The 57,671-nt window shown below is 66.1% G+C and carries 43 protein-coding genes (1 of these 43 running past the window's edge); 21 read left to right on the forward strand and 22 right to left on the reverse strand.

The window, feature by feature from the left end; all coding sequences use genetic code 11:
- The first annotated feature begins 136 nt into the window (after positions 1–136).
- Together RTQ83_RS16105 and RTQ83_RS16110 are read left to right on the forward strand one after the other, a co-directional pair.
- A complete protein-coding gene (locus RTQ83_RS16105; RefSeq protein ID WP_312516637.1) occupies positions 137–406 on the forward strand; it encodes a hypothetical protein in 270 nt (89 codons plus the stop codon).
- Between the two features lie 446 nt (positions 407–852).
- Entirely contained in the window at positions 853–3,603 is a 2,751-nt protein-coding gene (locus RTQ83_RS16110; protein WP_312516639.1) for a TonB-dependent receptor, read from the forward strand.
- 96 nt (positions 3,604–3,699) lie between these two features.
- On the opposite strand, the gene map is transcribed toward RTQ83_RS16110, so the two are convergent.
- From map to glnE, 3 genes are all read right to left on the reverse strand, one after another.
- On the reverse strand, positions 3,700–4,467 hold the full coding sequence (gene map / locus RTQ83_RS16115; protein WP_312516641.1) for a type I methionyl aminopeptidase: 768 nt from the start codon (positions 4,465–4,467) through the stop codon (positions 3,700–3,702).
- A 163-nt stretch (positions 4,468–4,630) separates the two neighbouring features.
- A complete protein-coding gene (locus tag RTQ83_RS16120; RefSeq protein WP_312516643.1) occupies positions 4,631–7,546 on the reverse strand; it encodes a TonB-dependent receptor domain-containing protein in 2,916 nt (971 codons plus the stop codon).
- Positions 7,547–7,710: 164 nt separating this feature from the next.
- Positions 7,711–10,491, reverse strand: a complete 2,781-nt coding sequence (gene glnE, locus RTQ83_RS16125) for a bifunctional [glutamate--ammonia ligase]-adenylyl-L-tyrosine phosphorylase/[glutamate--ammonia-ligase] adenylyltransferase (protein WP_312516645.1) — start codon at positions 10,489–10,491, stop codon at positions 7,711–7,713.
- 302 nt (positions 10,492–10,793) lie between these two features.
- On the opposite strand from glnE, the gene RTQ83_RS16130 reads away from it, so the two are divergent.
- From RTQ83_RS16130 to RTQ83_RS16145, 4 genes are all read left to right on the forward strand, one after another.
- Positions 10,794–14,969 carry a YhdP family protein gene (locus RTQ83_RS16130; protein ID WP_312516647.1) on the forward strand — a complete coding sequence of 1,392 codons (4,176 nt, stop codon included), beginning with the start codon at positions 10,794–10,796 and terminating at the stop codon, positions 14,967–14,969.
- A gap of 1 nt (position 14,970) precedes the next feature.
- Entirely contained in the window at positions 14,971–15,780 is an 810-nt protein-coding gene (locus tag RTQ83_RS16135) for a carbon-nitrogen hydrolase family protein (protein WP_312516649.1), read from the forward strand.
- Between the two features lie 123 nt (positions 15,781–15,903).
- A complete protein-coding gene (gene tldD, locus RTQ83_RS16140; RefSeq protein WP_312516651.1) occupies positions 15,904–17,364 on the forward strand; it encodes a metalloprotease TldD in 1,461 nt (486 codons plus the stop codon).
- Between the two features lie 190 nt (positions 17,365–17,554).
- Positions 17,555–20,311, forward strand: a complete 2,757-nt coding sequence (locus RTQ83_RS16145; RefSeq protein WP_312516653.1) for a TonB-dependent receptor domain-containing protein — start codon at positions 17,555–17,557, stop codon at positions 20,309–20,311.
- Positions 20,312–20,453: 142 nt separating this feature from the next.
- Here RTQ83_RS16145 and RTQ83_RS16150 read toward each other — a convergent pair whose 3' ends face one another.
- Complete coding sequence (locus RTQ83_RS16150; protein ID WP_312516655.1) at positions 20,454–23,327, reverse strand: TonB-dependent receptor; 2,874 nt, start codon at positions 23,325–23,327, stop codon at positions 20,454–20,456.
- 412 nt (positions 23,328–23,739) lie between these two features.
- On the opposite strand from RTQ83_RS16150, the gene aroG reads away from it, so the two are divergent.
- From aroG to typA, 14 genes are all read left to right on the forward strand, one after another.
- Positions 23,740–24,798, forward strand: coding sequence for a 3-deoxy-7-phosphoheptulonate synthase AroG (gene aroG / locus RTQ83_RS16155; RefSeq protein ID WP_312516657.1), 1,059 nt, complete (start codon positions 23,740–23,742; stop codon positions 24,796–24,798).
- 21 nt (positions 24,799–24,819) lie between these two features.
- On the forward strand, positions 24,820–25,758 hold the full coding sequence (locus tag RTQ83_RS16160) for an ABC transporter permease (RefSeq protein ID WP_312516659.1): 939 nt from the start codon (positions 24,820–24,822) through the stop codon (positions 25,756–25,758).
- Between the two features lie 7 nt (positions 25,759–25,765).
- Positions 25,766–26,776, forward strand: coding sequence for an ABC transporter permease (locus tag RTQ83_RS16165; protein ID WP_312516661.1), 1,011 nt, complete (start codon positions 25,766–25,768; stop codon positions 26,774–26,776).
- On the forward strand, positions 26,773–28,464 hold the full coding sequence (locus RTQ83_RS16170; RefSeq protein WP_312516663.1) for an ABC transporter ATP-binding protein: 1,692 nt from the start codon (positions 26,773–26,775) through the stop codon (positions 28,462–28,464). The genes RTQ83_RS16165 and RTQ83_RS16170 overlap by 4 nt, the downstream gene beginning before the upstream one ends.
- 74 nt (positions 28,465–28,538) lie before the next feature.
- Positions 28,539–29,483 (forward strand): VTT domain-containing protein, encoded by a 945-nt coding sequence (locus RTQ83_RS16175; protein WP_312516665.1) that lies wholly within the window; start codon positions 28,539–28,541, stop codon positions 29,481–29,483.
- A 195-nt stretch (positions 29,484–29,678) separates the two neighbouring features.
- Positions 29,679–30,701, forward strand: a complete 1,023-nt coding sequence (locus RTQ83_RS16180) for a glucokinase (protein ID WP_312516667.1) — start codon at positions 29,679–29,681, stop codon at positions 30,699–30,701.
- 473 nt (positions 30,702–31,174) lie between these two features.
- Positions 31,175–31,921 (forward strand): SMC-Scp complex subunit ScpB, encoded by a 747-nt coding sequence (gene scpB, locus RTQ83_RS16185; RefSeq protein ID WP_312516669.1) that lies wholly within the window; start codon positions 31,175–31,177, stop codon positions 31,919–31,921.
- Positions 31,908–33,944 carry a 23S rRNA pseudouridine(2605) synthase RluB gene (rluB, locus tag RTQ83_RS16190; RefSeq protein ID WP_312516761.1) on the forward strand — a complete coding sequence of 679 codons (2,037 nt, stop codon included), beginning with the start codon at positions 31,908–31,910 and terminating at the stop codon, positions 33,942–33,944. Before scpB ends, rluB begins: the two co-directional genes overlap by 14 nt.
- 337 nt (positions 33,945–34,281) lie before the next feature.
- Positions 34,282–34,770: a ribosome maturation factor RimP gene (gene rimP, locus RTQ83_RS16195; protein WP_312516672.1), complete on the forward strand. Its 489-nt coding sequence runs from the start codon at positions 34,282–34,284 to the stop codon at positions 34,768–34,770.
- A complete protein-coding gene (gene nusA / locus RTQ83_RS16200; protein WP_312516674.1) occupies positions 34,767–36,332 on the forward strand; it encodes a transcription termination factor NusA in 1,566 nt (521 codons plus the stop codon). The genes rimP and nusA overlap by 4 nt, the downstream gene beginning before the upstream one ends.
- A 44-nt stretch (positions 36,333–36,376) precedes the next feature.
- Entirely contained in the window at positions 36,377–39,214 is a 2,838-nt protein-coding gene (infB, locus tag RTQ83_RS16205) for a translation initiation factor IF-2 (protein WP_312516676.1), read from the forward strand.
- 144 nt (positions 39,215–39,358) lie between these two features.
- A complete protein-coding gene (rbfA, locus tag RTQ83_RS16210) occupies positions 39,359–39,781 on the forward strand; it encodes a 30S ribosome-binding factor RbfA (protein ID WP_312516678.1) in 423 nt (140 codons plus the stop codon).
- A gap of 20 nt (positions 39,782–39,801) precedes the next feature.
- Positions 39,802–40,728: a tRNA pseudouridine(55) synthase TruB gene (gene truB, locus RTQ83_RS16215; protein ID WP_312516680.1), complete on the forward strand. Its 927-nt coding sequence runs from the start codon at positions 39,802–39,804 to the stop codon at positions 40,726–40,728.
- 269 nt (positions 40,729–40,997) lie between these two features.
- Positions 40,998–42,833, forward strand: a complete 1,836-nt coding sequence (gene typA / locus RTQ83_RS16220) for a translational GTPase TypA (protein WP_312516681.1) — start codon at positions 40,998–41,000, stop codon at positions 42,831–42,833.
- Between the two features lie 150 nt (positions 42,834–42,983).
- Here typA and RTQ83_RS16225 read toward each other — a convergent pair whose 3' ends face one another.
- From RTQ83_RS16225 to flgB, 12 genes are all read right to left on the reverse strand, one after another.
- Positions 42,984–44,060, reverse strand: a complete 1,077-nt coding sequence (locus RTQ83_RS16225; protein WP_312516684.1) for a hypothetical protein — start codon at positions 44,058–44,060, stop codon at positions 42,984–42,986.
- A 5-nt stretch (positions 44,061–44,065) separates the two neighbouring features.
- Positions 44,066–44,977, reverse strand: a complete 912-nt coding sequence (flgL, locus tag RTQ83_RS16230; protein ID WP_312516686.1) for a flagellar hook-associated protein FlgL — start codon at positions 44,975–44,977, stop codon at positions 44,066–44,068.
- Positions 44,978–44,988: 11 nt separating this feature from the next.
- A complete protein-coding gene (gene flgK, locus RTQ83_RS16235; protein WP_312516688.1) occupies positions 44,989–46,362 on the reverse strand; it encodes a flagellar hook-associated protein FlgK in 1,374 nt (457 codons plus the stop codon).
- Between the two features lie 99 nt (positions 46,363–46,461).
- Positions 46,462–46,806: a rod-binding protein gene (locus RTQ83_RS16240; RefSeq protein WP_312516690.1), complete on the reverse strand. Its 345-nt coding sequence runs from the start codon at positions 46,804–46,806 to the stop codon at positions 46,462–46,464.
- Positions 46,806–47,927 carry a flagellar basal body P-ring protein FlgI gene (locus RTQ83_RS16245; RefSeq protein WP_312516692.1) on the reverse strand — a complete coding sequence of 374 codons (1,122 nt, stop codon included), beginning with the start codon at positions 47,925–47,927 and terminating at the stop codon, positions 46,806–46,808. The genes RTQ83_RS16240 and RTQ83_RS16245 overlap by 1 nt, the downstream gene beginning before the upstream one ends.
- Before the next feature lie 8 nt (positions 47,928–47,935).
- Entirely contained in the window at positions 47,936–48,586 is a 651-nt protein-coding gene (flgH, locus tag RTQ83_RS16250) for a flagellar basal body L-ring protein FlgH (RefSeq protein ID WP_312516694.1), read from the reverse strand.
- Complete coding sequence (flgG, locus tag RTQ83_RS16255; RefSeq protein WP_312516696.1) at positions 48,586–49,371, reverse strand: flagellar basal-body rod protein FlgG; 786 nt, start codon at positions 49,369–49,371, stop codon at positions 48,586–48,588. Before flgG ends, flgH begins: the two co-directional genes overlap by 1 nt.
- Before the next feature lie 37 nt (positions 49,372–49,408).
- The gene (locus RTQ83_RS16260) at positions 49,409–50,134 is read right to left on the reverse strand and encodes a flagellar basal body rod protein FlgF (RefSeq protein WP_312516698.1); all 726 of its coding nucleotides are present in this window, start codon (positions 50,132–50,134) and stop codon (positions 49,409–49,411) included.
- A gap of 13 nt (positions 50,135–50,147) precedes the next feature.
- Positions 50,148–51,332 carry a flagellar hook-basal body complex protein gene (locus RTQ83_RS16265; protein WP_312516700.1) on the reverse strand — a complete coding sequence of 395 codons (1,185 nt, stop codon included), beginning with the start codon at positions 51,330–51,332 and terminating at the stop codon, positions 50,148–50,150.
- A gap of 11 nt (positions 51,333–51,343) precedes the next feature.
- On the reverse strand, positions 51,344–52,045 hold the full coding sequence (locus RTQ83_RS16270) for a flagellar hook capping FlgD N-terminal domain-containing protein (RefSeq protein ID WP_312516702.1): 702 nt from the start codon (positions 52,043–52,045) through the stop codon (positions 51,344–51,346).
- A 2-nt stretch (positions 52,046–52,047) separates the two neighbouring features.
- The gene (gene flgC, locus RTQ83_RS16275; RefSeq protein ID WP_312516704.1) at positions 52,048–52,452 is read right to left on the reverse strand and encodes a flagellar basal body rod protein FlgC; all 405 of its coding nucleotides are present in this window, start codon (positions 52,450–52,452) and stop codon (positions 52,048–52,050) included.
- Between the two features lie 9 nt (positions 52,453–52,461).
- Positions 52,462–52,821, reverse strand: a complete 360-nt coding sequence (gene flgB / locus RTQ83_RS16280) for a flagellar basal body rod protein FlgB (protein ID WP_312516706.1) — start codon at positions 52,819–52,821, stop codon at positions 52,462–52,464.
- A gap of 113 nt (positions 52,822–52,934) precedes the next feature.
- Between flgB and flgA the strand changes: the two genes are divergently transcribed.
- Positions 52,935–53,609, forward strand: a complete 675-nt coding sequence (gene flgA / locus RTQ83_RS16285) for a flagellar basal body P-ring formation chaperone FlgA (RefSeq protein WP_312516708.1) — start codon at positions 52,935–52,937, stop codon at positions 53,607–53,609.
- A 4-nt stretch (positions 53,610–53,613) separates the two neighbouring features.
- Here flgA and RTQ83_RS16290 read toward each other — a convergent pair whose 3' ends face one another.
- The 6 genes from RTQ83_RS16290 to RTQ83_RS16315 all read right to left on the reverse strand — a co-directional run.
- Complete coding sequence (locus RTQ83_RS16290; RefSeq protein WP_312516710.1) at positions 53,614–54,357, reverse strand: glucosaminidase domain-containing protein; 744 nt, start codon at positions 54,355–54,357, stop codon at positions 53,614–53,616.
- Positions 54,344–54,772, reverse strand: a complete 429-nt coding sequence (flgN, locus tag RTQ83_RS16295) for a flagellar export chaperone FlgN (RefSeq protein WP_312516711.1) — start codon at positions 54,770–54,772, stop codon at positions 54,344–54,346. The genes RTQ83_RS16290 and flgN overlap by 14 nt, the downstream gene beginning before the upstream one ends.
- 2 nt (positions 54,773–54,774) lie before the next feature.
- Complete coding sequence (gene flgM / locus RTQ83_RS16300) at positions 54,775–55,053, reverse strand: flagellar biosynthesis anti-sigma factor FlgM (protein WP_312516713.1); 279 nt, start codon at positions 55,051–55,053, stop codon at positions 54,775–54,777.
- A 29-nt stretch (positions 55,054–55,082) separates the two neighbouring features.
- Positions 55,083–56,036 (reverse strand): flagellar motor protein MotB, encoded by a 954-nt coding sequence (locus tag RTQ83_RS16305; protein ID WP_312516715.1) that lies wholly within the window; start codon positions 56,034–56,036, stop codon positions 55,083–55,085.
- 3 nt (positions 56,037–56,039) lie between these two features.
- Positions 56,040–56,951: a flagellar motor stator protein MotA gene (motA, locus tag RTQ83_RS16310; protein WP_312516717.1), complete on the reverse strand. Its 912-nt coding sequence runs from the start codon at positions 56,949–56,951 to the stop codon at positions 56,040–56,042.
- A gap of 64 nt (positions 56,952–57,015) precedes the next feature.
- Positions 57,016–57,671 carry the 3' portion of a FliA/WhiG family RNA polymerase sigma factor gene (locus RTQ83_RS16315; RefSeq protein WP_312516763.1) on the reverse strand. Its footprint extends 73 nt past the window's final position, so 656 of the gene's 729 nt are visible here — the last part of the coding sequence; its start codon lies off the right edge, out of view; the stop codon is at positions 57,016–57,018.

Consider the following 57,671-nt stretch of genomic DNA (forward strand, 5'->3'; position numbering starts at 1 on the left):
GAACAATTGCTAAGCATCGCAATCAGACTTATCCCTAGCTAACGGTGACAGCGCCTTTTTTTATGCCTGGTGCACCAGGCAGGGCGCGCACGATGCATGACGCATCGGGCTGCGCCGCCAAGGGGAATAATCGGGCGTGCCGAGCGCCAGCAACGCGGTACCGCGCTACCTCGAGTTCTTCCCGGACTGCAAAGTCATGCAATGGTGGCGCGTCGGCGTTGGCTACACCTATACCGGCATCCGTATCCTGGCGCTGACCCTGAATATCCAGAACCTGTTCGACAAGGCGGCGCCGTTCGATCCCCGCTACGGCGCCTCGTCCGGCGCGCCGCTGGCCGGCTATAACGAGGGGCTGCACAACCCCTACGGCCGCTACTTCTCGGTGTCGGCCTGGGCTACCTTCTGACACAATTGCGTAGCGTTGCGCGCGACGCATCCGGCCGCGCCACCCGATCCAATATCGGGTGGCTTTTTGTTTGCGCTTCAGAAAATCTGAAAACACCGGGATTCGATTACGAAAATCCTGTAATCGACGCCGGAACGCCGAATTTATGCTATCTGCGTTGTGAGGTTACAACGGTTTTGTTGTTTTTATTCGGCGTGTATTGACGCTGTTGTAACAAAGTTGTAGCAACACGTTGAACTAATGTTCGGGGGAGAAGACATAGTTTTAATGCAAAGAACGCCGATTTTCATGCTTGGCGCATAGCCGGCCAGGGCTGTTTCCTTACAAACTTACCCTATTGCATCTTTATCGCGCTTGCCATAATCAATTTTTGGGCCGTGCCGAAGGAACAATTTTTGTCTTCCAGCCTGCATCGGTCTATTTGTTGAAACTACAGAAAGAGCGTAATGATGTTCAAAGAGAAGATGGGCGTCCGCAGCGTGCGGCTCGCCTTCGGCCTGGCTGCCGGCCTGGTCGTGACCCAGGCCATGGCCCAGGAAGCCCCGGTCCAGCGCGTCGAAGTGACCGGCTCGGCCATCAAGCGGATCAACGTGGAAGGTGCACTGCCGATCCAGACCCTGTCCCAGGAAACGATCGCCAAGACCGGCGCCACCAGCGTTGCCGAACTGATCCAGACCCTGCCTGCAATGCAGGGCTTCACCATCGCCGCCACCGCTGCCGGCACCGATTCGGGCGGCCGCGTTTCGGCCTCGATCCACGACATCGGCGAAGCCTACACCCTGGTGCTGCTCAACGGCCGCCGCCTGGCGCCGCAAGGTTCGGGCAGCGCCGTCAACCTGCAGGCGATCCCGATGAGCGCGGTCGAGCGCGTCGAGATCCTGACCGACGGCGCGTCGGCCCTGTACGGTTCGGATGCGATTGCCGGCGTGATCAACTTCGTCCTGAAGAAGAACCAGCAGGGCGGCGAGATCGAAGCCAACTACAGCCAGCCGACCGCCGGCCAGGCCGGTGGCTCGCGCTACATCGCCGCGACCTACGGCTGGGGCGACCTGGACACCGACGGCTGGAACGTGCTGGCCAGCTACCGCCGCGACGAGCAGGACCAGATCAAGGCCACCGACCGCGACTTCGCCAACACCGGCTACCGCCGCTTCTCGCGCAATGGCTCGAACTACGTCTACGACAACACCAGCCCGTCGTCGGTGCCGGCCAACGTCAACGTCGCGTTCCGCAATCCGGAAGGCGTCACCGCACTGCCAGCGACCTCGTTCTCGCCTTACCTGCTGGCCAACGGCAATTGCCCAAGCCCGCTGACGGTGCAGAGCACCACCGGCATGAACTGTAATTTCGATTCGGTCCAGACCATCGAGATCGTGCCTGAAAACAAACGCGACAGCTTCTTCGTCAAGGGCACCAAGCGCCTGGGCGAGAACTGGGAAGCGTTCACCGACATCGCTTACTCGCGCTTCGACCTGACCGCACGCATCGCGCCGAACCCGGCGCCGTTCTCGATCGCCGCCGGTTCGCAGCAATTCAACCAGTATGTCGCGCCGTACCTGTCGGCCGAGCAACTGGGCCGCGTCGACAGCGTGCAGGCTCAATACCGCGCCTATGACTTCGGCACCCGCGACAGCCGCACCATCACCGAGTCGAAGCACGCCGTGGCCGGCGTCGAAGGCGATATCGCCGGCTGGAGCGTCAACAGCGCCCTGACCTGGTCGGAAAACTCGATCGACGAGCGCTATGTCGGCGGCTACCTGCGCAACAACGAATTCCGTTCGCTGCTCAATAGCGGCGCGATCAATCCGTTCGCACCGGTCGGTCCGGTCAGCGCCGAAACCCAGCGCCTGATCGACGGTGCGGTCTACAACGGCAACGTGCGCAAGGCATCGACCACCCTCAAGGCAGCCGACGTGCGCGGCTCGCGCGAGATCTTCGCCATGGGCGGCGGCGCGGCCCAGCTGGCCGTGGGCGCGGATTACCGCGAGTACAGCTACGAGCAAAGCCCGTCGGACGACGCGGTCAACGGCGTGCTGTACAACTACAACGCACCGGCCACCTACGACATGAAGCGCGACAACGTCGGCGCCTTCGCCGAACTGCTGATGCCGGTCACCAAGCAGCTGGAACTGTCGGCTGCCCTGCGCTACGACAGCATCTCGGCCATCGACGACGCCATCCGTGGCGGCAAGATCGGCGAAGACGCGTCGAAGACCACCTACAAGGTATCGGCGCGCTTCCAGCCGTCGCCAGTGTGGCTGTTCCGCGGTTCGTACGGCACCGGCTTCAAGGCGCCCGACATGCTCGACATCGCTTCGCCTGAAGTCAACGCCGGCTTCACCGCCTCGTCGTGGGGCTGCCCGATCGCCGATGCGTCGCTGTGCCGTCCTGGCATCACCCAGTACAACGTGCGCTCGCGCGGCAACGAGAACCTGCGTCCGGAAACCTCGAAGCAGTTCACCATCGGCATGCGCTTCGAACCGTCGCCACGCTTCTCGGCAGGCCTGGACCTGTGGGACGTGAAGATCAAGGATGCGGTGAGCTACGTCAGCGAACAGCAGGCCTGGGCCAATCCGGACACCTTCCGCGAACTGTTCACGACCTACACCGAACCGGCCACCGGCAAGACCTACTGGGCCTTCATCGAGTCGCCGCTGAACATCGGCCAGGCGCATAACCGCGGCATCGACTGGGACCTGACCGGCCGCCAGCGCTTCGACTTCGGCACCCTGACCGCGACCCTGAACGGCACCTACATGCTCAAGGCCGACTACAGCGATCCGGCCAACAGCGCCCTGATGACCAACAGCCTGAACCGCTTCGGCGACAACAACGCCGTGACCTTCCGTCACATCGTGCGCCTGTCGACCACGCTCGACACCGGCAAGCTGTCGAACACCGTCAACGTCAACTACCGCAACGGCTACATCGATGCGGCGGCCGACGTGCGCAACCTGTCGACCGGCCTGATCGAGGAAGACTTCCGCCTCGACGTGCCATCGTTCCTGACCGTCGACTGGCAGAGCCGCTACGCGTTCACCGAGAACTTCACGCTGCGCGCCGGCCTGAAGAACGCGTTCAACCGCAAGCCGCCACTGTCGCTGCGCGCCTCGTCGGGCCACCAGGTCGGCTTCGACCCGCGCTACGCCGATCCGCTCGGCCGTCAGCTGTACATCACCGGCAACTACAAGTTCTAAGACTTGCAGATGTTCTTGCCCGGCCGCTGGCGGCCGGGCAGCAAAAAGGGCCGGAACCCTCACGGGTTCCGGCCCTTTTCTTTTACATTCCGGCGCTTATTTCTGGTCCGGCCACGGCGTCAGGATCTCGAAGCCGCTCTTGGTCACCACGATCATGTGTTCCCACTGCGCCGACAGCGAACCGTCGCGGGTCTTGACGGTCCAGCCGTCGTCGAGCCCGATCACGTCTTCGTGGCCGGCATTGATCATCGGCTCGACCGTGAAGGTCATGCCTTCCTTGAGCAGCAGGCCGGTGTTCGGGCGGCCGTAGTGCAGCACCTGCGGCTCTTCGTGGTAGACGCGGCCGATGCCGTGGCCGCAGTAGTCGCGCACCACCGAATAGCCGGCGCCTTCGGCCAGCTTCTGGATCGCGTGGCCGACGTCGCCCAGGCGCGCGCCCGGGCGCACGGCGCGGATCCCGGCCATCATGGCGTCATAGGTGGTGTCGACCAGCTTCTTCGCCTCGGGCGAGGGCGTGCCGGCGTAATACATGCGGCTGGTGTCGCCGTGCCAGCCGTCCTTGATCACGGTGACGTCGATGTTGACGATGTCGCCGTCGATCAGGATTTCCTTGTCGCTCGGGATGCCGTGGCAGACCACGCCATTGACCGAGGTGCACAGGGTCTTGGGAAAGCCGTGGTAGCCGACATTCGCCGGCGTGGCCTTCTGCACCTTGCGGATGTACTCGTGGCAGCGGCGGTCGAGTTCTTCGGTCGAGACGCCCGGCACCACGTATTCCCGGATCATCTCCAGCACTTCGGCGGCCAGGCGGCCGGCGACGCGCATCTTGGCGATGTCCTTGTCGTTCTTGAGTTTGATGGTCATTGTTGTTTCATACGGGCCGCGCTTGCGGCAAAACCGCCATCATACCGTGCGCCGCCGGCACGGGAAAAAGAAAACGCCCCGCAGGGCGTTTTCGAAAAGCGCGGGCCGCGATCGCTTCCGGTCCGGGACGGCCCGGCCGCAGGATCGCGGCGGCATCACGCCATTACAGGCGCACGCGCAGGCCGACGTAGAAGCGGCGGCCGATTGCGTCGTAGGTGCCGGCGTCGGTCTCGGTACCGGTGTCGTTACCCGGCAGGCCGCTGATGATCGGCGGCGCCTTGGTGTCGAACACGTTGTCCAGGCCGAAGTACAGCTCGGTCGTGCGGTGCAGCGCGTAGGTGACCTGCAGGTCGGTGTAGGTACGCGAACCGATGCCGATCGAACGTGCCGGCAGGTCGAACTGCGACAGGAACTGGTCGTCCAGGTACGACTTGCCGATGTAGCTGACGGTCGACTGGATGTTGAAGCCGTTCCAGCGGTAGCCCAGGTTCAGGGTGGCCTTGTTCTTGGCCGAGCCGATTTCGCCTTCCTGCGGATCGATCTCGCTGTCCGGCAGCGGACGGTTCCACAGCTCGCGCACGTAGGTGTAGGCCAGGCGCGCGTTCATGCGGCCCGGGCCGACCTGGTCGCTCCAGGCGGCGGTGACGTCGACGCCTTCGGTCCCCAGGCCGCCGCTGTTGCTGACGGCGGTGTCGATCTCGTCCAGCGAGCCGGCGCTGTTGGCGCCGACCGCGGCCGGACGGCGGCGGATGAAGTCGCAGAACGCGGTGCTGGTGCCGCTGTAGCAGTTCTGCAGCGCGTACTGGCGCGGGGTGCTGACGATGGCGTCGGCGATGTCGATCTTGAAGTAGTCGGCCGTGAAGGTCATGCGGCTGAGCATCGGGATCGAACGCGGCGTGAGCACCAGGCCGACCGTGGTCGAACGGCCTTTCTCTTCCTTCAGGTTCGGATTGCCGCGGTTGAAGCCGCTGATGCCCTGGATGTCGGCCTGGTTCAGGGTGAACGAACCGTTGGCGTTGATGTTGGCCAGCACGCCCGGCGCGGCGCGGCAGGCCGCGTCGAACTGGCCGGTCGAGGTGGCGGTCACGCCGACGCATGGATCGACCAGGCCGGTCGGGAAGTCCTGGCTCGGCGACAGGAACAACTCGTTGATGTTCGGCGCACGGGTCGACAGGGCGCGGGTGGCGCGCAGCTTGATGTCGCTGGTCGGCTGCCATTCGAAGCCGCCGTTCCAGCTGTTGGTGCGGCCCACGGTCGAGTAGTCGCCGGCGCGGAACGCGCCCAGGAAGCTCAGCGACTTGGCGAAGGCGACGTCCTTCAGCAGCGGCACGCGGCTTTCGATGAACAGTTCCTTGACGCTGAACGAGCCGGCGGTTTCGGGAATCGCGTTGCCGCCGTTCAGGCCGGCCTGGGTCAGGGCGTCCGGGGTGGCGCGCGACTCTTCCTTGCGCCATTCGAAGCCGGTCGCGATCGACACGGCGCCGGCCGGCAGCTCGAACAGGTCGCCGGTGACCGAGCCGCCCGCCAGTTTCTGGGTGGTCGAGGTCTGCAGCGAACCAGGGGCGGCGATGTACTTGATCGCTTCCGGGCTCAGGGCGTTGAAGCCGAACACGCTGGCCGGGACGCAGCCCTGGGCCACCGCATTGGCGTCGCGGCAGACCACCGAGCCGTTCGGGCCGGGGACGGCTTCCAGCGCGTTGCGGAAGTTCAGCACGTTGACCTGGCCGCTCGAATCCTGCGCTTCCTTGGTCTTGCCGTAGGCGCCGTACACCTCGTAGTTCCAGCTGCTGTTGAGGATATTGCCCTTCAGGCCGGTGACCAGGCGGAAGGTGTCGCGTTCGGCGCGGCTGGTGCGGTTGCCGAAATCGGCCATGCGGCGCGTGAAGTAGTAGTCGCGCAGGCCGTCGCCGTCGGTGTCGCTGATGCGGTCGTACAGGTATTGCGGCACCAGCGGGTTGCGCACGGCGATGCCGTTGACGAACGATTCGGCCGGCACCTGGCCGCCGCTGGCCGGGTAGATGTCTTCGGCGCCCAGCGGATACGGTTCGATGGTGGTCGAGACCTTGGTCGAAGCGTAGGTGCTTTCGAAGAAGGCCGAATGGTTCTGGTTCAGCTGCAGGTCGCCGTTGAGCGCCATCAGGAAGCGCTCGGTCGGCACCGCGATCGAGCGGTAAGCCGAACGGTTGAAGCCGGTGGCAGCCTGGGTGGCGGTACCGTTGGTCGCGACCGGGATCGGATTGCCGGCGGCGTCGTAGGTGAAGCTGCCGGTGTCGTGGAAGAAGGTGCCCTGCGGCGCGAAGCTGGAATTGAATGGGCGGTCGGCGATGAAGGCATCGGCAGGATTGCCGGTGCTCAGCAGACGCGAGTTCTGGTCGAATGCCGAGGCCGCGCGGTCGCGCGACATCACCGACCCCTGGCGCGAGTAGCCCAGGTGACCCATGACGTTGGCGGTGCCGTCGGCGTTGCTGGTGCCGAAGGTCAGGCCGACCTTGCGCTTCTGGTCGTCGCCCTGTTCGTAGGTTTCGCCGATCTGGGCGTCGGCCAGGAAGCCGTTGAAGTTGCGTTTGGTGATGATGTTGATCACACCGGCCACCGCGTCCGAGCCGTAAGCCGCGGAAGCGCCGCCGGTGAGCAGTTCGACGCGCTCGATGAAGTCGGTCGGGATGGTGTTCAGGTCGACCGCGGTCTCGCCCGGGACGCCGGCCACGAAGCGGCGGCCGTTGACCAGCACCAGGGTGCGCGAGGTGCCCAGGTTACGCAGGTCGACGGTGGAGACGCCGGCGCTCGAGGTCAGGAAGTTGGAGTTGGTGCGGCTGTAGGTTGGCGTGCCCAGGGTCGGGTTTTCCAGCAGCAGTTCCTGCAGGTTGGTGGCGCCCGAGGCGGCGATGTCGGCCGCGCTCAGCACCTGCAGCGGGGACGGCGATTCGGCGCCCGGTGCGTTGATGCGCGAACCGGTCACCTGCACGGTTTGGGTGGCGCCAGTGGCCGGCGCGTTTTGCGCGTAGGCCGCTTGCATGCTCATTGCGACACCGCCCAGGCACATCAGCCGGATCGAGCGGGACAGGATTGTTTCCATCATTTTAATTATGCTCCTTGGGGAATGAACAAGCTGCGCCAACCGCGCGCAACCGATTGCTGTGGTTTCAGAAAAACCAACGATTCATTCTTCCCAGACAATTGAGACGTGTCAATTGAACATGACCGGAGCATGACAATTGTTGCAGATTGGCGTCAGTACAATTGTCAATTGTGCATATGCAATGTGGGAAAACAGGCTTGCCACAGACCCAGCACGCTGTCCGGATGCTGCCCCACCAGCGCGGTGTCGACCCGGGTCTTGTCCTGGCCCTGCAGGCGCACCGCGTGCTGCAGGCGGCGCATGGCGCGGTAGGCATCGGCCACCGCCGCCGCCTGGCCGGCGTCGATCAGGCCCAGTTCGCCGCACAGGCGCAGCAGGGCGATGTTGCCGGCATTGGCGGTCAGCTGCGGATAGGCGTGCGCATGGCGCAGCACCAGGTATTGCACGATGAACTCGATGTCGATCATCCCGCCCGGGTCCTGCTTGAGGTCGAACTGCGCGCTGCGGTTGACGTTGGCGTCGCGCATGCGCTTCCTCATGCCGGTGACTTCCTCCTTCAGCTGTGCTTCCTGGTTCGATCGGTCCTTGCGCAGCACCTGTTCGCGGATCGCCTCGAAACGCGCGCCGATGGCGGCGTCGCCGGCGCAGAAGCGGGCGCGCGTGAGCGCCTGGTGTTCCCACAGCCAGGCCGCGCCGTTCTGGTAGCGCTCGAAGGCATTCACCGAGGATACCAGCATGCCGCTGGCGCCGTCCGGGCGCAGGGCGGTATCGACATCGAACAGGATGCCGGCCGCGGTGTGCGCCGTCATCCAGGTGATGAAGCGCTGCGCCAGCTTGGCGTACAGCGGCGGCGCGTCCTGGTCCTCGTCGTCGTACAGGAAAATCACGTCGAGGTCCGACACATAGCCCAGTTCCTTGCCGCCCAGCTTGCCGTAGGCGATGACGGCGAAGCGCGGCTCGTCGCGGTGGCGGTTGACTACTGTCTTCCACGCGTGGCGGATGGTGGCGCCGACGATGGTGTCGGCCAGCGCCGACAGGTGGTCGGCCAGGCGCTCGACCGACAGTTCGCCGGCCAGGTCCAGCGCAAGGAGACGAAACAAGCTCGAGTGGTGGGCTTCGCGCAGGATGTCGAGCTGGCGCTCGGTGTCGCCCTGGGCCGCGTTCAGGTGCTCGTCGAGCAGCGCCGCCAGGTGGGTGAGATCGCCGGCGCCCTCGTTGCGGTCGTCCAGCAGCTCGTCGAGCAGGATCGGGTGCTGGGTCAGGAAGGTGGCGGCCCAGCCGCTGGCGTTGATCATGCGGATCACGCGCTCGAGCGTGTGCGGATATTCGGTCAGTAGCGCGAGGTAGGCCGAGCGCCGTGCGATCGCCTCGAACAGGTCGAGCAGGCGGCCCAGGGTGGCGGCGTGACTGCCGATGCCGGCCTCGCTGACCACGGCGGCGACCTGGGGCAGGGCGGAGTCGACCAGCGCCAGCAGGCGCGCGCGGCTGGCATCGGGCAGGCTGCCCAGGCGCGGGCCCTGCAGGGTGGCGGCCAGGCGCGCGCCGGCGGCGCGGGCGTCGTCGAAGCCCAGTTGCTCGAGCCGCGCCGCGAGCGCGTCCAGGTTGTCCAGTTCATCGCCCAGATTGGGCGCGTCCGGGTCCTGTTCGGGACTTTCCTTGTCGGCGAAGATGGCGTCGAACTGCTGGGCCACGAAGCTGCGCTGCTGCTCCAGGCGCGCCAGCAGCGCGGCTTCGTCGGCGCAGCCCATCATGCGCGCCACCGCCAGCCGGTCGGCGTCATTGGTCGGCAGGGTATGGGTCTGGGCGTCTTCCAGGTACTGCACCCGGTGCTCGAGGTTGCGCAGGAAGGTGTACGCTTCCAGCAGCTGCTCGACGGTGTCGGGCGCCAGCAGCTCGCGCTCGGCCAGCAGGCGCAGCGTCTTGCGGGTGGATTTTTCGCGCAGCGCAGGGTCGCGCCCGCCGCGGATCAGCTGGAACACCTGGGCCAGGAATTCGATCTCGCGGATGCCGCCACGTCCCAGCTTGACGTTGTGGCTGCGCTCGGGATGCTGGCGCTCCTGGCGCTTGACCTCGGCACGGATCTGGGCGTGCATGTTGCGGATCGCGTCGATCACGCCGAAGTCGAGGTAGCGCCGGAACACGAAGGGACGCACGATCGCGTCCAGCGCGGCGATATCGTCAGGCTCGCCCGTGACGGCGCGCGCCTTGACCCAGGCATAGCGCTCCCATTCGCGGCCCTGCACGATCAGGTATTCCTCGACCATGTTCAGGCTGGCCGCGAGTGGGCCCGACTTGCCGTTGGGGCGCAGCGCCATGTCGACGCGGAAGGTGAAGCCGTCCTCGATCACTTCCGACAGCGCCGCGTTCAGGCGCCGGCCCAGGCGCACGAAGAATTCGTGGTTCGACAGCTGGCGCTGACCCGGGGCGGCGGCGGTCTCGCCGTCTTCCGGGTACACGAAGATCAGGTCGATGTCGGACGAGACGTTCAGTTCGCCGCCGCCTTGCTTGCCCATCGCCAGCACCATCAGGTGTTGCGGGCGGCCGGATTCCTCGCCCGTCGGCATGCCGTGCGCCGCCACCATCTCGCCCATCAGGGCCTCGACGTGGGTCTGGATGGCGAAGTCGGCGAACCCGGTCATCGCCGTCACCACCTCGTTCAGATCGGCTAGGCCGGCCAGGTCGCGTCCAATAATGGAACTAACCAACAAGTTGCGGACACGGCGCATGGCGCGTTCAAGGGGCAGGCCGAGCTCCTGTTCGCGTGCCAGCAGCTGCGTCAAGCGGGCGCGGAATTCGGGGCCGCCCAGCGATAATGCCGTCAAGGCTTCCAGCTGGGCGGGACGCTCCGGAGCGGCGTCCAGCCAGCGCTGGGCGAAGCGCGAGGCCTGGACGGCGGTGAGGGGGGAAGTGCTTGCAGCGGGTACGGCCGGGGAAGCTGGGGTCATCGTCGATCCTGGATTGGTTGGGCCCGGCGGGCACAGCGGTACTGCACAGCGGTACGGCAGATCCGCAGAGTGTCGGCATGCGCGGCGTTGTGGGGCCAATACGCGGCAAACACGCTGTAATCCGCATGTAACGTGACGTCAAAAACGGCTGTGCCGCGCTGTCGATGCGGTAGAATGGCCCGCTTTGCTGCCTGGGTCAGCACCGATGGTAAGGTAGACGCCGCGACTGTTGCAAGCGACCTGTTTTAAAGAGTGGGAACTGAAGCGTTAATTTACGGCGAGCCTTTGTTATTAGCACCTTGATGCACAACCCGGATCCGCAGGCAGCGTCCGCGTCCGCTCCGCCGGCCACGCGCTGGGGACGGCTGCGCGCCGGCTATCGCAAGGCGAACCTGGTTTCGCACCATGTGCTCGGCTTCACGGTCAAGCTGGTGCTGCTGGTGTATTTCGCGCTCGCCGTGCTGTTCCTGGTGCTGCGCTACGCCATCCTCCCGAACATCGGCCTGTACAAGGACGACATCGAGCGCGCCGCCGGCAATGCGCTCGGCGGCAAGGTCACCATCGACAGCATTGCCGCTTCCTGGCACGGCCTGCGGCCGGCGCTGTCCCTGGGCGGGGTGCGCCTGCACGACGCGCGCGCGCGCCCGGCGCTGGTGCTGCCGAAGGTCGAGGCAACGCTGGGCTGGTGGAGCGTGGCCGCGCTCGAGCCGCGTTTCGCTTCGCTCGAGATCCTCGGCCCGCGTCTGGCGATCCGGCGCGGACGCGACGGCGTGTTCGAGGTGGCCGGGGTGCGCATCGACCCGCGCAAGGAGAGCGGGGGCGGCGGCGCCGACTGGCTGCTGCGCCAGCGCGAGATCGTGATCCGCGGCGGCCGCGTGGACTGGACCGACGAACTGCGCGGCGCGCCGCCGCTGGTGCTGCAGGACGTCACCCTGGCCCTGCTCAATCGCTGGGGCACCCATCACTTCGCATTGAAAGCCACGCCGCCGCGCGCGCTGAGCCGCCCGATCGACGTGCGCGCCCAGTTCCGCCACCGCTTCGGCGGCGCGCCGTCGGACATTTCGCGCTGGAAGGGCGAGCTGTACGCCGACCTGCGCGAAGTCGACCTGGCCGCCTGGCGCCGCCACATCGATTACCCGATCCAGGTCCAGCGCGGACGCGGCTCGCTGCGCGCCTGGCTGCGCGTCGACCAGGCGCGCGTGGCCGGCTTTACCGCCGACCTGGCGCTGGCCAATGTGCATGCCCGCCTCGGCAAGGACATCGCGCCCCTGGCGCTGGCGCGCGTCACCGGACGCCTGTCGGCGCGCGAGGAACTGCTGCCCGGTCCGCAGGACGGCAAGCCGACCTTCGGCGCCAACGGCCACACCATCCGCCTGGAAAAATTCGCCGTGGTGGCGCGCGACGGCCGCGCGCTGCCGCCCGCCACCGTCGAACAGAGCTGGCGTCCGGCGCAGGGCGGCCGCCCGGAACAGGCGGTGCTGCAGGCGCGCCAGCTCGACCTCGGCGCGCTGGCGGCGCTGGCCCAGTACCTGCCGATCACGGCGGTGCAGCGCCAGCTGCTGGCCGACTACGCGCCGCGCGGGCGCCTGGTCGACGTGCGCGCCGAATGGGATGGCCGCTATCCGAACGTGAGCGGCTACCGCCTGAAAGGCGAAGTCGCGGCGCTGGCCCTGAACGCCCAGCCGGCGCGCCCGGCCCAGGCCGCGGGCAAGGGCTTGCCGGCCTTGCCGGCGCGTCCGGCCACGCCCGGTTTCGAGAACCTGAGCGGCAGCGTCGATGCCGACCAGGACGGCGGCAGCGTGAACGTCGAGTCCGAGCGCATGGCCTTGTTGCTGCCGTCCTGGTTCGCCGAGGCGCGCATGCCGTTCGACCGCCTGGCGCTCAAGGCGCGCTGGAACATCGAACCGAAAAAGCAGGTGCAGGTCGATGTCGATCAACTGGCGTTTCGCCAGGGCGGCCTGGAAGGCGAGATCTCGGGCCGCCACCTGCTGCCGCTGACGCCCGGACACGGTCCCGGCACGGCCGATTTCAGCGGCACCCTGGACGGCTTCGAGATTGGGCAGATCGGGCGCTACCTGCCGCTCGCCACGCCGCAGAGCCTGCACGACTGGCTGACCGGCGCACTGCAGGGCGGGCGCCTGCGCGATGCCAGGCTACGCCTGAGCGGCGACCTGGCGCAGTTCCCGTTCAAGTCGGGGCAGGGCGAATTCAATGTTGCCGGCCGCCTGGAAGCGGCGCGCCTGGAATACGCGCCGGGCCACCGCCACCCGGACGGCACGCCGCTGTGGCCACTGGCCGAGGCGATCGACGGCACCATCGAATTCGACCGTGCGCGCATGGAAATCCACGGCAAGACCCTGCGCACGCTGGGCGTGGCGCTGTCCAACGTCAAGGCGGTGATTCCCGACCTGGCGGCGCACGAGAACATGATGCTGGAAATCGACGGCAACGCCGCCGGGCCGCTGCAGGAATTCCTGGGCTACGTGGCGGCGACGCCGGTGCTGGAGTGGATCGGCCACTTCACCGAAGAATCGCGCGCCAGCGGCAATGCCAGGCTCGGCCTCAAGCTGCGCATGCCGCTGTCGCACCTGCACGAGACCAAGGTCAACGGCAGCCTGCAACTGCTCAACAACGACCTGTCGCTGTTCCCGGAACTGCCGCCGCTGCAGGCGGCGCTGGGCAAGATCGAATTTTACGAGCGCGGCTTCAACCTGAACGGCGTCGGTGCCAGCTTCCTCGGCGCGCCGCTGTCGGTGGCCGGCGGCACCGGACGCGACGGCGCGACCACGGTGCGCCTCGACGGCACGCTGTCGGCCGAAGGCATGCGCCGCACCGCGCCGGCCGCGCCGCTGCGCCGGCTGGCCGAAAAACTGTCGGGCGAGGCGCGCTACACCGGCGCCATCGTGGTGCGCGACGGCCGGCGCACGATCACGGTCGACTCCAGCCTGAGCGGCATGGGCGTGGAATTGCCGGCGCCGCTGAACAAGCCGGCGGCCGATGCGCTGCCGCTGCGCTTTACCCTGACCGGCGAGCCGACCGCCAACGGTTTGGGCCGCGACGAGATCCGCATCGAGCTGGGCGAGGGCGTGGCGGCGCGCTACACCCGCGAGAAACAGGGACGCGGGCCGTGGCGGCTGCTCAGCGGCGGCATTGGCGTCAACGTGCCGGCGCCGCAGCCGGACGAAGGCATGATGGTCCATGCCGACATGAAGGCGCTGAATGTCGACCAATGGATCGCGGCCGGACGCGCCATCGCGGGTCTCGATACGGACCAGGACGGCGCGTCCGAGGCAGCCGCTTCCGCCGGTACCGACAGCAGCGGCTTCGCCCAGTACGTACTGCCAACCATGGTCGCCGGCCGCATCGGCGAGCTGACCATCGGCGAGCGGCGCATGGCCGACGTGGTGGTCGGCGCCAGCCACCTGCGCGACACCTGGCAGGCGAACCTGCATTCGCGCCAGGCCAGCGGCTACGTCACCTGGGCCGAGACCCCGAGCGGCCTGGGCAAGGTGACGGCGCGCCTGGCCTCGCTCGTGATTCCGGAATCGGCCGCGGCCGAGGTCAAGGACTTGCTGGAGTCGGAACTGGGCGGCAACGAGAAGAGCGCCAGCGCCACCATCCCCTCGCTCGACATCGTGGCCGACAACTTCGAGCTGTTCAACAAACCGCTGGGTCGGCTCGACCTGCGCGCCAGCAACGTGCGCGCGCGCGCCGGGCGCGAGTGGCGCATCGACCGCCTGGCGCTGAGCAATCCGGACGGCCAATTGAAGGCCAGCGGGCGCTGGGTGACCAAGGACGGCAAGAGCAATACCAGCATGAATTTCGCGCTGGATATCGACAATGCCGGCCGCCTGCTCGACCGGCTCGGCTTCCCCGACACGATCGGCCGCGGCAAGGGCCGCCTGGCCGGCGACATCGCGTGGTCGGGTCTGCCGTATGCGATGGACATTCCTTCGCTGTCGGGCCAGATCGAGATGGATGTCGCCAACGGCCAGTTCCTCAAGCAGGACCCGGGCGCGGCCAAGCTGCTGGGCGTGCTCAGCCTGCAGGCGCTGCCGCGACTGCTGAAACTCGATTTCCACGACGTGTTCTCGGAAGGCCTGGCCTTCGACGGCATCAGCGCCGATGCCATGATCGAGCGCGGGGTGGTGCGCACCGACAATCTCAAGATGCACGGCGTGGCGGCCACGGTGCTGATGAACGGCACCGCCGACATCGCCAACGAATCGACCAATCTGCGGGTGGTGGTAATCCCCGAATTCAATCTCGGCACCGGGCCGCTGGTGTACGGGCTGGCCGTCAATCCGGTGGTCGGCCTCACGGGCTTCCTGGCCCAACTGTTCCTGCGCGCGCCGGTGATGAAGGCGCTGACTTACCAGATGCAGATCACGGGACCGTGGAAGTCGCCGACGATCACCAAGCTTGCCAATCCGCCGGACGCACCGCCGCGGCCGGCCGCCACTGCCAGAAAGGAATGAGATGAACACCCAGGTCACGACCGTTGCTGCAGTCCAGATGGTGTCCACCCCGGATGTCGCCGACAACCTGGCTGCCGTGCGGCGCCTGGTGGCGCAGGCCGCCGGCCAGGGCGCCGGCTTCGTCGCGCTGCCCGAGTACTGGCCGATCATGGGCATGAGCGACAGCGACAAGGTGGCGCACGCCGAGCATCCGGGCCGCGGTCCGATCCAGGACTGCATGGCGGAGCTGGCGCGCGCGCACGGCATCTGGCTGGTCGGCGGCACGCTGCCGATGGTCTCGCCGCAGGACGGCAAGGTGCTCAACACCACGCTGGTGTACGATCCGCAGGGCCAGGCGGTCAGCCGCTACGACAAGATCCACCTGTTCGGCTTCAACAAGGGCACGGAATCGTATGACGAGGCGCGCACCATCGTTCCGGGCATTGATGTCGGCGTGTTCGACGCGCCGTTCGGCCGCGTCGGGCTGTCGGTGTGCTACGACCTGCGCTTCCCGGAGCTGTACCGGGCGATGGGCGAGTGCGCGCTGATCGTGGTGCCGGCCGCGTTCACCCACACCACGGGCCTGGCGCACTGGGAAGTGCTGCTGCGCGCGCGCGCCATCGAGAACCAGTGCTACGTGCTGGCGTCGGCCCAGGGCGGCAAGCACGTCAATGGCCGCCGCACCTTCGGGCACAGCATGCTGATCGACCCGTGGGGCGAGGTCAAGGCGGTGCTGCCGGAAGGCGAGGGCGTGATCGCCGGCGCGCTCGACGCGGCCTTCCTGGCCGGCGTGCGCGAGAGCCTGCCGGCGTTGCGTCACCGCAAGATGTGAGGCGGACGGTCAATGCCGCCGCGCGCCCGCTGTGTGCAGGGCGGGCGGCGGCCGGTATGAATGGCGCGGATATGGCACAATGACCTTTCCAATCGAACGCTTATTGACGACCGCTTACCGACCATGACTCCATTCGAACCGAATCTTTCCTCCATCGCCGTCGCCCGCGACGTGCTGTTGACGCCCTTCGGCCTCGACGAGGGCAAGCTGCTGCGCGCGCTGGGGACGATGTTCACGCACAAGGTCGACTACGCCGACCTGTACTTCCAGTTCACCAAGAGCGAAGGCTGGAGCCTGGAAGAGGGCATCGTCAAGACCGGCAGCTTCTCGATCGACCAGGGCGTCGGCGTGCGTGCCGTGTCGGGCGACAAGACGGCTTTTTCGTACTCCGATGAAATCTCCGAAAGCGCGCTGCTGGACGCGGCAGCGGCCACGCGCACCATTGCGCGCGCCGGCGCCGGCCGCATCAAGGTAGCCGGCAGCACCCAGCTGACCGGTGGACGCTCGCTGTATCTGCCGCACGATCCGCTGGCTTCGCTCGATGCCACCGCCAAGGTCAAGCTGCTGGAGCGCGTCGAGAAGATGGCGCGCGCCAAGGATCCGCGCGTGGTGCAGGTGATGGCCGGCCTGGCCGGCGAATACGACGTGGTGCTGGTGGTGCGCAGCGACGGCGTGCTGGCGGCCGACATCCGGCCGCTGGTGCGCGTGTCGGTGACCGTGATCGCGGAGCAGAACGGCCGGCGCGAAGTCGGTTCCTCGGGCGGCGGCGGGCGCTACGACTACGGCTACTTCGATGACGAGGTGCTGGACCGCTACGCCACCGAAGCGGTGAAGTCGGCCTGCGTCAACCTGGAAGCGCGTCCGGCCCCGGCCGGCCCGATGACCATCGTGCTGGGACCGGGCTGGCCCGGCGTGCTGCTGCACGAAGCGGTCGGCCACGGCCTGGAAGGCGACTTCAACCGTAAGGGTTCGTCTTCGTACGCCGGCATGATCGGCCAGCGCGTGGCGGCCAAGGGCGTGACCATCGTCGACGACGGCACCCTGCAGGACCGCCGCGGCTCGCTCAACATGGACGACGAAGGCAACCCGACCCAGTGCACCACGCTGATCGAGGACGGCATCCTGAAGGGCTATATCCAGGACACGATGAACGCGCGCCTGATGAAGATGCCGGTCACCGGCAACGCGCGGCGCGAATCGTTCGCGCACCTGCCGATGCCGCGCATGACCAACACCTATATGCGCGCCGGCGACAAGGACCCGCAGGAGATCCTGGCCTCGGTCAAGAATGGCCTGTACGCGGTGAACTTCGGCGGCGGCCAGGTCGACATCACCAACGGCAAGTTCGTGTTCTCGGCCAGCGAAGCCTACATGATCGAGGACGGCAAGATCACCTATCCGGTGAAGGGCGCGACGCTGATCGGCAACGGTCCGGACGTGATGAACCGCATCTCGATGATCGGCAACGACATGCGCCTGGATTCGGGCGTGGGCGTGTGCGGCAAGGAAGGCCAGAGTGTGCCGGTGGGCGTGGGGCAGCCGACGCTGCGCATCGATGGGGTGACGGTGGGCGGTACCGCCTGATCTTGTTTTGCCCTTGTGTCGAACGACGCCCGGCTGCACGCCGGGCGTCGTCGTTTCTGGGCCTGGTGCACTAGAAAATAGCGCGCACACCATTATTGTGCGTAAAGCTTATAAAGTTGCTCAGAATAATTCGTTGGTCCGGCAGCTCCGCCTTGTTAGAGTTCGCGTCCCCAAGAAGAACAAGCGAACCATGAAACACACCACTCTTTTCGCCGCCCTGTCCGCCGCCGTGTTTGGCGTGGCACCACTGGTGCATGCGCAGACTGCACCGACCTCGGCCAGTGTGCAGGCCGCCACCGATAGCGCGGCCGCGTCATCACCGACCTCATCGACCTCATCCACCACGGCGGCCGGCGGCGCCGCGCCGGCCGCTGTGGTCGTCACCGGCTCGCGCATCGCGCGCACCACCCTTGAAGGCCCTTCGGCCGTTACTGTGATCAGCGGCGAAGACATCACGCGCCAGGGTTACAAGAACGTGTTCGACGCGCTCAGCAACCAGGTGCAGAACAGCGGCTTCGTGCAAGGCGCCGACTTCGGCAACACCTTCACGCCGTCGGCCAACACCATCAGCCTGCGCGGCCTGGGCCCGAACCACACGCTGATCCTGCTCAACGGCCGCCGCCTGGCCGATTTCCCGATCGTCTACGAGGGCACGGTCAACTTCACCAACCTGGCGAATATCCCGTCGTCGATCGTCGAGCGCATCGAGATTTTGTCCGGTGGCGCCTCGGCCATCTACGGTTCGGATGCGATTGCCGGCGTGGTCAACATCATCCTCAAGAAAAAGGCCGAGGGCTTCGACATCAACGTCAAGCTGGGCGGCACCAGCCGTGGTGGTGGCGCCGAGCGCCGTGTGCAATTGACGGGTGGACAGCAGTCGGGCCGCCTGAACACCGTGTTCGCACTCGAATTCTCCGAGCGTAACCCGATCGGCGCCTACCAGCGCGACTTCATGGCCGAGCGCTCCGGCACCCCGACCAACCTGCTGTCACGGCGCGACGCCACCGCCGGCCGTTACATCGCGCAGGATTGCGAGGCGCTGGGCGACCTGTTCGGCGGCAGCGTGGTCAACTACGCTTCGCGCACCGGCAACTACTGCGCCAGCAACAAGGTCAGCCCCACCTACTGGTCGGTGCAGACCCAGAACCGCAGCAAGAACGCCTTCGGCAGCGCCAACTTCGAGCTGGACGAAAACACCACGCTGTTCGCCGACGTCCTGCTGGGCCGCAACGACACGGTCAACAACACGCGCGGCCCGTCGTGGACCTCGAAGTCGACCGGCAACAGCTACTTCCTGAATCAGAACACGGGTCACTATGAAGCCTGGACCCGCTATATCTCGCCGGAAGAGATGGGCGGCCTGTCGAACTACAACCGATTCTGGAAAGACGGCGCCATCGCCGCTTCGCTCGGCGCGCGCGGCATCGTGCCCGGCACCAGCTGGAAATGGGAAGCCGGCTACAGCGCCTCCTGGTATGAAAGCAAAGGCCGCACGCCGCGCGCGCTGGCGAATATCGACAGCTTCTTCCTGGGCCCGCAGCTGGGCGTGGACGCCAGCGGTGTCGCCATCCACGCGCCCGATCCGGTGCGCCTGGCCACGCGCCTGACGCCGGACGAGTTCCGCGGCATTACCGGCTACACCGAGAGCGACGACGAATCGTGGACCCACACGCTGTCGGCCAGCGCCAACGGCGAACTGCTGCAACTGCCGGCCGGTCCGCTGCAGCTGGCGGTGGTGGCCGAGGCCGGCCGCCAGGGCTTCACCAACGCGCCGGACGAGCGCATCAATCAGGGCTATTTCAACCTGGCGCCGAACAGCACCGTCACCGCCGGCACCCGCAATCGCTACGCCATCGGCGCCGAGGCCAGCATTCCGCTGCACCGCATCCTGACCGCCACCGTCGCCGGCCGCTACGACCGCTACGAGTTCGCCGAGCGCGACAGCGGCAAGTTCACCTACAACGGCGGCCTGGAACTGCGCCCGACACGCGATCTGCTGCTGCGCGCCAACTACGCCACCAGCTTCCGCGCCCCGGACATGAACTACATCTACAAGGCGCGCGGCACCGGCTATTATTCGTCCACCACCGACTACTACCGTTGCGGCCAGAGCGGCCAGCCGCTGGCCAGCTGCGAATTCGCCAACGTGTCGCCGGGCGCCGACTATGTGCAATACGGCAGCACCGACCTCAAGCCGGAGCAGGGCAAGTCCTACGGCGCCGGCATCGTCTGGTCGCCGACCGGCAGCTTCGACGCCTCGGTCGACTACTGGAACATCCGCATCGACGACCTGGTGACCAATCTGTCGGCCGACCAGTTGCTGCGCGACGAAGCCGCCTGCCGCCTGGGAACGCTCGACGCCAGCTCGCCGACCTGCGTCGACACGATCTCGCGCATCACCCGCTATGCCGCCAATTCGCCGGTGCGTCCGGGCGAGATTCGTGAAATCCGTGTCAACCCGATCAACGCGGCGCAGGAAGAAAGCAGCGGCATCGACGTCAGCGCGCGTTATGCGCTGCGTACGGCCGGCTTCGGCACCTTTACGCTGCGCGGCAATTATTCGAAGACGCTGACGCGCCGTACCAGGCAGTTCGCCGCCGACACGGTGCGCGACGAACTGAACTCGCTCACCAGTTCGGACTGGCCGGACAAGCTGGCCGCCAGTCTGAACTGGAACCGCGACGCCTGGTCGGCCACACTGTTCGCGACCCGCTATGGCAAGATCCCGAACCAGGCGCAAACCGACTACCTGACGCCGACCACGCTGGTCAACACCAGTGTCGTGTACCGCTTCAGCGACCGACTGACCTTGTCGGCCATCGTCAACAACGTGTTCGATCGCATCAAGCACGACACCACCGGCGGCTGGCCCAACTATGCGGTCGGGAGCTACAGCCCGGCGGGAAGGACCGGGTATGTGGAGCTGAACTACCACTTTGGTGGTTGAGCGGTGTTGCCTGAAGATGTAGAGCCTGGGTGATGCCGGTTCAACGCGTGGACAGGTGCCCCGTCCACGCGCTCCAGCCTCGCCGCTTTCCCGTGCCGCTTTCCGCATGCATCGTTTCAGGCAGCCTTGCCATCGAAACGCATCAGAACGAATACTTCGCCCCCAGCGTATAGAAGCGCCCGATCGCCCCGTAATAGTCGAGCGGGTTGTACGCCACCGACCCATACGTCAGCGGATCGAGCGGTGCCTGCTTGTCGAACACGTTCTGGATCGAGCCGTAGATTTCCCAGCGCGGCTGCGGCTTCCAGCGGAACACCAGGTCGACCGTCGTGAACGACGACAGTTCGCAATCGGTCGGCGCGTCGTCGCCGTTGGCGAAGTGGCTGGCGCAGCCGTCCGGGTCGTCCTTGAAATAGGTGTTGTCGATCGGGCCGCGGTAGTTGACGTTGGCCGAGACGCGCCAGTTCTCGCGGTCCCAGGTGGCGCGCAGGTTGGCCTTGTGGTCGGGCGTGCCCATGCAGTTGCTGACGTCGCAGTTGCCGTGGGTGCCGGCGTATTCGCGCGAGGTGCCGTCCTGCTCGGTACGCTTCCACTTGTCGAGGAAGGTGTACTTGACGTCGAAGGTCAGGTTGCCCCAGCCGCCCGGCAGGCCGAAGCCCTGGCGCGCGTCGAGGTCGATGCCGCGCACCTCGGTCTGGGCCGAATTCACGTAGCGCGCCAGCACCGCGGTGATCGCGCCCGGGTCGCCCGGAATCGCCGGATTGGCCGTGCTCGGGTCGCGCGCCACGCTGCCGGCGGCGATCGCGGCGTCGATCTGCTGCTGGTTGATCTCGTTCTTGCGCTTGATCTGCCAGAAGTCGAGCGAGATGCTGCTGCGCGGCAGCGGATCCCAGATCACGCCCACGTTCCAGCTCTTCGAGCGTTCCGGGCTCAGGTCCTGGTTGGGCGAGGTGATGACCGCCACCGAAGCCGGGTTGCAGGCGGTGGTGATGCCCAGCGCGCAGCGCACCGGGTCGTCGGTGTTGGAGAACGCGGCCAGCCCGCCGACGCCGTTCTCGGCCGGGCTGGGGGCGCGGAAGCCCTTGGCCCAGGTGGCGCGCAGCGCCAGGTCGCGGCGCGGGTTCCACTTGATGCCAGCCTTCGGGGTCCAGGCGTCGCCGACGTCGGTGAAGTGGTCGTAGCGCATCGCGCCGGTGAGCTCGACGCCGGGCAGCACCGGCGCCAGCACCTCGCCGTACAGCGCGGTGACGTTGCGCTGGCCGTCGTAGGCCGAATAACCGAGGCCGATGATATTGCCGCGCTCGGTGCCGGCGGTCGGTTCCAGCTCGGCCGACTCGTGGCGGAACTCGGCGCCCAGCGCCACGCCGAGCGCGCCGCCGGCCAGCTTGCCGAACTCGCGCGTGGCCTTGAAGTCAACCTGGGCCAGCTTGGTATGGGCGTCGTTGGAGATGGTCGGCGACAGCGCCGCGTACACGCCCGGCGCGTTCAGGCCGGCGTTCTCGGCGATGCGCCAGTAGGTGCCGGCCGGCAGCGCGCGGTAGCCGGGATTGGCCTGCGCCGCCGCCACGTTTTCGGGCGACGGGTCGAGCAGGGCGAAGGTGGCGTCGCGCTGCAGGTAGCCGTTGCGGTCGTTGCTGACCTTGCTTTGCGAGTACAGGAAGGAACCATCCCAGTCCCAGGCGCCGGTGGTGCCGCGCGCACCGACCAGGGCGCGCACGAAGGTCGAGGAAATCTCGGACTCGCGCGCGCCGACGTCGAACGGCAGATAGCGCAGGCGCGCGGCGCGGCCGAAATACGGGTTGTCGGGATGGGCGGCGCCGAGCTGGACGCCGGCATTGCTGACGGGGCCGCCCGGATAGCCGACGCTGCCGGCAATCGGATTCGGTGTGGTCTGCGACTGGTTCAGGTTGTTGTACAGGTTGAGCTCGGCATACGCTTCGTTGTTGCCCTGCAGCTTGAAGGTGGCGCGGCTGTACAGGGCCAGGTATTCGCTGTCGGGCTGGATTTCGTTGTACAGGAAGGAGGCGTCCACCAGGCAGCCGCCGCCCGGGTCGCCCTGCGGGTGGTCGGTGAAGTTGCTGCAGGCGGCGCCCGGGAAGGTGCGCGTGAAGCCGGGCCCGGCCAGGTTGCCGCGGTTGTAGTACTCGAGCGTGTCGGGGTTGCGCACGTTGCCGTTGATGGCGTTGCCGGCCTGGTTGTTGGCGGTGATGGCGCCGGTGCCGCCCAGGTTTTCCTGGGCTGAATAACCCCACGGGCGCAGGTCGAACTTGCCGATGTAGTCGCGGTCGCCCCGGTTGCGGTAGCGCAGCTCTTGCGTGTGCTTGTACTCGACGTTGAACAGCACGTTGTAGCGGTCGGTATCGAGGTCGCCGAAGCCCCAGGCCAGGGCCAGGTTGTGCTGCTGGCCGTCGCCCGCTTCGCCGGTGCCGGCCAAGAGGCGCGCGCTGGTGCCCTGGAAGTCGCGCCGCAGGATGATGTTGACGACGCCGGCGATCGCGTCCGAGCCGTAGATGGCGGAGGCGCCGTCCTTGAGGATTTCGATGCGCTCGACGGCGTCGGTCGGGATCACGTTGAGGTCGGCGAACACCTTCTGGCCGTCGTCGGCCAGGCCGTAGGGCGCCATGCGGCGGCCGTTGAGCAGCACCAGGGTCGAGGCGGCGCCCAGCCCGCGCAGCGAGATGCCGGAAGCGCCGGCCGCGAAGCCGCCGCCGAAGCTGACCGGCACCGAGCCTTGATTATCGACCGCCAGCGTCTGCAGCAGTTCGGCCACGGTGGTCTTGCCCGAGCGCTCGATGTCGGCCCGGTTCACGGTCAGCACGCTGGACGCGGTTTCAGCCTGGGCGCGGCGGATGTTCGAGCCGGTCACCTCGACCCGCGCGACCGGGCCCTGGGCGGCTTCCTGCGCCAGCAGGTGGGAAGGGGCGGCCAGAAGTACGGGGCCGACGAATGCAAGGCCGACGGAGCCGCCGCCGGCGAACAGGCGGCGCACGGCACGGGAAAGCAGGGTTTCAGTCATGGTCCTGACTCCAGTGGATGGGTGGTTCCCGCGCGGGCCGGTGGGCTGCGCGCTTGGGGGCTGGATCGACTGTTGCATCCGAGCGCTGGGCGGGACTGATGTATCACAAGGGCGCGGCCAAGGCCGGGGATAGGCGTGCTTTTTGTGCAACCGATTGTTGTCTGTACAAGCTTTTATTGGCCGACAAAGGGCTTGCCAATGTTCACGGGTTGTTGTTATAGTCAATTCGACCAATACGGACCGACCCAATGCGCCACGCTTTTTTTACCCGCTATTTTTACTTTAGCCATTCCAGCCCCTGGCGGTGGAACAGCGGCGGGTACACGCAGTAACGGTCCCGGCAACATCCAGACAAACCGCCACCGATGGCGGTTTTTTTATTTTCAGGCCCAGCATATCAAGAGGAACCAGCATGCCGCGTACCGACGACTTACGCATCCGCGAAATGAAGGAACTGACGCCGCCCTCGCACCTGATCCGCGAATTCCCGGTGACCCCGGCGGCCGAGCAGACGGCGGCCGGCGCGCGCGTCGCCCTGCACCGCATCCTGCACGGCCAGGACGACCGCCTGATGGTGGTGGTCGGCCCGTGCTCCATCCATGACACCAAGGCCGCCATGGAATACGCGCACAGGTTGGCAGAGCAGCGCGTGCGCTTCGCCGGCGAGCTCGAGCTCGTGATGCGGGTGTACTTCGAAAAGCCGCGCACCACGGTCGGCTGGAAGGGGCTGATCAACGATCCGTACATGGACAACAGCTTCCGCATCAACGACGGCCTGCGCATGGCGCGCGAGCTGCTGCGCGACATTAACGAGCTGGGGCTGCCGGCCGGCACCGAATTCCTCGATGTGATCAGCCCACAGTACATCGCCGACTTGGTCAGCTGGGGCGCAATCGGCGCCCGCACCACCGAATCGCAGGTGCACCGCGAACTGGCCTCCGGCCTGTCCTGCCCGGTCGGCTTCAAGAACGGCACCGACGGCAACATCAAGATCGCGACCGAAGCGATCAAGGCCGCGTCGCAGCCGCACCACTTCCTGTCGGTGACCAAGGGCGGCCACTCGGCGATCGTCTCGACCGCCGGCAACGAGGATTGCCACATCATCCTGCGCGGCGGCAAGACGCCGAACTACGATGCCGCCAGCGTCGACGAAGCCTGCAGGCAGATCGCCGCCCTGGGTCTGGCCAGCCGCCTGATGATCGACGCTTCGCACGCCAACAGCTCGAAGAAGCCGGAAAACCAGGTGCCGGTGTGCGCCGACATCGCGAACCAGATCGCGGCCGGCGACGACCGCATCGTCGGCGTGATGATCGAATCGCATCTGGTGGCGGGACGCCAGGACCTGGTGCCGGGCAAGGAACTGACCTACGGCCAGTCGGTCACCGACGGCTGCATCGACTGGGATACCAGCGTGCAGGTACTCGAAGGCCTGGCCGCCGCCGTGCGCCAGCGCCGTCTGCGCCAGGAATAAGCGCGGGCCGGCGCGGACACCATGCTCGCCTACGTCCTGCGCCGGCTATGGCAGATGCTGCCCACCATGGGCGGCGTCGTGCTGCTGGTGTTCATTCTGTTTAACTGGGTCGGCGGCGATCCGGCCTACCTGTTGGCCGGCAAGATGGCGGACACGACGGCAATTGAGAACATCCGGCGCCAGCTCGGTACCGACCAACCCTACCATGTGCAGCTGTGGATCTTCGTCAAGCAGATCCTGACCTTCGACTTCGGCAATGCATGGAGTACGGGCGAGCCGGTGTCGCATATCATCGCCAGCCGGCTGGGGCCGTCGCTGACGGTGCTGGTGCCGTTGACCATCCTCGAGACCGTGTTCGGCATCGCGCTGGCGCTGGCGATCGCCTTCGTGCGCGGCTCGCTCACCGACCGCGCGCTGATGGTGGCGTGCACGGTCGGGATGTCGATCTCGATCCTGGTCTATATCTCCGTGTTCCAGTATGTGTTCGCCTACCGGCTCGGGCTGTTCCCGGTGCAGGGCTGGGGCGACAGCCTGGGCCAGAACCTGCTGCAGTATGCGCTGCTGCCGATCATCATCGGCCTGGCGGTTTCGATCGCGCCCACGCTGCGCCTGTACCGCAGCTTCGTGCTCGACGAAGCGGGGCAGGATTACGTGCGCACCGCGCGCGCCAAGGGCTTGTCGGAACGGCGCGTGCTGTGGGTGCACGTGCTGCGCAATGCGGCGATCCCGATCATCACCCACGTGATGGCGAGCCTGCCGGCGCTGCTGATCGGCGCCTTTCTGTTGGAGCGTTTCTTCGGCATTCCCGGCATCGGCCGCGAAGTGATCCTGGCGGTCGAGCGCAGCGACTTCCCGGTCATCAAGGCGATCACGGTCTATGTCGCCGCTGCAACCATGGTGTTCAACCTGCTGGCCGACCTGCTGTACCGGGCGGTCGATCCGCGCGTCCAGTTCAAGTGAAGGCGCCATGATCGCATCCCACGACTCGGCCGGACTGTGGACGCTTGCATGGCGCCGCCTGCGTGCCGACCGCATCGCGATGGCGGCGCTGGCGGTCGTCGCCGGATGCCTGCTGCTGGTGCTGCTGTCCGGTCTCGGGCTGATGGCCGACGACTGGGAGCGTGAGGTGGCGGTCAACTATGCGCCGCCTGGTTTCGTCGGTGCCGACCCGGGTGCTCGCGCGCTGGCGCAGGCGCAACTGCCGCGTGCGATGCCACCGAATGCCTTCGATCCGCTGGCGGCCGAACTGGCCGAACTCAAGGCGCAGCTGGCGGCCACCGATCCGCCGGTCGAGAAGCGCACCACCTTGCCGTTCGGCGCCGACAAGTGGGGTCACGACATCGTCAAGAAGACCATCAAGGGCGGCGAGACCTCGATTGTGGTGGGACTGGTGGCAGCCTTGCTGGCGGTAACGCTAGGGACGCTGTTCGGAGCGGTCTCGGGTTTTTACGGCGGCTGGGTCGACGATCTGTTCAACTGGTTTTACAGCGTGTTCACCGCGATTCCTTCGATCCTGATGATCCTCGCGGTGGCCGCTGTGCTGCAGCAGAAGGGCGTGGCCACCATCGTGCTGATCCTGGGGCTGACCGGCTGGACCGGACCCTACCGCCTGATGCGCGCCGAGTACATCAAGCACAGCGCGCGCGAATACGTGATGGCGGCCGACGCCATCGGCGCGTCAAGCCTGCGCCGCATGTTCGGCCACATCCTGCCCAATGTGGCGCATGTGGCGCTGGTGCAGATGTCGATCCTGACTGTCGGCTTCATCAAGGCCGAAGTGATCTTGTCCTTCCTCGGCTTCGGGGTGCCGGTTGGGACGGTGTCGTGGGGGAGCATGCTGAACGAGGCGCAGAACGAGCTGATCCTGGGTAAATGGTGGCAGATGGCGGCCGCGGCCGGGACGATGGCGATCCTGGTGACGGCGTTTTCCCTGTTCGCGGATGCGTTGCGCGATGCACTGGATCCGAAGATCAAATGACTTCTGAACCATTACTCCAGGTGCGCGATCTGCGCATCGCCTTCCGCACCGGCAGGACCACGACGGTCGAGGCATTGAAAGGCGTGTCGTTCGACGTGCCGCTGGACGCCACCGTGGCGCTGGTGGGCGAGTCGGGCAGCGGCAAGTCGGTCGGCTCGCTCGCGGTGATGGGACTGCTGCCGGCGCAGACCACGGTCATCGATCCGGGTTCCAGCATCCGCTTCGAGGGCCGCGAACTGCTCGGCTTGCCGGCGAACGAGCGGCGCGCGTTGTGCGGCAAGGACATCGCCATGATCTTCCAGGAGCCGATGTCCTCGCTCAATCCGGTGTTCACGGTCGGCTTCCAGATCGGCGAGGTCTTGCGCCTGCACATGGGCATGGACCGGCGCGCGGCGCGGGCGCGGACCTTGGCGTTGCTGGAAGAGGTTGGTATTCCGGATCCGGCGCTCAAGATCGACGCCTACCCGAGCCAGATGTCGGGTGGCCAGCAGCAGCGCGTGATGATCGCGATGGCGATCGCCTGCGAACCTAAGCTCCTGATCGCCGACGAGCCGACCACGGCGCTCGATGTCACTATCCAGCAGCAGATCATGGCCCTGATCGCGCGCCTGCAAAAGTCGCGCCGCATGGCGGTGCTGTTCATCACCCATGACCTGGGCCTGGTGGCCGAGATCGCCGACCGGGTGATCGTGATGCGCCACGGTGAGGTGCGCGAGGAGGGCACGGCGGCCCAGGTGTTCGGTGCACCGCGCGATGCCTACACGCGCGCCTTGCTGCATTGCCGGCCGACGCTGGATTCCCGGCCATTGCGCCTGCCGGTGATCGACGATTACATGGCCGGGCGCATCCAGCCCGAGCCGGCGCAGCGCGAGCGCGGCACTGCGCCGGGCGACCAGCCGCTGCTGGTCGTGAATAAGCTGGCCAAGAGCTTCTGGCTACGCCAGGGCCTGTTCGGCAAGCGCGAATTCCAGGCGGTGCGCGACGTCTCATTTACGCTGGGACGCGGCAAGACACTGGGCGTGGTCGGCGAATCCGGCTCCGGCAAGACCACCGTCGGATTGACCCTGCTGCGCCTGCACCGCGCCACCGGCGGCAGCGCGCTGTTCGAGGGACGCGATCTGCTGGCGCTGTCCGAACGCGAGTACCAGCCCTACAAGCGGCGCATCCAGATCATCTTCCAGAATCCGTATGCCTCGCTCAATCCGCGGTTCACGGTCGGCCAGATCCTGCTGGAACCGATGCGCATCCACCGCATCGGTTCCAATGACGCAGAGCGCATCGACATGGCGCGCCGGCTGCTGGCGCGGGTCGGACTGCCCGACAGCGCCTATGGCCGCTATCCGCATGAATTCTCGGGCGGCCAGCGTCAGCGCATCGCCATCGCGCGCTGCCTGAGCATGCGTCCCGAGATCCTGGTGTGCGACGAATCGGTGTCGGCGCTGGACGTGTCGGTGCAGGCCCAGGTGCTGAACCTGCTGCAGGACCTGCAGGACGAATACGGCATGAGCTACATCTTCATCTCGCACGACCTGTCGGTGGTCAAGTACATTTCGGACCAGGTGATGGTGATGCAGGCGGGCAGGGTGGTCGAGCTGGCCGATTCGGACCAGTTGTACCGCGACCCGCGCCATCCCTACACCCGTTCGCTGCTGGCCGCCATCCCGAAAGAGGGGACGCGCTTCAAATAAATGGCAATGTTGCAGTTCCGCCAAAACGCCGGGCGCGTCCTGTCGCTGCGGGGGAATTGGGCTACACTAGATGGATGCCCCACTTAGCCGAATTGATCCAGCTGTATGGTGTGCTGATCGTGTTCGCCATCGTCCTGGTCGAACAGTTCGGCCTGCCGATTCCTGCCTATCCGATCCTGATCGTGGCCGGGGCACTGTCGGTGGATGCCGACGTTAGCTGGCAGCTGGTGTGGCTGGCGGCGATTGGCGCCTGCCTGATCTGCGATGTCTTCTGGTTCCGCGCCGGACGCTTCTATGGCAAGCGCATCCTGCGGCTGCTGTGCAAGATTTCGCTGTCACCCGATTCCTGCGTCAACCAGACCGAAGACCGCTTCCGCCGCTTCGGCGTGCGCTCGTTGCTGGTGTCGAAATTCATCCCCGGCTTCAATACCGTCGCCGCGCCGCTGTCCGGTGCGATCGGCACCCGGAGCCGCCAGTTCCTGCTGTATTCGGTCACCGGCGCGGCGCTGTGGAGCGGCACCGGCATCCTGCTCGGCGTCTGGTTCCACAACAGCGTCGACGGCGTGCTCGATACGCTGTCGACCTTCGGCAGCACGGCGCTGGTGGTGGTGGCCGGCCTGCTGGCGCTGTTCGTCGCCTTCAAATATGCCGAGCGGCGCCGTCACCGTTCGCGCACCGCGATGGAGCGGATCGAGGTCGGCGAGCTGCTGGCGCTGATTGACAGCGGCCACGATCCCCTGATCATTGACGCGCGCAGTCTCAGCGCGCAGCAGATGGAGGCGGCGATTCCGGGTGCGCTGGTGTTCAAGGCGTGCAAGCCCGAACACCTGATGGCCTCGCTCGACCGTGACCGCCACATCGTTGTTTACTGCAGTTGCCCGAACGACGTGACGGCGGCCGAAGTGGCGCGTCAGTTCGTGTCGAACGGTTTCCACCGTGCGCGTCCGCTGAAGGGTGGGTTGGATGCGTGGAACGGGCGCCAGCCGGCCGATCCCGAATTCGATCCGGCAACCTGCTGAGATCGGCTATCACTCACCCATAGGGCCGTCCAGGCCGATCCTACGTGTTTAGTAGTTCTACTACGTGTTGCGTAACGGTGAGCTAGTGCTATAGGTCCCGTGCGTTGCGCACCATGTACCTAAACTACAAAAATCACTTGTAGTGCATGCAAAAACTTGTGTAAGCTTGCCGCCATCGCTTACACCAGATGCACAATGACCGCTTCCCTGTCCAGCCCTTCGACCACGCCGCGCCTGCACGCCGGCGGCGCCCGCCTGCTTGCCGATATCGGCGGCACCAACTGCCGCTTCGCGCTGGAGCCGGGTCCCGGCCAGGTCACGCTGATCGAAGTGCTCGCCTGTAAGGACTACTCGACCCTGGCCGACGCCATGCGCACCTACCTGGCGCTGCCGGCGGTGCAGCAGATCGCCGCCACCAGCGGCGCGATCCGCCACGCGGCGATCGCGATCGCCAACCCGGTCAACGGCGACTACGTGCGCATGACCAACCACCACTGGGAATTTTCGACCGAAGCCCTGCGCCAGGAATGCGGTCTCGAGACGCTGCTGGTAGTGAACGACTTCTCGGCACTGGCGCGCTCGCTGCCGCATCTGGGCGGGCAGAAGGTGCAGGTCGGCGGCGGCGCCGCCCAGGCTGATTCGCCACTGGGCCTGCTCGGTGCCGGCACCGGCCTCGGTGTCTCGGGCCTGATCCCGTGCAGCGGCAGCTGGACCGCGCTGCGCAGCGAAGGTGGCCACGTCACTTTCGCGCCCGCCAACGAACAGGAAGTCGCGATCCTCCAATACGCCTGGCGCGAATTCGACCACGTCTCGGCCGAACGCTTCCTGTCCGGCGCCGGCATCGAACTGATCTACCGCGCACTGGCCGACCGCGCCGGCCGTCCGGGCGAGCGCCTGGACGCACCCGAGATCGCGCGCCGCGCCTTGAATAGCGAGTGCACCATCTGCAACGACGTGCTGGAAGCCTTCTGCGGCATGCTCGGCACCGTGGCCGGCAACCTGGCCGTGACCCTGGGCGCTTCGGGCGGCATCTATATCGGCGGCGGCATCGTGCCGCGCCTGGGCGAGCGTTTCCACGCCTCGTGCTTCCGCGCCCGCTTCGAGCAGAAGGGCCGCTTCAAGGATTACCTGGCCGGCGTGCCGACCTATGTCATCACCGCCGAGTACCCGGCGTTTCTTGGCGTATCGGCGATTTTGTCGGAAAAACTGTCCGACTGACGCCAATCCGGCGCGCCGATGTCGGTCGATGCCGCCGTACGCTTGTCCACTGGCGGGTTTTATCGGTTACAATGGCCGCCAGTTGGAAGGATGGACGTCGTCCACTCGCGTGCCGCACCAGGCCGCGCGCCCCGGGATCGCTGATCCGCGGCGGTGCCCGAGTTCCGCGTCTGCATGAGCATGCGCTGTAAAATCAACCGTTTCAAAATCAGCCGTTTCAAAATCAGCATCTTGCAGCCCGCCGCGCAAAGCGGGCCGCCCCGGCGGGTTCCTTGCCCGTCATGGTATGTCAGCCCGGCGCGTCCAAGCCCGGGCCACGGATTCCGGTTTCAGGTGGTAGCCAGACACGGCGAAGCGATAACGGCCAGGCGCCAGGACCGCTCCCATTGGCTGGGCCCATGGGCCGCTCCGCATCGCTTGCCAGCGGAAATGCCGAACTAGCCGGTTTTGTTTGATGTGACTTTCATTGCGATATGAATACTGACGAGGCCAAGCGCGTCCTCGAAACCGCCTTGCTGTGCGCCCGCGAGCCGATGACGATCCACGGCATGAAGCGCCTGTTTGCCGACGTCGATGCGGGCGGCCGCCCGGTCGGGGCCGGCGTTGGCGCCGATACGATCAAGATCTTGCTGGAAGAATTGCGCCAGGACTGGGATGGGCGCGGCATCGAGATCGTCAGCCTGGCATCGGGCTGGCGTTTCCAGAGCCGGCCCGAGATGAAACCCTATCTCGACCGCCTGTCGCCCGAGAAGCCGCCGAAATATTCGCGCGCGACGCTGGAAACGCTGGCGATCATCGCCTACCGCCAGCCGGTCACGCGCGGCGACATCGAAGAGATTCGCGGCGTGGCGGTCAATTCGCAGACCATCAAGATGCTGGAAGACCGCGGTTGGATCGACGTCGTCGGCCACCGCGAAGTGGTGGGGCGTCCGGCGCTGCTGGGCACCACGCGCCAGTTCCTGGACGACCTCGGGCTGGCTTCGCTGTCCCAGCTGCCGCCGCTGCAGCCGCTGGCCGAAGGCCCCGACAGCCGCAGCCTCGAAGCGCTGGAAGCGGCATTGAAAGACAATTTTGACAAGGCGGATGCCGGCACGGCGGTCGCCGATACTGCACCAGATACAGATACTTCACCCGTTGAAGTGCCGATTCATGACCCGATGGGAGACGGAATTGCCGAAGCGGGTCAGCACAATAAAGATACGAATGATGAATCCAACTGAACCAATCGAACCGACGCCTGTCGACGCCGGCGAAACCGCTGCCGCCAAGCCGAAACGCACTCGCAAGACCGCCGCTGCCGCTGCTGCCGAAGCGCCTGCCGTCGAAGGCGCCGCGCCTGAAGCGCCGGCCAAGCCGAAGCGCACCCGCAAGACCGCCGCTCCTGCTGTTGCTACTGCCGCCGAGCCTGTCGCTGACGCGCCGGCCGCTGCACCGGTAGAGGCCGCCGAGAAGTCGGCCGCCAAGCCGCGCAAGCCGCGCGCTACCAAGGCCGCCAAGGAAGAGCAGGCTGCCGCGCCGGCCGAGAGCGCTCCCGCGGCGCCGGTCGCTGTCGAGTCCCCGGCCGTCGAAGCCGCAGCGTCCGACACCCGCAAGCCGCGCGGTCCGCGCCAGATGCGCGAACAGCGCGCCGTGCGCGAAGCGCTGCAGCAGGCTGCCGCTCCAGCCGTCACCGAAGAGCCGGTCCAGGCTGTCGAGCAGGCCGATGCTGCGGGCGCGGAAGCGCCGGCCGAAGGCAAGCGCGAAGGCCGCGGCCGCAACCAGAAGCAGGGCAAGCGCGGCCAGCAGAACGCCAAGGGCGGCCAGCAGCAAGGCCAGGGCGCAGGTCAGGGCGCAGGTCAGGGCCAGGGTCAGCAAAACGCCAGGCAGCAGCAAGGCAAAGGCCGCCAGCAGCAGGCCAAGGGCAAGCCCGGCAACAAGGGCAACGAAGCCGACGCCGTGTTCTCGTTCGTCACCTCGGATGCGTTCGACGCGAGCGAAGGCGGCCGCGGCCATGCGCCGAAGGCCGTGCGCCGCGACCTGACCGCCGACGACGACGCGCCGAAGCTGCACAAGGTGCTGGCCGAGGCCGGCCTGGGTTCGCGCCGCGACATGGAAGAACTGATCGTCGCCGGCCGCGTGTCGGTGAACGGCGAGCCGGCCCACATCGGCCAGCGTATCCTGCCGACCGACGCGGTCCGCATCAACGGCAAGCTGATCCAGCGCCGGGTGAGCAGCAAGCCGCCGCGCGTGCTGGTGTACCACAAGCCGGCCGGCGAGATCGTCAGCCACGACGATCCGGAAGGCCGTCCGTCGGTGTTCGACCGCCTGCCGACCATGAAGACCGGCAAGTGGCTGGCCGTCGGCCGCCTCGACTTCAATACCGAAGGCCTGCTGCTGTTCACCACCTCGGGTGACCTGGCGAATCGCCTGATGCATCCGCGCTACAGCATCGACCGCGAATACGCGGTGCGCACGTTGGGCGAACTGGAAGAAGGCATGCGCCAGAAGCTCCTGAGCGGTGTCGAGCTCGACGACGGCAAGGCCAACTTCTCGAAAGTCCAGGACGGCGGCGGCGAAGGCATCAACAAGTGGTACCGCGTGGTGATCGGCGAAGGCCGCAACCGCGAAGTGCGTCGCATGTTCGAGGCGGTCGGACTGACCGTCTCGCGCCTGATCCGTACCCGCTACGGCGCCATGACCCTGCCGACCGGCCTCAAGCGCGGCCGCTGGGAAGAGCTGGAAGAGAACGACGTGCGCAACTTCATGAGTGCCTTCGGCATCGAGAAGAAGAGCGGTCCGAGCGAGAAGGCGCTGGCCAAGGGCGCGAAGGCGGCCAAGGCGCGCGAGCAGGGGCAGCGTGACGGGAACCGTGACCGCTCCGACGGCAACCGCATCGACCGCGCCGACGCCAACCGCAACGTCGATCCGTTCGGCCCGCCGGTGGCGCGCGTCGGTGCGCAGCGCGGCCAGGGCATCCTGAACGGTCCGCTGCCGGGCGTGAAGTCGGCTGACGCGCGCCAGGGTGGTCCACGCCAGGGCGGCCGTCCGAACGGTGGCGGCCAGGGTGGCAAGGGTGGTGGCAAGGGCGGTTTCGGCGCCAACGCCGGCGGCCAGGGCGGTCGCCCGACCAGCAGCCGTCCACGCCAGCCTGATCCGCTGCAGACCACCTTCGGTTTTGCCGGCACCGGCGGCGGTGGCCGCCGTGGCGGCCAGGGTCCGCGCGGTTCCGAGCACGGCCTGCCGCGCCGCGGCCGCCGCGGCTAACACCGATTGAGTTGGACGGTTAATCCGGCGCATGCCTGCGCCGGATCGGCCGATTTATCGCGCATGGCGCCTGTTATTGCTGCAGAAATGTAATTAAGCAATGACTCGGCGCCAACTGTTGTTTAGCTGTTCATTTTTAGTGCGGCGATTGCGGGATAAGTGAAAAAGCCGTATAATTTGCAGCCTAATCGAAGTCCTTCCCAACGTGGTATCCAGCGTATCGAATACGCGTGTATCTGGTGCAAGTGCTTTCATCTGGTTGGGTTGTGAATACAAAAAGATGGGCAGATGCCCATTTTTTTTTTGGTAAATCGTTTTAAAGCCCTGGAGAAGGACCGTGCAGCAGTTTGATTTAATCGCCACGACGGTGGCTGGCCTTGGCTACGAACTCGTTGAAGTCGAACGGGGCGAGCGCGGGATTCTGCGCGTATATATCGATTTTCCGGCCGACACGGTGGAAGAGAAGGGCCCGATCACGGTCGAGGACTGCGCCACGGTGAGCCACCAGTTGTCGCACGTACTGACGGTGGAGAACATCGATTACGAACGGTTGGAGATTTCGTCGCCGGGCCTCGATCGCCCGGTGCGTACCCTGGCCGACTTTGCGCGCTTTGCCGGCCTCGAGTGCACGGTCAAGCTGCGCGTCGCCATGCCCGGCACCGCGAACCGGAAAACCTATACCGGTATCCTGCGCGGCGTCGAAGGCGACAAGGTCGGTCTGGAATTTGATGATAAAGATGGCGCGGCGTTGTTGGAATTTACGCTGGCCGAATTGGACAAGGCACGTTTGGTGCCGCAGGTGGATTTTAGGAGTCGCAAAGCATGAGTCGCGAAATTTTGTTACTGGTGGATGCGCTCGCGCGCGAAAAGAACGTCGACAAGGAAGTCGTTTTCGGAGCGCTCGAGTTCGCGCTGGCGCAAGCCACGAAGAAGCGCTATGAAGGCGAAGTCGACATTCGCGTGTCGATCGATCGCGACACCGGCGAATTCGAGACCTTCCGCCGCTGGCACGTCGTTCCCGACGAGGCCGGCCTGCAGCTGCCTGACCAGGAAATCCTGCACTTCGAAGCCAAAGAGCAGATCTCGGACATCGAAGTCGACGAATACATCGAAGAGCCGATCGAGTCGGTCGAGTTCGGCCGTCGTTTCGCCCAGGACACCAAGCAGGTCGTGCTGCAGCGCGTGCGCGATGCCGAACGCGAGCAGATCCTGCAAGACTTCCTGGAGCGTGGCGATTCGCTGGTCACCGGCACCATCAAGCGCATGGAACGGGGCGACGCGATCGTCGAGTCGGGCAAGATCGAAGCGCGCCTGCCGCGCGACCAGATGATCCCGAAAGAAAACCTGCGTATCGGCGACCGCGTGCGTGCCTACATCCTGCGCGTGGACCGCAATATGCGTGGCCCGCAGGTGATCCTGTCGCGCACCGCGCCGGAATTCATCATGAAGCTGTTCGAGCTGGAAGTGCCGGAAATCGAACAAGGCCTGCTGCAGATCAAATCGGCGGCGCGTGACGCCGGCGTGCGCGCCAAGATCGCCGTGTTCACGGCCGACAAGCGCATCGACCCGATCGGTACCTGCGTCGGCATGCGCGGTTCGCGCGTGCAAGCCGTGACCGGCGAGCTGGGCGGCGAGCGCGTGGACATCGTGCTGTGGTCGGACGATCCGGCCCAGTTCGTGATCGGCGCGCTGGCTCCGGCCAACGTGTCGTCGATCATGGTCGATGAAGAAAAGCACGCGATGGACGTCGTCGTGGATGAGGAAAATCTCGCCATCGCGATCGGCCGTTCGGGCCAGAACGTGCGCCTGGCGTCCGAGCTGACCGGCTGGAAGATCAACATCATGACGGCCGAGGAATCGGCCAACAAGGTGGAGCAAGAGTCAGCCGCGATCCGCGCGCTGTTCATGCAAAAACTGGACGTCGACCAGGAAGTGGCCGACATCCTGGTGGAAGAAGGCTTCTCGAGCCTTGAAGAAATCGCTTATGTACCAATTTCCGAGATGCTGGAAATCGAATCGTTCGACGAAGACACCGTCAACGAACTTCGCACCCGCGCTCGCGACGCGCTGGTGACCGAAGCGATCGCTTCCGAAGAAGGCCTCGAGGGCATGGAAGAAGCCCTGGTCAATCTGGAAGGCATGGACCGTACCGTTGCCGGCAAGCTTGGCCTGGCTGGTATCAAGACGGTCGAAGCATTCGCGGCACTCGCCTATGACGAATTCGGCGCCATCCTGGCGTTGTCGTCGGACCGTGCACGCGAACTGATCAAGAGTGAATTTAATGATGTGACCGACGACGAGATGAAACTGGTCGATGGCAAGTATGACGACCGGGCGAAAGCACTGCAGGCGAAAGCCTGGAGCCTGGCGGAAACGGCCAAAGCTTGAGTAATTTCTTATCATCTGTCGCGACACGTAGAAAAGAGGACTGAATGGCGAGTAACAACGTAGCCCAATTTGCCACCGAGCTGAAGATGCCTGCAGACCTGCTGCTGACCCAGCTGCGTTCGGCCGGCGTCGAGAAAAGCTCGACGTCAGATCCCTTGTCGAAAGATGATAAGGACAAGCTGCTGAACCACCTGCGCCGTACCCACGGCGCAAGCGACACCGGCGAGAAGAAAAAGATCACGGTGACGCGCAAGGAAACCAGCGAGATCAAGCAGGCGGATTCGTCGGGCAAGTCGCGCACGATCCAGGTCGAAGTGCGCAAGAAGCGCACCTTCGTCCAGCGCGACGATCTGGTCACCAACAAGGCCCCTGAAGCACCGGTCGTCGACGCCGCCGAACAGGCGCGCCGCGAGGAAGACGCACGCCGTCAGACCGAGCTGATCGCGCGTCAGGAAGCCGACCTGCGTGAAAAGCAGGAACGCCTGGCCAAGCTGGAAGCCGAAGAAAAGGCGCAAGCCAAGGCTGCTGAAGAGCAGGCCAAGCGCGAAGCCGAAGAGCAAGCCAAGCGCGACGCCGCCGACAAGGCCGCCGCCGACAAGGCTGCCGCTGCCGCTGCCGGCGCCGCCAAGGAAGCCGCTGCCGGCGAGCAAGCCAACGCCGACGCCAAGCGCGTCGCCGACGAGCTGAAGGCACGCAACGAAGCCGCCGCCAAGGAAGCCGCCGAACGCGCTGCCGCCACCGAGCGTGCACGCAAGGCCGTGGCCGACGAAGTGGCGCAGATCAAGCTGATGATGAGCCAGCCGCGCCGCGTGATCAAGGCGCCGGAACCTGTCGCCAAGCCGGCCGCTCCTGCAGCCGCGCCTGCCGGCACGCTGCACAAGCCTGCCGACAAGAAGCCGGGCGAAGTCAAGAAAGACGACGCCAAGAAGCCGGGCGACAAGAAGTCGATCAAGTCGGCCAATGTGTCGTCGACCTGGTCGGACGACAAGAAGCGTGGCGGCCAGGGTCTCAAGACCCGTGGCGCACCGTCGACCGGCGGCCGTGACGGCTGGCGCAGCGGTGGCCGTGGCGGCCGTCGCGGTCATGACGATCGTGAAACCAACTTCCAGGCGCCGACCGAAGCGATCGTGAAGGACGTGCACGTTCCTGAAACCATCACCGTGGCCGAACTGGCGCACAAGATGTCGGTCAAGGCATCCGAGGTCATCAAGCAGCTGATGAAGCTGGGCCAGATGTGCACCATCAACCAGGTGCTGGACCAGGAAACCGCGATGATCCTGGTGGAAGAGATGGGCCACAAGGCCTTCGCTGCCGCCGAGGACGATCCGGAAGCGCTGCTGGCCGACCAGGGCGAGCACACCGAATTCGAAGCGACCTCGCGTGCTCCGGTGGTGACCGTCATGGGTCACGTCGACCACGGCAAGACCTCGCTGCTGGACTACATCCGTCGCGCCAAGGTCGCGTCGGGCGAAGCCGGCGGCATTACCCAGCACATCGGTGCTTACCACGTGGATACCCCGCGCGGCATGATCACCTTCCTGGATACCCCGGGCCACGAAGCCTTCACGGCAATGCGTGCCCGCGGCGCGAAAGCGACCGACATCGTCATCCTGGTGGTGGCGGCGGACGACGGCGTGATGCCGCAGACCAAGGAAGCGATCGCTCACGCCAAGGCGGCAGGTGTGCCGCTGGTGGTGGCGATCAACAAGATCGACAAGCAGGGTGCGAATCCTGACCGCGTGACCCAGGAACTGGTCGCCGAAGGCGTGGTGCCGGAAGAATACGGTGGCGAGTCGCCATTCGTGCCAGTGTCGGCGAAAGTCGGTACCGGCATCGACGACCTGCTGGAAAACGTGCTGCTGCAGGCCGAAGTGCTGGAACTGAAGGCGCCGACCGAATCGATGGCCCGTGGCCTGGTGGTCGAAGCCCGTCTGGACAAGGGCCGCGGCCCGGTCGCGACGATCCTGGTGCAGTCGGGTACCCTGAAGCGCGGCGACGTCGTGCTGGCCGGTTCCTCGTTCGGCCGCGTCCGTGCGATGCTGGACGAGAACGGCAAGGCAGTCGCCAGCGCCGGTCCGTCGATCCCGGTCGAGATCCAGGGCCTGACCGAAGTGCCGAGCGCCGGCGAAGAAGTCATGGTCATGGCCGACGAGCGCAAGGCGCGTGAAATCGCCCTGTTCCGTCAAGGTAAGTTCCGCGACGTGAAACTGGCCAAGCAGCAAGCCGCGAAGCTGGAGAACATGTTCGAGCAGATGGCCGAAGGCGAAGTCAAGAACCTGCCGCTGATCGTCAAGACCGACGTGCAGGGTTCGCAGGAAGCGCTGGTCGGTTCGCTGCAGAAGCTGTCGACCTCGGAAGTGCGTGTGCAGATCGTGCACGCGGCGGTCGGCGGCATCACCGAGTCGGACGTCAACCTGGCGACCGCCTCAAAAGCGGTCATCATCGGCTTCAATGCGAGGGCCGACGCCCAGGCGCGCAAGCTGGCCGAAGCGAACGGTGTCGACATCCGTTACTACAGCATCATTTACGATGCGATCGACGAGATCAAGACCGCACTGTCGGGCATGCTGGCGCCGGAGAAGCGCGAGACCATCACCGGCCAGGTCGAGATTCGCCAGGTCATCCTGGTCTCGAAAGTCGGCGCGATCGCGGGCTGTCTGGTCACCGATGGCGTGGTCAAGCGTACCTCGTCGGTTCGCCTGCTGCGCAACAACATCGTGGTCTGGACCGGCGAGATCGACTCGCTCAAGCGCTTCAAGGACGACGCGAAAGAAGTGCGCGCCGGTCTGGAATGCGGCCTGTCGCTGAAGGGCAACAACGAAATTCAGGTCGGCGACGTCCTGGAAGTGTTCGAAGTGCAGGAAGTGGCGCGTACGCTGTAATCCGCGCGCTTGGGAGTACCATGGGGGCCAGGACGCTTCGCGGCGAAAGCCGCGGGGGCCTGGCCCTTGTTTTTTGGGGTGCGGGCCGATGGAAGCGCCGCTTGCATCCACCAACATCACAAGAACAAACAAAGTAGCAACATCATGGCAAAACACAGTAAAAGCATCCCCCAGCGCGGCCTGCGCGTGGCCGACCAGATCCAGAAAGACCTGTCGGAACTGATCGCCTTCGAGCTGAAAGATCCGCGCGTCGGCATGGTCACCATCAGCGAAGTGCAGCTGACCCCGGACTACGCCCACGCCAAGATCTATTTCACCCTGTTGAAGGACAGCCCGGAAGAAGTGCGTCAGACCCTGGAAGGCCTGAACAAGGCATCGGGCTACCTGCGCAATATGCTGGGCAAGCGCCTGCACATCCATACGCTGCCGTCGCTGCACTTCCATCACGACACCTCGACCGTGCGCGGCATGGCGATGTCGGCCCTGATCGACCAGGCCAACGCGACCCGCGCCGCCGACTACGAAGAAGACCAGGACCAGGCCGGCAGCAAGGATGAGCGCGAGTGAATTCGCAGGCAAATAAGCAAGTGGGCACTCGCCCTCCGAAGAAGCCGCGTGACCTGATCGATGGCGTGCTGCTGCTCGACAAGCCGGTCGGCCTGTCGTCCAACGATGCGCTGATCAAGGCCAAGCGCGTGCTGAACGCGAAAAAGGCCGGCCATACCGGCACGCTGGACCCGTTCGCCACCGGCCTGCTGCCGCTGTGCTTCGGCGAAGCGACCAAGTTCTCGCAGGACTTGCTGGAAGCCGACAAGACCTACGAAGCCACCGTTCACCTGGGCATCGTCACCACCACCGGCGACACCGAGGGCGAAGCGGTCGAAACGCGCGACGTCGACGTCACGCTCGAGCAGATCGAGGCGGCACTGGCGCGTTTCCGCGGTCCGATCGAGCAGGTACCGCCGATGTATTCCGCCCTCAAGCGCGACGGCAAGGCGCTGTACGAATACGCGCGCGAAGGCATCGTGCTGGAACGCGAAGCGCGTCCGGTCACCATCCACGCGCTGTCGCTGGTCGAATACGCGGCGCCGTTCCTGAAGATCCGCGTCACCTGCAGCAAGGGCACCTACGTGCGCGTGCTGGGCGAAGACATCGGCGCCGCGCTCGGTTGCGGTGCGCACCTGAATGCGCTGCGCCGGATCGAAGTCGGCGCGCTGGATGTGACCGGCATGATCACGCTCGACGCGCTGCTGGCCCATCCCGATCCGTTGTCGCTGTTGCGGCCGGTCGATGCGCTGCTGTCGACTTTCCCATCGGTCGAACTCACGGCGGAACTGGCCAAACGCTTCCTGCAGGGCCAGCGCCTGGCACTGGGCAAGGAAGCGATCGAGGTGCCGCAGCAGCAGGGCAGGGTGCGCATCTACCACGATGGCCGTCTGCTCGGCACCGGCCAGCTGGGAGAGTATGCGATCCTGGCGCCCGAGCGCCTGATCTCGACCGCGCCAACGGCTTGACGGTTCTGGCCGCAGGACAATGTCACGCGGCTGTCACACGCGGCGATTAACCTGCCGCTGTGACCCCGGCGCCGCCTTCTGCGCTACAAGAGGCGGTGAACCGGCGGGCGGACGCCCGAAAATCCACTCCTTTTGCCGTCACGGCGTCTGGAGTCGGAAGCTTCCATGCTATACTAGTCGGTTTCCGAAATCGGCAGCATTCAGTTCAGCAGTTCCGGTACAGGCAGTTCCAGTACATCTTCGTACACCACGCAAATTTTTTCTAGACCATGTCAAACACCAAACGCGCGATTCGTAATATCGCAATCATTGCCCACGTTGACCACGGCAAGACTACCCTCGTCGACCAGCTGCTGCGCCAGTCGGGCACCTTCCGTGAGAACCAGGCCGTGGACACCCGCGTGATGGACTCGAACGACCTCGAAAAAGAGCGCGGCATTACGATTCTGTCGAAGAACTGCGCGGTCGAGTACGAAGGCACCCACATCAACATCGTCGACACCCCGGGCCACGCCGACTTCGGCGGCGAAGTGGAACGCGTGCTGTCGATGGTCGACTCGGTGCTGCTGCTGGTCGATGCGCAAGAAGGCCCGATGCCGCAGACCCGCTTCGTGACCCGCAAGGCACTGGCCCTGGGCCTGAAGCCGATCGTGGTCGTCAACAAGATCGACCGTCCGGGCGCACGCGCCGACTGGGCGATCAACCAGACCTTCGAACTGTTCGACAAGCTGGGCGCGACCGACGAGCAGCTCGACTTCCCGATCGTCTACGCGTCGGGCCTGAACGGCTACGCCGGCATGGACGAAAGTGTGCGCGGCGGCGACATGAAGCCGCTGTTCGACGCCATCCTGAAATACGTGCCGGTGCGTGACGACAACCCGGACGGCCCGCTGCAGATGCAGATCACCTCGCTCGACTACTCGTCGTACGTCGGCAAGATCGGCATCGGCCGCGTCAACCGTGGCCGCGTCAAGACCGGCCAGGACGTGATCGTCCTGAACGGCCCTGATTCGACCCCGATCAAAGGCCGCATCAACCAGGTGCTGAACTTCAAGGGCCTGGAACGCGTTCTGGTCGACGAAGCCGTCGCCGGCGACATCTGCCTGATCAACGGTATCGAAGAAATCGGCATCGGTTCGACCGTGTGCGCCGTGGAAACCCCGGAAGCGCTGCCGATGCTGACCGTCGACGAGCCGACCCTGACGATGAACTTCATGGTCAACAACTCGCCGCTGGCCGGCCGCGAAGGCAAGTTCGTCACCAGCCGCCAGCTGCGCGAGCGTCTGGAACGCGAACTGAAGGCCAACGTCGCACTGCGCGTGTCGCCGACCGACGACGACACCACCTTCGAAGTGTCGGGCCGCGGCGAGCTGCACCTGACGATTCTGCTGGAAAACATGCGTCGTGAAGGCTTCGAGCTGGCTGTGTCGCGTCCACGCGTGGTCTACAAGATGGTCGATGGCGTGCGCCACGAGCCGTACGAAAACCTGACCGTCGACGTCGAAGAAGCCAACCAGGGCGGCGTGATGGAAGAACTGGGCCGCCGCCGTGGCGACCTGCAGAACATGGAATCGGACGGTAAAGGCCGCGTTCGTCTGGAATACCTGATCCCGGCCCGTGGCCTGATCGGCTTCCAGGGCGAATTCATGACCCTGACCCGCGGCACCGGCCTGATGAGCCACGTGTTCCACGAATACGCACCGGTCGACAACAGCAAGGGCGACCTGGCTGGCCGTCGCAACGGCGTGCTGATCTCGCAGGATGACGGCGCCGCCGTTGCCTACGCGATCTGGAAACTGCAGGACCGTGGCCGTATGTTCGTCGAGCACAACACCCCGGTGTACGAAGGCATGATCATCGGCATCCACTCGCGCGACAACGACCTGGTCGTCAACCCGATCAAGGGCAAGCAGCTGACCAACGTGCGTTCGTCGGGTACCGACGAAGCCGTGCGCCTGGTGCCGCCGATCCAGATGTCGCTGGAATACGCCGTCGAGTTCATCGAGGACGACGAGCTGGTCGAGATCACTCCGAAATCGATCCGCCTGCGCAAGCGTCACCTGAAAGAGCACGAGCGCAAGAAGGCAAGCCGCGAAGGCGCGTAAGCGTCCGTGGCGTGGGCAGCTTCGGCTGCCTGCCAATGAAAAACCCGCTGCTTCGCAAGCGGGTTTTTTTATGGGGGCCGCCCAGGCCAACCCTACAAAAAAAGCTCCCGCTGCATTAGCCGGGGAGCTTTTTCTTGATACGAAGCGGGATCAGCGCAAGCCGAGCAGCGCCTGCACCCGATCCCGGCTCACGCCAACCAGCGCCGAGGTGATCGCCAGCAGCGACTCGTAATCATGGCTGGCAGCCGTCGCCGAAAAGTCCTGTGCGATCTGCTCCAGTTCCACGCTCGGAATCTCCGGCTGGGCGGTACGCGCCATGGCCGCGCTCAGCGCCATCGAGGCCGCGTCCTGCGAGCGGCGTACCCGGGCCAGCGCCTGCACCACTTCGCGCAGGCTCTGACGCAGGGCGTCCGGATTGCCGAGCTCCCATTGTTGCGGCGCCAGCGAGGCCGGCACTTCCACCGTATCGACGCGTCCGCGGCCGGTCACCGCGATGGCATCCCTGACGCCGCTCCAGCCGGATTCCGGCGTGGTGAACACGAGCTGGCGGTTCTGGTCCAAGCCGGCACGCACATTCACCGGCGCCAGCGCGCGATCCAGGCGCGCGGCGACTTGTTCCGGCGTCATGCCCGGTTCGATCGTGGCCGACAGTTGCGGGCCGCCGGCGGCGCCGACCGAGAAGCCGAGCGTTTGCGGTGCGGCGGCCTGCAGCGACGCCAGGTCGAGGCCGGCGATGCGGAAGCGCTGCTGCGCCGGCTGGCCGTCGTTGAACTCGAGCTGGGCATCGAGGCCGTCGCCGCCCTGGCTGCGGCGCGCGTCCAGCGTGCGGCCGAGCTGGGCGGCGCGCGCCTCGAGCTGGCGCGCGTTGCTGCCGCGGTTCGACAGCTTGGCGCTGAGGTCGGCCTTGAGGGCTTCGAGCTGGCTGGCCACGCGCTCGAGGTAGTCGATTGCCTGCTGGGCGCGCGACACTTCGCTTTGCAGGTTCTGGTTCCAGTCGATGCCGCGCTTGAGCGTGCCGGAACTTGGCGGAGTGCGGGTGACCGGGCGGCTGTCGGCGTCCGGCGTGCGCACCGCGACCGCGCGGCCGGTCGCCGGCGTGCTCTGGGCGCCGGTGTTGCCGCTGACGACGGCGCTGTTGAAGGCGCTGTTCAGGGCGCCGGAGCCGGCCGTCGCGGTGGCGGTGGCCGTGGTCGAGGTCAGGGTGGAGGGGCGAAGGGCTGCTTCCATGGCCGTCAGATCGCCGAGAACAGGGACAGGTTGCCGATCTTGGCGTATGCCTTGTAGGTTGCCTGCAGCGCGGTCGAATAGCCGTTCAGCTCGGTGGCGGCGACGCCGATGTCGAGCTGGCCGATGTCGGTGATCGCCATCTTGTTCGACAAGCTGATGTTGGCGTGGTTGGCATCCAGCGCACGGATGATGTTCTGGCTGCCGCCCAGGTTGGCGACCTTGCCCGAGATCAGGACCTGGGCGCTGTCGAAGCCGTCCAGGGCGTTGCTCAGGATCGCGCGCACGTCCGGATCGTTGGGCGTGGCGCCCGGCGTCTGCAGGGTCGAGATGGTGCGGTCGAGGTGGTTGAGCAGGTCTTGCAAGCCGTCCAGGTTCTGGTTGGCGGCCTGGGTGATGCCGTTGCCGACCACCACGTCCTGGCTCTTGGTATTGCCGACATAGCTGTAGCGCGAGCCTATCGGCGCGGTGGCATCGTAGGCCAGCGGCGCGGTCTTGGTCGCGGTGCCGGAGAACAGGTGGTTGCCTTCCTCGTCGATGGTGTTGGCGCCGAAGAACAGGCTCTCGCGCAGCGTTTCCAGGGGCGCGACCATCGCCTTCAGGTCGTCCGGTGCATTGCCGCCGTCCGAGGCCCACACCAGCAGGTCGCGCCCGCTGATCATCTCGTCCACCATATTGCTCAGGTAGCCCTCGGACTTGGTCAGGCGCAGCTGCAGCGAGCCGATGTTGGTGCGGTACTGCTGCACCGTGGCTTCTTCGCGCGCCAGGCGCGCCAGGCGAACGCTATCGACCGGATCGTCCGACGGCAGCAGGATGCGCTTGTTGGTGGCCATCTGCTGGGTGATGGTGGACAGGCGCTCCTGGTTGATCTGGAGCGACTGGTTCATCGTCGACTGGTATTGGGAAGTTGCGATTCGCATGTCGGTCTCCTTTAGCCCATCATCGCCAGGGTCGAATCGAACAGCGCGTTGGCGACCGAGATCACGCGCATATTGGCCTGGTACATGCGCTGGAATTCGACCAGCTTGACCGCTTCCTCGTCTTCGTTGACGCCGCTGGTCGAGGCCCAGTCGTCGAGCGACTGGGTGCGCACCGTTTCGGTGGTCTTCAGTGCAGCCTTGTTGAGTTTGCTGTCCACGGCAAGCTTGCCCAGCAGCTGGGTGTCGGCGTCGCTCAGCAGGACGGTGCCGATGCCAGGCAGCGTGATCGACTGGCTCTTGATCGCCACCAGCTTTTGCAGGTTGCCGGTGTCGCCCGGCTGGCCGTCGCCCGAGAATGCCAGTTGCTCGGCCTTGAAGCCGCTCACTACCTTCAGCATGTCGGAACCGCTGCCCGGGGTGTAGACGAACAGCGGCGTGCCTCTCACGCCAGGGGCAGTATAGCCTAGCTGCAGCTGGCCGTTGACGCGGGTTGCGACTTCCTGGGCCAGGCTGGCGATGTCCTGCTGCAGCGGCAGCAGGGTATTGGTCTCGTACTGGGCCAGGCCGCCGAGCTGCCCACCCATGCGGTTGGCATCGAGCACGAAAGTGGTGCCGGCGATCGTGAGGCTGAATTCCTGCGGCGAATCGGCGGTCGCGGCTGCCTTCAGGGTGCCGTGCACGCTGCCCAGCACCAGCGCCTGGCCGGTTTTCAGCGACACGTCGCGGCTGCCGTCCGGGTTGTCCGACACTTCCAGCGCCATCTTGCTGGCCAGTTCGTCGATCGCCTGGTCACGCGTGTCGATCAGGCTCGAGGCCGACACGCCGCTGGCCTGGGTCTCGATGATCTGCTGGTTCAGGCGCGCGATGGTGCTGATCTGGGCGTTGGCCGAATCGACCAGCGCGCTGCGCTGCTGGCGCACCGAAGCCAGCTGGGCATTGAATACATTGTTCAGGCCGTTGAAGCGCTCGGCCATCAGGCCGGCGGCGGTCAGCACCTGGCCGCGCAGCGGAGTCGAGCCCTGGTCGCCGGCGACCGCGTTCAGGGCCTTGAAGAAGTCATCGATGCCGGCCGAGATGCTGGCCGAGTCGTCGCCCATCACGCTCTCGAGCTGGGTCAGGTAGGGCTGCGACTGCGAGTACACGCCCTGTTCGGAGGCGGCGCGCCACATGGCCTGGCTCTTGTAGTTGTCCGAGAAGCGCAGCAGCGAGCTGACCTGCACGCCGCTGCCGGCCGACTTGCCGCTGGCGTCCGGGCCGACCGCGGTCAGCAACGCCGACTGGCGGGTATAGCCTTTGGTCTGCAGGTTGGCGACGTTCTGGCTGCTGGCCGACAGGGCTATCTGGGCGGCGAGGGCGCCCGACAGGGCATTATTGATGATCGTCATGGTGCGAGTTCATTCTCGGAGACAGGGTTAACCTGATAAGGCGACCGATTCTTGCTGTTTATTAAGTTCGACGCATGTGGATTGCATGCGGCGGGCAGGTCAGCCCTTGGATGACTTGGCGTCCGGCGCCAGCTGGCGCAGGATGGCGTCGGCGATGCCGAAGGCGCGTTGTCCAGCCAGGTTGCCGGCCAGGATGTCGTCAGCCATGTCCTGCATGTCCTGATTCACGCGGTTGTTGAACACGCTGTCTTCGTCGGCCATGGCGCGGGTCGAGGAGCGCATGGTGCGCAGCATGTGCGAGATGAAGAAGCGTTCGAATTCGACCGAGGCCTTGGTAGCTTTCGCCACGTAGGCCGGGTCTTTCGATGGCTGGTCGGCGGCAGGGGCGATCGCGGCGCCGGCTTCGAGCGCCTTGGGCTGGTTGTTGAAATCGTCGATGCGCATCAGATCACCACCAGTTCGCCTTCGATCGCGCCGGCCTGGTCCAGCGCCTGCAGGATCGCCATGATGTCGTCCGGCGAGGCGCCCAGGCTGTTGACGGTGTCGATGATGGTCTGCAGGCGCGCGCCCGGCGGCCAGCGGAACATCTGGCCCGAGCCCTGGTCGACCGACAGTTTCGATTCCGGCGTCACCGCGGTCTGGCCGCGCGAGAACGGGCCCGGCTGGCTGACGCGCGAGCTTTCCGAGATGATCACTTTCAGCGAGCCGTGGGTGACGGCGGCGGCTTTCACGCGCAGGCCGTCGGCGATGACCACGGTGCCGGTGCGCGAGTTGAACACCACCTTCGGCACCTCGACGCCGGATTCGACATTCAGGCCGTTCAGGCGCGCCACGAACGCCACGCGCTCGGTCGGGTTGGTCGGGGCCACCACTTCGACGCTGGTGCCGTCCTGGGTGGTGGCGATCGGGCCGAAGCGCTTGTTGATCGCTTCCACCACATTGGTGGCGGTCTCGAAATGCGGCTGGCGCAGGCGCAGCAGCACTTGCGGGCGGGTGGCGAAGTCGGTGGCGATCTCGCGCTCGATCAGGGCGCCGTTCGGCACGCGGCCGGCGGTCGGGGTGTTCACCGGCACCGACGAGCCGCTGCGGCCGGTGGCGTTCAGGCCGCCCACCACCACATTGCCCTGGGCCAGGGCGTAGATCTCGTTGTCGGCCGCGCGCAATTGCGTCAGCAGCAGGGTGCCGCCGCGCAGGCTCTTGGCGTCGCCCAGCGACGACACGGTGACGTCGATGCTCTGGCCGCGGCGGTAGCCGGGAGGGAAGACCGCCGAGACCATCACGGCCGCCACGTTCTTGTTCTTGGCATCTTCGCCTTCGGGCAGTCGCACGCCGAACTGCTTGAGCATGTTGATCACCGACTGGCTGGCGAACTTGACCTGGGTCGAGTCGCCGCTGCCGTTCAGGCCGACCACCAGGCCGTAGCCGACCAGCGGGTTTTCGCGCACGCCTTCGACGCTGACCAGGTTGCGCAGTGCCTGCGCCGCCTGGGCGGGCAGGGCGCCGACCGTCAACGCGGCAGCCAGCACAGTGGCCAACAGCGGGGGAAGGAAGCGGAATGAATTCATGTCAGTCCTCAGAACGGCATCAGGGGGCTGTTGAAGAAGCGCGTCAGCCAGCCCGGGGTGTTGGCTTCGGCCAGCGCGCCGCGCGCCGAATAGGCGATGCGCGCATTGGCCACGCGCAGCGAGGAGATGCGGTTGTCGGCGTCGATGTCGGCGGCGCGCACGAAACCTTTCAGGCGCACGAATTCCTCGCCCTGGTTCAGCATCAGGTTCTTTTCGCCGGCCACGCGCAGCAAGCCGTTGGGCAGCACTTCCTGCACGATCACGGTCAGCGCGCCGGACAGGGCGTTCTGCTGGGTGCTGGTGGCGTCGCCCTGGAAGTCGCGGTCGGCCGAGATGTCGATCGCCGCCTTGTCGTACACCTTGCCCAGCGCCGCCAGCGGCGTGATGCCGACCGACGAACCCTTGGAGATGCTGGTGCCGGCGCGCTTGCTGGCCTGGGTGGTCTCTTGCAGGATCACGGTGACGGCGTCGCCGACGCGGTAGGCGCGGCTGTCGGACGTCAATGACACGGTATCGGCGGTGAACACGCCGCCCGAGACGCCGCCGCGCGTCATGCGCTGCAGCGGCATGGCGTCGTCGTCGTCGTGCATGGCGACCGGCGCGCGCGAGGCACAGCCGGTCAGGACCAGGACGCAGAGCGCGGCAGCGAAGGCTTTCATCAACGCGCCGCCTGCGCCAGGTATTGCAGCATATTGTCGGCCGCCGACAGCACCTTGGTGTTCATCTCGTAGGTGCGCTGGGCCGCGATCATGTCGACCATCTCTTCGACCACCTGCACGTTCGAGCCTTCCAGCGCGCCCTGTTTCAGCTTGCCGAAGGCGGCGTCGCCCGGACGGCCTTCGTTGGGCGCGCCGCTGGCGGCGGTTTCCTGGAACAGGTTGTCGCCCAGTGCCAAGAGGCCGGCCGGGTTGATGAAGGCGGTCAGGTTCAATTGGCCGACTTCCTGCGGAGCGGCCTGGCCCGGGATGGTGACCGAGACCATGCCGTTTTCGCCGATGGTGACAGCGCTGGCGTTTTGCGGGATCGTGATCTGCGGCACCAGCGGCAAGCCCTGGGCATTGGTCAGGGTGCCGTTGGCATCGACCTGCAGCTGGCCGGCGCGGGTGAACGCCGGGTCGCCGTTGGGACGGCGCACCTGCAGGAAGCCGGCGCCCGAGATCGCGACGTCGAGCGGCTGGCTGGTGGTTTGCAGGCTGCCGTTGGTGAAGGCCTTCTGGGTGCCGACCACGCGCACGCCGTTGCCGAGCTGGACGCCGTTGCTGACGGTGTTGTCGGCGTTTTGCGCGCCCGGCTGGGCGTCGACCTGGTAGAACAGGTCTTCGAACACGACGCGGTCGCGCTTGAAGCCGACGGTATTGACGTTGGCCAGGTTGTTGGCGATCGCCTGCAGCTTGGCGTCTTGCGCCTGCACGCCGGTCTTGCTGATCCACATTGCTGGATTCATGAGGGTTCCTTTGGGTGTGGTTGGCTCATCTGCCGAGTTACGCGCCGAGCAGGCGGTTGCCGCTTTCGTTCATGCTGTCGCTGGCCTTGAACATCTTCATCTGCATCTCGAAGCTGCGGTTCAGGCTCATCACCGCGACCATTTCTTCGACCGCCGACACATTGCTGCCTTCCAGCGCGCGGCTGCGCACCGTGATGTTCTGGTCGGCCGCCAGCGGGTCGCCGTTCCTCGACACGATCAGGCCGGCTTCGTTCTTGGACAGATCGGCGCCGTCGGCACTGACCAGGCGCAGGCGGTCCACCACCTGGGTCAGGGTTGCGCCTTCCGGCATGATGGAGATGGTGCCGTCCGGGGCGATGTCGACCGCGGTGTGGGCCGGCAGCACGATCGGGCCGCCTTCGCCCAGCAGCGGGCGGCCGTTGACGCTCAGGGCTCCTTGCGCATCGATCTCGATGGCGCCGGCGCGGGTATAGGCTTCGCCGTCGTTCCACTCCACCGCCAGGTAGCCGTTGCCGCCGACCGCGACGTCGAGCGCGCGGCCGGTGTCGCGCACGGTGCCGGTGCGGGTCGAGATGGCGTCGGCCTCGGTACGCGACAGGTGCACGTCGTCGTAGCCGTAGCCGGACATGGCTTGCACCGAGGCCAGCTCGATGTTGGCGCGAAATCCCGGGGTGTCGGCGTTGGCCAGGTTGTTGGCGCGTACCTGCTGCGCGCGAAGGGTGCGTTCGGCGCCGCTGACGGCGGTGAAGATCAGCTTGTCCATGCAGGTCTTCCGCTTACAGCGCTTGCATCAGCGACTGCATCATCTGGTTCTCGGCGGTGATCACCTTCGAGTTGGCCTGGTAGTTGCGCTGCGAGGTCATCAGGCCGACCAGTTCCGAGGTGATGTCGACGTTCGAGCCTTCCAGCGTGCCTTTTGACAGCTTGCCGCCCAGGCCCACGCCCGGGGTGGTGTACAGCGGCGCGCCGGAAGCGCTGTTGGCGATCCATGCGGTGTCGCTGACCGGCACCAGGCTGCCTTCGTCGGGGAAGGTGGCGATGGCGACGGTGCCGACCACCTGCTGCTGCTCGTTGCTGTACTTGGCGACGATCGAACCGTCTTCGGCCAGTTCGACGCCCACGAAGGTGCCCGAGGCGTAGCCGTTGCTGCGGTTGGTGGTGGTGGTGGCTTCGCCGGCGAACTTGGTGGTGCCGGTGTAGTCGAAGGTGACCGACAGCGGCGCGGCGCCGGCCGGGGTCAGGGTGACGGCCGGGCCGGTGGCCGAAGCGGCGGCCAGCTGACCGTTGTTCTCGAAGTTCAGCACATGCGCCGCGCCGGTGGCGCCGCCATCGACGCTGTAGTAGACGCTGACGGCGGTCGGGCTGGTGCGCACGAAATATTGCGACACGGTGTGCTGGGTGCCGAGCGAATCGTAGGCCACCGACTGCTTGACCATGTTGTAGCTGGCCTGGTTGTCTTTGTTGAACGGCGTAACGGTCGGATTGGTCCAGTCATTCGATACATTGCCGGTGTAGGTGACCTTGGTGCTGGCCTCGGCCGGAATCTGGCCGGTCGGAATCTGGATGTCGCCCATCACGCCCAGCACGCCGCCCACGCTCGGGCCGTAACCCTGCACGTTCTTGCCGGTGGCGTCGACCAGGTAGCCGTCGGCATTGGTCGAGAAGATGCCCACGCGCGAGTACGAGATCACGCCCTGGGCGTCGCGGCTGGTGAAGAAGCCGCGGCCCTGGATCGCCGCATCCATGCTGCGGCCGGTGGTCGAGAGGCTGCCGTTCTGGCCGATGTTCTGGGTCAGCGACGACACTTCCACGCCGTTGGCCTGGGTACCGGCATATACCGACGCGAAGTTGGCGCGGCTGCTCTTGAAACCATAGGTGCCGGCGTTGGCGATGTTGTTCGACAGCGCGTTGAGTTGCTCGTTGATGGCCTGGATGCCCGACAGGGCGATATTGAAGCTCATGGGGAATCCTTTCAGTTTTCCGTGGACATGGCCGCCAGCGCGGCGGGAGTGGTCTTGCCGTTGAATCCGGTGATCAGGCCCGGCTCGACTTCGCCGACGCCGGACACCTGCATCACGATCGCGCCCGACGAGGCCAGGCGTACGCTTTGCAGGCGGCCGTCGATCTCGATGCCCGGCTTGGTGCCGTCCGAGGCTTCGGCGGCGATGCTGTACTTGCCGGCCGGCAGACCGAGCGCAGCCGGGTCGAGCGTGAACGACTGGGCGCCGGCGCCGTGCGGCGGCAGTTCGATCCGGGTCTGCTTGCCGGCGACATCGGTCAGCACCAGGTGGGTCAGGGTGCTGGCGCCGCCCAGCTGGACGGTGCCCGACAGCGCCGCGCCGTCGAGCTGCACGCGGCTGGTGGCGACCGAGACATCGGAGCCGACCTGCGCGCCCATCGCCAGCACCTGCAGGCTTTGCAGCACGCCGGCGCTGGCGGCGGTGGTCGTGGTCAGGTTCTGCAGCGCTTCGGTCTGCGACAGCTGCGACAGCTGGTTGACGAATTCGCTCGGGTCGGACGGGGCCAGCGGATCCTGGTTGCGGATCTGGGCCACCAGCAGCTTGGTGAACATGTCCTTGTTGTCGCTGACCGGGGTCGAGCTCGGGGTGACCTGGTCGCTGAGCGTGCTCGTGGTGTTGCCGTTGAGGCCGATGGCATTGGTGGCGGTGACCATGATCAGCCTTCTCCCAATTTCAGCAGCGAAGCCTGCATCGACTTGATGCGGCCCATGACTTCGACGTTGGTCTCGAAGGCGCGCGAGGCGGCCATCATGTCGGCCATCTCGGCCACTTCGTTGACATTGGTGTAGTACACCATGCCGTCGGCGTCGGCCAGCGGATTGTCGGGCTCGTGGGCGCGGCGCAGCGGCTCGTTTGATTGCACCACGTCCAGCACCTGGACCCGTGCCACGCCTTCGTCGCCGAGCAGGGCGGCGAACACTGGTTTACGTGCGCGGTAGCCTTCGGCTTCGCTGGTGGCCACCGCATTGGCGTTGGCCAGGTTACTGGCGATCGTGTTCATGCGCACGGTCTGGGCGGCCATGGCCGAACCAGCGATCTGGGAGATGTCCTTGAAACCCATTCTTTATCCTTATTGGCCGGTGATGGCTTTGTTCAGGCCGCGCAGCTTCATGTTGATGAAGGTCAGGCTGGTCTGGAAGTCGGAGGCGTTCTGCGAGAAGGCGGCTTGCTCCACGCCGATTTCGACGGTGTTGCCGTCGGCGCTCGGCTGGTACGGCACGCGGTACAGCGGACCATCTTCCGACAGGGTCGGCAAGCCGTCCTCGGCATCGATCCGTTCCTGCAGCATGGACGCGAAGTCGAGGTCGCGCGCGGTGTAGCCGGGCGTGCTTTCGTTGGCGATGTTCGCGGCCAGCACGCGGGTACGTTCGGCGCGCAGTTGCAGCGCGTCGGCGTGCACGCCAAGGGCTTCTTTGAAATTAATCGACATGGGCGTTTCTCCGTGAACTCGGGTGTGAACGGGTAGAATGGGTTTTTTCGCCCCACCCGTATTCTCCAATGATTGCTTTCCGTAAGGCAACAGTTACTATTGTAACCTGTCTCTTGTGCACTACAGCATGGTCGGCGCAAACTCTTTCCGCAAAGATAGAGTCGCAGGTAGAACAAGCGGCGCGCGACGAGCTCGAGCGCCAAGCGGCGGCGAGCGGACTGGGCGAACCGCAGTTCGAACTGTCCGTGGTGAGTGCGCGTCCGGCCCCGGCCTGCACGGTGGCGCCGACGGTCGAAGCGCTCGATACGCGCCAGCCGGCACGCATGCGCTTCGCCGCGCGCTGCCCGGACGGACGCGGCTGGCGCCACGATTTCACGGTGCGCGCGCGTATCTCGGCGCTGGTGGCGGTGACGGCAGCGCCGGTCTCCGTCAACCAGTCGCTGAGCGATGCCGACGTCGCGCTGGAACGGCGCGACGTCACCAACGTCGCCGACCCGGTCGGCATGCTCGACGCGGCCGTCGGCCAGAGCAGCCGGCGCAGCCTGCGCGCGGGCGAAATCCTGCGCACCAGCCAGCTGACCGCGCCGATCGCGGTCAAGCGCGGCGACCAGGTGACCATGCAGGCCAGCCACGACGGCATCGAAGTGAGCATGGCGGGCGAGGCGCTCGACGCCGGCGCGCGCGGCGCCGTGGTGCGGGTGCGTAACAGTGCCAGCGGCCAGATCGTGCGCATGCGCGTGCTCGGCGCCGGCGCGGTGCAGCCGGCCGACCTGCCGCTCGGCGAATAAGAATTCAATCGGCGCTGCCCTTGAGGCTGGCCGCCACCTTGGCCAGCTTGGCGGCGTAGCCCGGATCGGTGGCGTAGCCGCCGCGTGCCAGTCCCTGGGCGAAGGCATGGGCATCGCTGCCCGTATTCAGGGCGCCGCGGTAGCGCGGATTTTCCAGCAGCATGCGTGCGTAATCGTCGAAGGCGCTGGCCGCGTCCGGATAGGCGCGGAAGCGTTCGCGCGTTTTCAGCGCTGCGCCGCCCACGTATTCGGTGGTCGCGGCATCGCTGGTGGCGCCGTCCCAGTTGGAACCTGCCTTGATGCCGAACAGGTTGTGGGTGCTGGCGCCGTCGTCGGTGCGCAAAGGGCGCTGGCCCCAGCCCGATTCCAGCGCCGCGTGCGCCGACACCAGTTCCGGTGCCACGCCCAGTCTGGCGGCAGCCTGCTGCGCCCACGGCGCGATGCGGTCCAGGAAAGCCTGCTGCGCGGGGGTGTTGGCGACGCTGCCTGCCGGCACGCCCTCGAGCCCTTGCAGTTCGCCGTCCAGCAGACCGCTGGCGCGGGCACGCAGCAGGGCGCCTTCGGCATTCAGGCTGCTTGCGGCGGTGGTGCCGCTGTCGCCGTTTTGGATGAACTGCGCCACTTCGCCCTGCAGCTCGCTGAACATGCGGCCGAAGCCTTCGCCATTATCGTTGGCTGCGGTCGGACGGGTGGCGCTGGTGGCTGCCGTCGGCGTGATCGACGGGATGGTGAAATCAACGTGGCGCATAGATATGTTCCTCGCCGTGCAGCACGCGCTGCATCACGGAGTACTGCTCGGCCAGCAGGCTGCCGTTGCGGGTGGTGGCGTGCTTGCAGTCGCGTACGATGCGTTCCAGTTCACCCCAGGCGTTTTCAAGCGTTGCGCGCGGCGCCGGCTGCAGGGTGGCGAAATAATCCGCCATCGTGCCCTGGGCGCCGACCAGGGCGCGCACCAGCGACACGCGCTGCTTGCGGCGCGCTTCCATGCCCTCCAAGAGCGGTTCGAGCTGTTCGGCCAGCGTCGACAGCTCCGCGCTGCGGTGGCGCACGGCGGCCTCGAACTGCTGCTCCAGCAGCGCGTGCACGGCGCCGGCTTCGCGCAGGTCGAGCTGCACGCCGTTGGCGAGCAGGGCGTTGGCCTGCTGGCGGGTCAGGGTCGCCATGCTCAGCGTCCTCCGTGGAATTTCTGGATCAGGCCGGCCAGGCGGGCCGGGTCGAACGGCAACTCGCCGCGCGCCAGCGCATCGCGCAGCTCGGCCACGCGGGCAGCGTCGAAGTCGGGCATGGCGCGCAGCGCTTCGGCGGCCGGCTTCAGGACTTCGGACTGCAGCGCGGCCGGGGCCGCGGCGGCAGGAGAGCTCGCTGCGGCGTCGCCCGCGGCCGGCACATCGACGCGCGCGGCGCCGACGTTGGCGGCGGAGACTGGGGAACCCGTAATCTTCATGCGGTTACCTCGGGATTTCGATTGGATCGTCATGGTGTGGTCGGCAGTTGGCCGCGCAGTGTGTCCAGCGCCGCGGCGTCCGGCAGGACGACGCTGGCGCCGTTGCCGAGCGCCGTCGGATTGGCCTGGGCGCCGGGCGCGCCGAACATGGCTGCCACGGCGCGCGACTGGGCGGTGGTCAGGATCAGCAGTTCGATACGGCGGTTGCGGCCGTCGAGCGGCGTTTCCGGATGCAGCGGGCCGCGGTCGGCCATGCCGACCACCTGCAGCACGGTGCTGCTTTCCATGCCGCCGGCCAGCAGGCGCGCGCGGGCGGCATGGGCGCGGTCGGTCGACAGCGTCCAGTTGGAATAGCCGCCCTTGTCGGCGCGCGCGTAGCGGCTGGAATCGGTATGGCCGACGATCAGCATCTGGTTGCGCATCTGCGCGAACAGCGGGCCCATCTTTTGCAGCAGGCTGGCGAAGCGGTCGGTCGGCAGCGCGCTGCCGCGCATGAACATGCCCTGCTTGTCGGTATCGTGCAGCATCACGCGCAGGCCGTAGGGGGTGACCACGGTGCCCAGGTTCGAAGCCAGGCCGGCGCTGCTCGACAGCTCGGTCAGCGCGCGCGACAGCGCGGCCAGGTCGGCCGGGGTTTCGTAGGCGACTTTCGGCGCGCTCGGGCTGCCCGGGTCGCCGCTGCCGCCGTTGCCGGTGCGCGGCACGGCGAAGCGTTCGATCAGGCTGCCGCTCTGTTCGGTGGCGATGGCCGGCTTCTGGCCCTGGCCTTCGAGCATGCCGCTGTTGTTGGCGTCGCGGACGATCTGTTCCAGGTTCTGCTGCTCGCGCGTGGCGATCAGCCACAGCACCAGGAACAGCGCCATCAGCGCCAGGCAGAAGTCGGCGAACGCCACCTTCCAGGCGCCGCCGTGCTCGTCGTGCTGGTGCTTGCCGCCGCCGCGCTTGACGATGGTCGATTCGTGTTTGTCGTTGGCCTTCGACACGTGTTACCCCGTCATGCGGTCGCCCGTACGGCGCCGCTTGTTCTGCGATTCGTCTTCGCCACCCATGGCATTGATCCATTGTTCCAGCTGCGAGAAGCTCGGCTTGGTATTGAGCTGGATCAGGCGCCGCCCGGCGTCGATCGCCAGCAGCGCCGGCTTGCCGGCCACGTGGGTGCACAGCACCACCTTCACGGTTTCCATGGTCGAGGCTTCCGAATTGACGTTCTGCTTCATCATGTTGGCCAGCGGCTCCAGCAGCCCGTAGCAGAAGAAGATGCCGATGAAGGTGCCGACCATCGCCGCGCCGATCTTTTCGGCGATCTCGCCCGAACCGGCGCCGCCCGAGACCGAGTACATGGCCATCACGATGCCCAGCACCGCGGCCAGGATGCCGAAGCCCGGCATCGCCTCAGCGATCTTCTGCAGCGACTTGGCCGGCTGGGTCAGCTCTTCGTGGATCGCTTCCAGTTCCTGCTCCAGCACGCCTTCCAGTTCGTGGGCGTTGATCTTGCCCATCGCCATCAGGCGGAAGTTGTCGACGATGAAGGCCAGCAGCTTCGGCTCTTCCAGGATGCGCGGGTAGCGCTGGAACAGCGGGCTTTCGCTCGGTGCTTCGACGTGGGCGTCGAGCGCCTTCAGGCCGCCGGCGGCGGTCTGCAGCAGTTCGTACATCAAGAGCAGCAGCTGGCGCTGGAATTCCGAATCGTGTTTCTTACGCGTGGCAACTTTCTTCAACTGGTGGCCCAGTTCGGCCAGCACGTGTTTGGGATTGCCCAGCACCAGGGCGCCGAGGGCGGCGCCACCGATGATCAGGAGTTCGACCGGGTGGAAGATCGACGCGAAGGTGCCGCCCATCAGGGTAAAGCCCCCGAAGACGCAGCCAAGCACGATGGCGATTCCAAGTAATTGCTGCATGATGTCAAGCCTTTCTGGCGGTGGTTCTGTTGGTTCTGCTGTTTCTGTTGTTGGTCGGACCGGCTCAGCTGCCTTGCAGCGCGGCTTTCATCTTGGCCAGCGCGCTCTTGTTCAGCTGGCAGACACGGGCGTCGGACAGGTCGAGCACGGCGGCGATTTCCTTGTAGCTCAGTTCGAACTCGTAGATCATCTGGATCACGCGCCCCTCCTTTTCGTTGAGGCTGCCCAGCACCTGTTCCAGGCTGCGCCGCATCAGGTAGCCTTCCTCGGGACCGGGGCTGCTGTGCGCTTCGCTGACCGCTTCCTGCAGCACTTCGTCAAAGCTCAGCATCTCTTCGGCGCTGTCGTCCAGCAGATACTGGTTGTATTCCTCGGCAGTGAGGCCCAGCGCCTGTGCCGCTTCCTTCTCGCTCGGCTCGCGCCCCAGCTTGCGCGTCAGGGCGCGCAGGGCGTCGCGCTGGCGGTGGCTGTCCTGGCGCACCGCGCGCGGACGCCAGTCCTGGCGGCGCAGCTCGTCCAGGATCGCACCTCGCACGCGCAGCGCGGCGTAGCTGGAAAAGCCGGTGTCCGGTGCGCCGTAGCGGCGCAGCGCTTCCAGCAGTCCCATCAGGCCGATCTGCTCCAGGTCCTCGCGTCCCAGCGCGCCCGACGCCTGGCTGGCCAGCTGGCGCGCGATGCGCTTGACCAGCGGGGCATACGCCACCAGGTGGCGCCCCTCTT

The organism is Massilia sp. (assembly GCF_031995545.1).
Taxonomy (GTDB): domain Bacteria; phylum Pseudomonadota; class Gammaproteobacteria; order Burkholderiales; family Burkholderiaceae_D; genus Telluria.

Bases quoted from the DNA above. Each gene is read 5' to 3' on its own strand.
- RTQ83_RS16110 (WP_312516639.1), top strand. From the start codon at position 853: ATGATGTTCAAAGAGAAGATGGGCGTCCGCAGCGTGCGGCTCGCCTTC.
- map (WP_312516641.1), bottom strand. From the start codon at position 4,467: ATGACCATCAAACTCAAGAACGACAAGGACATCGCCAAGATGCGCGTC.
- RTQ83_RS16120 (WP_312516643.1), bottom strand. From the start codon at position 7,546: ATGATGGAAACAATCCTGTCCCGCTCGATCCGGCTGATGTGCCTGGGC.
- glnE (WP_312516645.1), bottom strand. From the start codon at position 10,491: ATGACCCCAGCTTCCCCGGCCGTACCCGCTGCAAGCACTTCCCCCCTC.
- RTQ83_RS16130 (WP_312516647.1), top strand. From the start codon at position 10,794: ATGCACAACCCGGATCCGCAGGCAGCGTCCGCGTCCGCTCCGCCGGCC.
- RTQ83_RS16135 (WP_312516649.1), top strand. From the start codon at position 14,971: ATGAACACCCAGGTCACGACCGTTGCTGCAGTCCAGATGGTGTCCACC.
- tldD (WP_312516651.1), top strand. From the start codon at position 15,904: ATGACTCCATTCGAACCGAATCTTTCCTCCATCGCCGTCGCCCGCGAC.
- RTQ83_RS16145 (WP_312516653.1), top strand. From the start codon at position 17,555: ATGAAACACACCACTCTTTTCGCCGCCCTGTCCGCCGCCGTGTTTGGC.
- RTQ83_RS16150 (WP_312516655.1), bottom strand. From the start codon at position 23,327: ATGACTGAAACCCTGCTTTCCCGTGCCGTGCGCCGCCTGTTCGCCGGC.
- aroG (WP_312516657.1), top strand. From the start codon at position 23,740: ATGCCGCGTACCGACGACTTACGCATCCGCGAAATGAAGGAACTGACG.
- RTQ83_RS16160 (WP_312516659.1), top strand. From the start codon at position 24,820: ATGCTCGCCTACGTCCTGCGCCGGCTATGGCAGATGCTGCCCACCATG.
- RTQ83_RS16165 (WP_312516661.1), top strand. From the start codon at position 25,766: ATGATCGCATCCCACGACTCGGCCGGACTGTGGACGCTTGCATGGCGC.
- RTQ83_RS16170 (WP_312516663.1), top strand. From the start codon at position 26,773: ATGACTTCTGAACCATTACTCCAGGTGCGCGATCTGCGCATCGCCTTC.
- RTQ83_RS16175 (WP_312516665.1), top strand. From the start codon at position 28,539: ATGCCCCACTTAGCCGAATTGATCCAGCTGTATGGTGTGCTGATCGTG.
- RTQ83_RS16180 (WP_312516667.1), top strand. From the start codon at position 29,679: ATGACCGCTTCCCTGTCCAGCCCTTCGACCACGCCGCGCCTGCACGCC.
- scpB (WP_312516669.1), top strand. From the start codon at position 31,175: ATGAATACTGACGAGGCCAAGCGCGTCCTCGAAACCGCCTTGCTGTGC.
- rluB (WP_312516761.1), top strand. From the start codon at position 31,908: ATGAATCCAACTGAACCAATCGAACCGACGCCTGTCGACGCCGGCGAA.
- nusA (WP_312516674.1), top strand. From the start codon at position 34,767: ATGAGTCGCGAAATTTTGTTACTGGTGGATGCGCTCGCGCGCGAAAAG.
- infB (WP_312516676.1), top strand. From the start codon at position 36,377: ATGGCGAGTAACAACGTAGCCCAATTTGCCACCGAGCTGAAGATGCCT.
- rbfA (WP_312516678.1), top strand. From the start codon at position 39,359: ATGGCAAAACACAGTAAAAGCATCCCCCAGCGCGGCCTGCGCGTGGCC.
- typA (WP_312516681.1), top strand. From the start codon at position 40,998: ATGTCAAACACCAAACGCGCGATTCGTAATATCGCAATCATTGCCCAC.
- RTQ83_RS16225 (WP_312516684.1), bottom strand. From the start codon at position 44,060: ATGGAAGCAGCCCTTCGCCCCTCCACCCTGACCTCGACCACGGCCACC.
- flgL (WP_312516686.1), bottom strand. From the start codon at position 44,977: ATGCGAATCGCAACTTCCCAATACCAGTCGACGATGAACCAGTCGCTC.
- flgK (WP_312516688.1), bottom strand. From the start codon at position 46,362: ATGACGATCATCAATAATGCCCTGTCGGGCGCCCTCGCCGCCCAGATA.
- RTQ83_RS16240 (WP_312516690.1), bottom strand. From the start codon at position 46,806: ATGCGCATCGACGATTTCAACAACCAGCCCAAGGCGCTCGAAGCCGGC.
- RTQ83_RS16245 (WP_312516692.1), bottom strand. From the start codon at position 47,927: ATGAATTCATTCCGCTTCCTTCCCCCGCTGTTGGCCACTGTGCTGGCT.
- flgH (WP_312516694.1), bottom strand. From the start codon at position 48,586: ATGAAAGCCTTCGCTGCCGCGCTCTGCGTCCTGGTCCTGACCGGCTGT.
- flgG (WP_312516696.1), bottom strand. From the start codon at position 49,371: ATGAATCCAGCAATGTGGATCAGCAAGACCGGCGTGCAGGCGCAAGAC.
- RTQ83_RS16260 (WP_312516698.1), bottom strand. From the start codon at position 50,134: ATGGACAAGCTGATCTTCACCGCCGTCAGCGGCGCCGAACGCACCCTT.
- RTQ83_RS16265 (WP_312516700.1), bottom strand. From the start codon at position 51,332: ATGAGCTTCAATATCGCCCTGTCGGGCATCCAGGCCATCAACGAGCAA.
- RTQ83_RS16270 (WP_312516702.1), bottom strand. From the start codon at position 52,045: ATGGTCACCGCCACCAATGCCATCGGCCTCAACGGCAACACCACGAGC.
- flgC (WP_312516704.1), bottom strand. From the start codon at position 52,452: ATGGGTTTCAAGGACATCTCCCAGATCGCTGGTTCGGCCATGGCCGCC.
- flgB (WP_312516706.1), bottom strand. From the start codon at position 52,821: ATGTCGATTAATTTCAAAGAAGCCCTTGGCGTGCACGCCGACGCGCTG.
- RTQ83_RS16290 (WP_312516710.1), bottom strand. From the start codon at position 54,357: ATGCGCCACGTTGATTTCACCATCCCGTCGATCACGCCGACGGCAGCC.
- flgN (WP_312516711.1), bottom strand. From the start codon at position 54,772: ATGGCGACCCTGACCCGCCAGCAGGCCAACGCCCTGCTCGCCAACGGC.
- flgM (WP_312516713.1), bottom strand. From the start codon at position 55,053: ATGAAGATTACGGGTTCCCCAGTCTCCGCCGCCAACGTCGGCGCCGCG.
- motA (WP_312516717.1), bottom strand. From the start codon at position 56,951: ATGCAGCAATTACTTGGAATCGCCATCGTGCTTGGCTGCGTCTTCGGG.